Origin of the sequence: Salinibacter pepae (assembly GCF_947077775.1) — a bacterium.
Lineage (GTDB): Bacteria > Bacteroidota > Rhodothermia > Rhodothermales > Salinibacteraceae > Salinibacter > Salinibacter pepae.
On sequence record NZ_CAMTTE010000001.1, the window covers coordinates 3,133,814 to 3,191,338 of the forward strand.

General features: G+C 66.0%; 48 protein-coding genes (1 of these 48 running past the window's edge). 28 read left to right on the forward strand and 20 right to left on the reverse strand.

Annotation, left to right across the window (positions count from 1 at the left end):
• The 5 genes from carB to OJA40_RS13125 form a co-directional block, all read left to right on the forward strand.
• On the forward strand, positions 1-710 hold the final stretch of the coding sequence (gene carB, locus OJA40_RS13105; RefSeq protein WP_208427368.1) for a carbamoyl-phosphate synthase large subunit. 2,119 nt of this gene lie to the left of the window's left edge; the window shows 710 of its 2,829 coding nt (coding positions 2,120-2,829); its start codon lies beyond the left edge, outside the window; it ends in the stop codon at positions 708-710.
• Between the two features lie 409 nt (positions 711-1,119).
• Positions 1,120-1,857 (forward strand): phosphatidylserine decarboxylase family protein, encoded by a 738-nt coding sequence (locus tag OJA40_RS13110; protein WP_263791416.1) that lies wholly within the window; start codon positions 1,120-1,122, stop codon positions 1,855-1,857.
• Between the two features lie 16 nt (positions 1,858-1,873).
• Entirely contained in the window at positions 1,874-2,749 is an 876-nt protein-coding gene (pssA, locus tag OJA40_RS13115; RefSeq protein ID WP_208426556.1) for a CDP-diacylglycerol--serine O-phosphatidyltransferase, read from the forward strand.
• 56 nt (positions 2,750-2,805) lie between these two features.
• Positions 2,806-3,084: a phosphoribosylformylglycinamidine synthase subunit PurS gene (gene purS, locus OJA40_RS13120; RefSeq protein ID WP_011403723.1), complete on the forward strand. Its 279-nt coding sequence runs from the start codon at positions 2,806-2,808 to the stop codon at positions 3,082-3,084.
• Between the two features lie 83 nt (positions 3,085-3,167).
• Entirely contained in the window at positions 3,168-3,506 is a 339-nt protein-coding gene (locus OJA40_RS13125; RefSeq protein WP_208426557.1) for an ATP-dependent Clp protease adaptor ClpS, read from the forward strand.
• Positions 3,507-3,522: 16 nt separating this feature from the next.
• On the opposite strand, the gene OJA40_RS13130 is transcribed toward OJA40_RS13125, so the two are convergent.
• Positions 3,523-4,725, reverse strand: coding sequence for a TolB-like translocation protein (locus tag OJA40_RS13130; RefSeq protein WP_208426558.1), 1,203 nt, complete (start codon positions 4,723-4,725; stop codon positions 3,523-3,525).
• A gap of 283 nt (positions 4,726-5,008) precedes the next feature.
• Between OJA40_RS13130 and OJA40_RS13135 the strand changes: the two genes are divergently transcribed.
• On the forward strand, positions 5,009-5,218 hold the full coding sequence (locus OJA40_RS13135; protein WP_011403726.1) for a cold-shock protein: 210 nt from the start codon (positions 5,009-5,011) through the stop codon (positions 5,216-5,218).
• A 506-nt stretch (positions 5,219-5,724) separates the two neighbouring features.
• Here the strand turns inward: OJA40_RS13135 and OJA40_RS13140 are convergent.
• Positions 5,725-5,937, reverse strand: a complete 213-nt coding sequence (locus OJA40_RS13140) for a hypothetical protein (RefSeq protein ID WP_208426559.1) — start codon at positions 5,935-5,937, stop codon at positions 5,725-5,727.
• Positions 5,938-6,126: 189 nt separating this feature from the next.
• Between OJA40_RS13140 and OJA40_RS13145 the strand changes: the two genes are divergently transcribed.
• The gene (locus OJA40_RS13145) at positions 6,127-6,327 is read left to right on the forward strand and encodes a hypothetical protein (RefSeq protein WP_011403728.1); all 201 of its coding nucleotides are present in this window, start codon (positions 6,127-6,129) and stop codon (positions 6,325-6,327) included.
• Between the two features lie 153 nt (positions 6,328-6,480).
• Here the strand turns inward: OJA40_RS13145 and OJA40_RS13150 are convergent, their stop codons facing one another.
• Entirely contained in the window at positions 6,481-7,323 is an 843-nt protein-coding gene (locus OJA40_RS13150; protein ID WP_208426560.1) for a 2,3,4,5-tetrahydropyridine-2,6-dicarboxylate N-succinyltransferase, read from the reverse strand.
• Positions 7,324-7,512: 189 nt separating this feature from the next.
• On the opposite strand from OJA40_RS13150, the gene OJA40_RS13155 reads away from it, so the two are divergent.
• Together OJA40_RS13155 and dnaG are read left to right on the forward strand one after the other, a co-directional pair.
• The gene (locus tag OJA40_RS13155) at positions 7,513-7,671 is read left to right on the forward strand and encodes a hypothetical protein (protein ID WP_208426561.1); all 159 of its coding nucleotides are present in this window, start codon (positions 7,513-7,515) and stop codon (positions 7,669-7,671) included.
• A 67-nt stretch (positions 7,672-7,738) separates the two neighbouring features.
• Positions 7,739-9,706: a DNA primase gene (gene dnaG / locus OJA40_RS13160; protein ID WP_208426562.1), complete on the forward strand. Its 1,968-nt coding sequence runs from the start codon at positions 7,739-7,741 to the stop codon at positions 9,704-9,706.
• Between the two features lie 33 nt (positions 9,707-9,739).
• Here the strand turns inward: dnaG and OJA40_RS13165 are convergent, their stop codons facing one another.
• From OJA40_RS13165 to OJA40_RS13185, 5 genes are all read right to left on the reverse strand, one after another.
• Entirely contained in the window at positions 9,740-11,581 is a 1,842-nt protein-coding gene (locus OJA40_RS13165; protein ID WP_208426563.1) for a hypothetical protein, read from the reverse strand.
• 45 nt (positions 11,582-11,626) lie between these two features.
• The gene (locus OJA40_RS13170; RefSeq protein WP_208426564.1) at positions 11,627-12,325 is read right to left on the reverse strand and encodes a gamma-glutamyl-gamma-aminobutyrate hydrolase family protein; all 699 of its coding nucleotides are present in this window, start codon (positions 12,323-12,325) and stop codon (positions 11,627-11,629) included.
• Between the two features lie 101 nt (positions 12,326-12,426).
• Positions 12,427-12,756, reverse strand: a complete 330-nt coding sequence (locus OJA40_RS13175; RefSeq protein WP_208426565.1) for a Smr/MutS family protein — start codon at positions 12,754-12,756, stop codon at positions 12,427-12,429.
• A gap of 455 nt (positions 12,757-13,211) precedes the next feature.
• Positions 13,212-13,673, reverse strand: coding sequence for an SWIM zinc finger family protein (locus tag OJA40_RS13180; protein WP_263791408.1), 462 nt, complete (start codon positions 13,671-13,673; stop codon positions 13,212-13,214).
• A 22-nt stretch (positions 13,674-13,695) separates the two neighbouring features.
• Complete coding sequence (locus tag OJA40_RS13185) at positions 13,696-14,433, reverse strand: type 1 glutamine amidotransferase (protein ID WP_263810866.1); 738 nt, start codon at positions 14,431-14,433, stop codon at positions 13,696-13,698.
• A gap of 352 nt (positions 14,434-14,785) precedes the next feature.
• Between OJA40_RS13185 and OJA40_RS13190 the strand changes: the two genes are divergently transcribed.
• From OJA40_RS13190 to OJA40_RS13200, 3 genes are all read left to right on the forward strand, one after another.
• Positions 14,786-16,183 carry an outer membrane protein assembly factor gene (locus OJA40_RS13190; protein ID WP_263810867.1) on the forward strand — a complete coding sequence of 466 codons (1,398 nt, stop codon included), beginning with the start codon at positions 14,786-14,788 and terminating at the stop codon, positions 16,181-16,183.
• Between the two features lie 158 nt (positions 16,184-16,341).
• Complete coding sequence (locus tag OJA40_RS13195) at positions 16,342-17,862, forward strand: hypothetical protein (RefSeq protein ID WP_263810868.1); 1,521 nt, start codon at positions 16,342-16,344, stop codon at positions 17,860-17,862.
• A gap of 125 nt (positions 17,863-17,987) precedes the next feature.
• Positions 17,988-18,299, forward strand: coding sequence for a hypothetical protein (locus OJA40_RS13200; protein WP_263810869.1), 312 nt, complete (start codon positions 17,988-17,990; stop codon positions 18,297-18,299).
• A gap of 234 nt (positions 18,300-18,533) precedes the next feature.
• Here the strand turns inward: OJA40_RS13200 and dnaE are convergent, their stop codons facing one another.
• The 4 genes from dnaE to OJA40_RS13220 all read right to left on the reverse strand — a co-directional run bounded on the left by dnaE (position 18,534) and on the right by OJA40_RS13220 (position 26,253).
• Positions 18,534-22,034, reverse strand: coding sequence for a DNA polymerase III subunit alpha (dnaE, locus tag OJA40_RS13205; RefSeq protein ID WP_263809124.1), 3,501 nt, complete (start codon positions 22,032-22,034; stop codon positions 18,534-18,536).
• A gap of 271 nt (positions 22,035-22,305) precedes the next feature.
• Complete coding sequence (locus OJA40_RS13210; RefSeq protein ID WP_263809123.1) at positions 22,306-23,448, reverse strand: xylose isomerase; 1,143 nt, start codon at positions 23,446-23,448, stop codon at positions 22,306-22,308.
• A 2-nt stretch (positions 23,449-23,450) separates the two neighbouring features.
• Positions 23,451-24,953, reverse strand: a complete 1,503-nt coding sequence (locus OJA40_RS13215) for a xylulokinase (protein WP_263810870.1) — start codon at positions 24,951-24,953, stop codon at positions 23,451-23,453.
• Positions 24,954-25,062: 109 nt separating this feature from the next.
• Positions 25,063-26,253: a DUF819 family protein gene (locus tag OJA40_RS13220; RefSeq protein WP_263810872.1), complete on the reverse strand. Its 1,191-nt coding sequence runs from the start codon at positions 26,251-26,253 to the stop codon at positions 25,063-25,065.
• Between the two features lie 597 nt (positions 26,254-26,850).
• On the opposite strand from OJA40_RS13220, the gene OJA40_RS13225 reads away from it, so the two are divergent.
• Positions 26,851-28,884, forward strand: a complete 2,034-nt coding sequence (locus OJA40_RS13225) for a tetratricopeptide repeat protein (protein WP_263810873.1) — start codon at positions 26,851-26,853, stop codon at positions 28,882-28,884.
• A gap of 3 nt (positions 28,885-28,887) precedes the next feature.
• Here the strand turns inward: OJA40_RS13225 and lgt are convergent, their stop codons facing one another.
• Positions 28,888-29,715, reverse strand: coding sequence for a prolipoprotein diacylglyceryl transferase (lgt, locus tag OJA40_RS13230; protein WP_263791393.1), 828 nt, complete (start codon positions 29,713-29,715; stop codon positions 28,888-28,890).
• A 171-nt stretch (positions 29,716-29,886) separates the two neighbouring features.
• Between lgt and OJA40_RS13235 the strand changes: the two genes are divergently transcribed.
• On the forward strand, positions 29,887-30,234 hold the full coding sequence (locus OJA40_RS13235; protein WP_263810874.1) for a citrate synthase: 348 nt from the start codon (positions 29,887-29,889) through the stop codon (positions 30,232-30,234).
• Between the two features lie 60 nt (positions 30,235-30,294).
• On the opposite strand, the gene argS is transcribed toward OJA40_RS13235, so the two are convergent.
• Positions 30,295-31,983: an arginine--tRNA ligase gene (gene argS, locus OJA40_RS13240; RefSeq protein WP_263810876.1), complete on the reverse strand. Its 1,689-nt coding sequence runs from the start codon at positions 31,981-31,983 to the stop codon at positions 30,295-30,297.
• Between the two features lie 699 nt (positions 31,984-32,682).
• Here argS and OJA40_RS13245 point away from each other — a divergent pair.
• The 5 genes from OJA40_RS13245 to OJA40_RS13265 all read left to right on the forward strand — a co-directional run bounded on the left by OJA40_RS13245 (position 32,683) and on the right by OJA40_RS13265 (position 38,152).
• Positions 32,683-33,003 (forward strand): cupin domain-containing protein, encoded by a 321-nt coding sequence (locus OJA40_RS13245; RefSeq protein ID WP_263791386.1) that lies wholly within the window; start codon positions 32,683-32,685, stop codon positions 33,001-33,003.
• A gap of 82 nt (positions 33,004-33,085) precedes the next feature.
• Positions 33,086-34,456, forward strand: a complete 1,371-nt coding sequence (locus tag OJA40_RS13250) for an AAA family ATPase (protein WP_263810877.1) — start codon at positions 33,086-33,088, stop codon at positions 34,454-34,456.
• Between the two features lie 547 nt (positions 34,457-35,003).
• Positions 35,004-35,864 carry a sulfurtransferase gene (locus tag OJA40_RS13255; RefSeq protein WP_263810878.1) on the forward strand — a complete coding sequence of 287 codons (861 nt, stop codon included), beginning with the start codon at positions 35,004-35,006 and terminating at the stop codon, positions 35,862-35,864.
• A 184-nt stretch (positions 35,865-36,048) separates the two neighbouring features.
• Positions 36,049-36,612 (forward strand): TRAP transporter small permease subunit, encoded by a 564-nt coding sequence (locus OJA40_RS13260; RefSeq protein ID WP_263791378.1) that lies wholly within the window; start codon positions 36,049-36,051, stop codon positions 36,610-36,612.
• 193 nt (positions 36,613-36,805) lie between these two features.
• Positions 36,806-38,152 (forward strand): TRAP transporter large permease, encoded by a 1,347-nt coding sequence (locus OJA40_RS13265; protein ID WP_263810879.1) that lies wholly within the window; start codon positions 36,806-36,808, stop codon positions 38,150-38,152.
• Positions 38,153-38,171: 19 nt separating this feature from the next.
• Here OJA40_RS13265 and OJA40_RS13270 read toward each other — a convergent pair whose 3' ends face one another.
• The gene (locus OJA40_RS13270; RefSeq protein WP_263810880.1) at positions 38,172-39,719 is read right to left on the reverse strand and encodes a hypothetical protein; all 1,548 of its coding nucleotides are present in this window, start codon (positions 39,717-39,719) and stop codon (positions 38,172-38,174) included.
• 766 nt (positions 39,720-40,485) lie between these two features.
• Here OJA40_RS13270 and OJA40_RS13275 point away from each other — a divergent pair.
• The 3 genes from OJA40_RS13275 to OJA40_RS13285 all read left to right on the forward strand — a co-directional run bounded on the left by OJA40_RS13275 (position 40,486) and on the right by OJA40_RS13285 (position 43,227).
• The gene (locus tag OJA40_RS13275; RefSeq protein WP_263810881.1) at positions 40,486-41,352 is read left to right on the forward strand and encodes a hypothetical protein; all 867 of its coding nucleotides are present in this window, start codon (positions 40,486-40,488) and stop codon (positions 41,350-41,352) included.
• Between the two features lie 268 nt (positions 41,353-41,620).
• Complete coding sequence (locus tag OJA40_RS13280) at positions 41,621-42,265, forward strand: SDR family oxidoreductase (RefSeq protein ID WP_263810882.1); 645 nt, start codon at positions 41,621-41,623, stop codon at positions 42,263-42,265.
• A gap of 176 nt (positions 42,266-42,441) precedes the next feature.
• Entirely contained in the window at positions 42,442-43,227 is a 786-nt protein-coding gene (locus OJA40_RS13285) for a sulfotransferase domain-containing protein (protein ID WP_263810883.1), read from the forward strand.
• A gap of 44 nt (positions 43,228-43,271) precedes the next feature.
• On the opposite strand, the gene OJA40_RS13290 is transcribed toward OJA40_RS13285, so the two are convergent.
• Positions 43,272-44,141, reverse strand: coding sequence for a sulfotransferase family protein (locus OJA40_RS13290; RefSeq protein WP_263810884.1), 870 nt, complete (start codon positions 44,139-44,141; stop codon positions 43,272-43,274).
• Positions 44,142-44,189: 48 nt separating this feature from the next.
• The gene (locus OJA40_RS13295; RefSeq protein WP_263810886.1) at positions 44,190-45,083 is read right to left on the reverse strand and encodes a class I SAM-dependent methyltransferase; all 894 of its coding nucleotides are present in this window, start codon (positions 45,081-45,083) and stop codon (positions 44,190-44,192) included.
• 234 nt (positions 45,084-45,317) lie between these two features.
• On the opposite strand from OJA40_RS13295, the gene OJA40_RS13300 reads away from it, so the two are divergent.
• Entirely contained in the window at positions 45,318-47,855 is a 2,538-nt protein-coding gene (locus OJA40_RS13300) for a YfhO family protein (RefSeq protein ID WP_263810888.1), read from the forward strand.
• Between the two features lie 15 nt (positions 47,856-47,870).
• Here OJA40_RS13300 and OJA40_RS13305 read toward each other — a convergent pair whose 3' ends face one another.
• Entirely contained in the window at positions 47,871-48,944 is a 1,074-nt protein-coding gene (locus OJA40_RS13305) for a sulfotransferase family protein (RefSeq protein ID WP_341482959.1), read from the reverse strand.
• Between the two features lie 21 nt (positions 48,945-48,965).
• On the opposite strand from OJA40_RS13305, the gene OJA40_RS13310 reads away from it, so the two are divergent.
• On the forward strand, positions 48,966-50,096 hold the full coding sequence (locus OJA40_RS13310) for a hypothetical protein (RefSeq protein ID WP_263810891.1): 1,131 nt from the start codon (positions 48,966-48,968) through the stop codon (positions 50,094-50,096).
• Here the strand turns inward: OJA40_RS13310 and OJA40_RS13315 are convergent.
• Positions 50,081-50,737 carry a hypothetical protein gene (locus tag OJA40_RS13315; protein WP_263810892.1) on the reverse strand — a complete coding sequence of 219 codons (657 nt, stop codon included), beginning with the start codon at positions 50,735-50,737 and terminating at the stop codon, positions 50,081-50,083. The genes OJA40_RS13310 and OJA40_RS13315 overlap by 16 nt on opposite strands.
• A 238-nt stretch (positions 50,738-50,975) precedes the next feature.
• Positions 50,976-52,532 (reverse strand): flippase, encoded by a 1,557-nt coding sequence (locus OJA40_RS13320; protein WP_263810893.1) that lies wholly within the window; start codon positions 52,530-52,532, stop codon positions 50,976-50,978.
• Between the two features lie 480 nt (positions 52,533-53,012).
• Here OJA40_RS13320 and OJA40_RS13325 point away from each other — a divergent pair, with 480 nt between their 5' ends.
• The 4 genes from OJA40_RS13325 to OJA40_RS13340 all read left to right on the forward strand — a co-directional run bounded on the left by OJA40_RS13325 (position 53,013) and on the right by OJA40_RS13340 (position 57,371).
• On the forward strand, positions 53,013-53,945 hold the full coding sequence (locus OJA40_RS13325; RefSeq protein WP_263810894.1) for a sulfotransferase family protein: 933 nt from the start codon (positions 53,013-53,015) through the stop codon (positions 53,943-53,945).
• Entirely contained in the window at positions 53,935-55,035 is a 1,101-nt protein-coding gene (locus tag OJA40_RS13330; RefSeq protein ID WP_263810895.1) for a glycosyltransferase family 4 protein, read from the forward strand. The genes OJA40_RS13325 and OJA40_RS13330 overlap by 11 nt, the downstream gene beginning before the upstream one ends.
• Positions 55,028-56,017: a sulfotransferase family protein gene (locus tag OJA40_RS13335; protein WP_263810896.1), complete on the forward strand. Its 990-nt coding sequence runs from the start codon at positions 55,028-55,030 to the stop codon at positions 56,015-56,017. The genes OJA40_RS13330 and OJA40_RS13335 overlap by 8 nt, the downstream gene beginning before the upstream one ends.
• A 280-nt stretch (positions 56,018-56,297) precedes the next feature.
• Entirely contained in the window at positions 56,298-57,371 is a 1,074-nt protein-coding gene (locus tag OJA40_RS13340; RefSeq protein WP_263810897.1) for a DHH family phosphoesterase, read from the forward strand.
• Positions 57,372-57,525: the final 154 nt, after the last annotated feature.

Sequence of the window (57,525 nt, forward strand, 5' to 3'; positions counted from 1 at the left end):
GGTCCCCGACCCTCATCCGGCCCAGCTATGTGCTGGGGGGGGAGGGCATGCGCATCGCCATCAACGAGGACGAGGTGGCCGAGTACGTGGGCAACGTGCTGGAGACATATCCGGACAACGAAATCCTGCTCGACCGCTTTCTCGAAGACGCCGTGGAGTTGGACGTGGACGCCATCTGCGACGGCGACGAGGTGTGGATTGCGGGCATGATGCAGCACATCGAGCCGGCGGGGGTCCACTCCGGCGACTCGACCGCCGTCCTGCCGCCGTTTAGCCTCTCCGATGAGGTGCTCGATACCATTCGGGAGTACGTGCGGGCCCTCGCCTTCGAGCTGGACGTCCTCGGCCTCGTAAACGTGCAGCTCATCGTCAAGGACGGAACGGTGTACGTCATTGAGGCCAATCCGCGGGCCTCGCGCACAATTCCCTTCATCGCCAAGGCGGCGGGCATTCCCATTCCCGCCATCGCCACGAAGGTCATGCTGGGCGAGACGCTCGAGACCTTCCGCGAGCGGGGCGACCTGGAGTCGGACCTGGAGGAGTACGCAATCAAGGAGCCGGTCTTCTCGTGGGACAAGTTCCCGGAGGTGCCGAAGGAACTCGGGCCGGAGATGAAGTCGACCGGGGAGTCGATCGCGTTCGTCGAGTCGCTGGACGCCGACCAGTTTGAGCAGCCCTACGAAATGAAGGACCTGTATTTGTCTCGGTAAGCACAGGCGTTCTCGCTAGCGCTGTCGGTGGAAGGAGCGAGGCTTTCTGGAATTCACGGAGCGAAGCGGAGTACATGAAAGACCGCCATTTGTCCCGGTAGGCGGGCCCTACAGGAAGGTCGCCTAAACGGCCAGCTTCGCAGAATCCTGTTGCGGCTGGGCGGGGACGCCGGCATAGGAAATTGCACGGTCGTCGACCGGCAGCGCTCAGAGGGCGTGTTTTCTGGGGGCGCTCGCCCGCCGTGGTGCACGTGCCGATCCTCACGGCGAGCCTCTGAGGCAATTGTCGTTTCCGGATAACGTTCATGGAGACGGGTGAACTTCTCCGTACCCGGAAGGTAAATCGGGGTGTTGTGGACCATGCTGCCTTCCAATCTGAGAGCCTTTTTCCCCGAACGCTCACCTGTTCGTGATTGCACGCGAAGGATACACCATTATCGCCGTCGTGGCGGGCCTGGCGCTCATGCTGACCATGGGGGCGCTCTGGGTGGACGGGTGGCTGTGGCGGGGGCCGATGCTCGCCGTTGCGATCGGGGGCCTCGCGTTTACCCTCTACTTCTTCCGGGATCCGGAGCGCACGCCGCCGGCGGACGCCCTGGAAGCGGGCATCGTGGCCCCGGCCGACGGCCGGGTCGTGGAGATTGCGGAGGAGCAGGATCCGCTGTACCTGGAGGGCCCAGCCCGGCGCATTTCCATCTTTCTCTCGCCGCTCGACGTGCACGTGAACCGGGTGCCGGCGCGGGGGGTCATCGAGCATGCCGAGTACCGCCCGGGCGATTACCTCGTGGCCTGGCACCCGAAGGCCAGCGAGAAGAACGAACGGTCGGAGTTTGGCCTGCGCCACCCCACCGGCACGAAGCTCCTGTTTAAGCAAATCGCAGGGGCGGTGGCGCGCCGCATCGAATACGACCTCCGTGAGGGGGACACCGTGGAAACCGGGGCGCGCTTCGGAATCGTCAAGTTTGGGTCCCGAATGGACCTGCTCGTGCCGCCGTCGGTTGAGCTTCACGCGGAGGAGGGGCAGGTCGTGCGGGCGGGCACGACGGTTCTGGGGCGCATCCCGACGCCCGAGTCCGGCCGGTCCTCGTCCGCCGAGGCAACCGCCGCACCGGCCGCCTCGTCCGCACGCCGCTCGTCTGCTTCTTAATTGCTGACTGACTGGGATGATCGACCTCTTCGGGGCCGACCGTGCGGGCAGTACGGCCCGGGCGGACGACCGCTCCGCCCGGCCGGCGAGCGTCCGACGCCGCCTCCGGGCCTACCGGAGCGCGCGCCGCGAGCAGCGGGGCGACCGGCCGCCGCCCCGCGTGGCGGTGCCCTCCTTCTTCACGCTGATGAACCTGCTGTGCGGGTTTATGGCCCTCACGCAGGTGGCGGACGCTGCGTTCGTCCTGGCCTGCTGGCTCATTGTGCTGGCCGGCTTCTTCGACCTGCTCGACGGGGTGATGGCGCGCCTCACGGGGGCCGACAGCCCCTTCGGCGTCCAACTCGACTCCCTCAGCGACATTGTGTCGTTTGGGGTGGCGCCGTCTTTCCTGCTGTACGGCTACGTGCTGGACACCTTCAATCCACTCGGGATGATCGTTGCCGCCCTCCCGGCGCTCTGCGGGGCGGTGCGGCTGGCCCGCTACAACATGACCGCCGACGAGAGCGACAAAGAGGGCTTCGAGGGGCTTCCCATTCCGGGGCAGGCCATTGCCGTCGTGGCGCTCATCCTGGCCGCCGAGAATTCAGCCTGGGACGGTCGCTTCGCCCTCGACAGCCTCCGCGTCGTGCTGCCCGTCGTCATTGTGCTCTCCGGGCTGATGGTGTCGAACATCCGGTTTGACGCAATTCCCATGCCCTCCCTGGAGGCGGTGCGCACGCACCCCTCAAAGATCGCCGCGTACGGACTCGCGGGACTGCTGATCGTGGGGCTCCAGGAGCGAGGGCTTCTGATCGTCCTGACCGCGTACCTGTTGCACGGCGTGGGACGGGCCCTCTACAAGCTCGTGCGGGCGCTCGTCGCCCCGGTGCCGGACGAGCGGTTGGGCTCCTGAGAACACCGCCGGCCCCCTCGACACTCTCTGCCGTTATCCGCATCCAACGTTCCCCCATGTACAAAGCTACGATCTCGATCACCCTCCGGCCGTCCATCCTCGACCCCGAAGGCAAAACCATCCAGCACGCCCTGACCAACCTCGGGTACGACGCGGTGGATCAGGTGCGCATGGGCAAGCAGGCCGAGGTATGGATCGACGCGGCGAGCGAGGCGGAGGCCCGCGAGGTGGCCACGGAGGCCTGCGAAAAGCTGCTCGCAAACCCTGTCACCGAAAACTTCGAGATCCAGATCGAATCTGCGTCCCGCGAGGCGGTCGGGGAGGGAACGGCCTGACGGCGCAGCCGTCCTCACCCCATTGGGCATTCGATGCGTTTGCCTGCGACGGTCCGTTCACGAATTCGACTCGTTTGCTTGTCATGACTGAGGGTTTTCCGCGACGCGCGCTTGGGGCACCGGCTGAGCCGGACGTTCAGCCGGCCCCGCCGGAGGTGGAAGAAGCCGGCCGGGAGGAAGAGGACGAGGGGACCGACGAGCCCTGGTTTGTCATCCTCTTCAATGACGAAGTCCACACCTTCGAGGAGGTCATTGGGCAGTTGGTGAAGGCCACGGGGTGCAGCCGCAGTGAGGCCGAGGACATGGCCTGGACGGTCCACAATGAGGGCAAGGCAACCGTCTACGAAGGCACGTTTGAGGAGTGCTTCGAGGTGCAGAGCGTGCTGAAGGAGATTCAACTCGTGACGGAAATTCAGGGGTAGGCCGTCCCGGTGGGGCCTACGAGGCGGGGCGGCGCCACACGTGAAGGAGGGTTTGAGGGGTGGGACGGGCGTAGCGGGTCGTTCCGTTCAGGGCCTTCACCCGCACGGAATCCGGGCCCGGCACCACCACCGAGCGATCGTCGAGCCAGCCCCACACCGCCCCGTCGACCCGGCCGAGGCGTCGGGTCTGCCCCTGTACCCGCACGGCGGCCTGCGAGGACGCGTCACCCCGGAGGGTAAAGGCGATGCGGTTGCCCGACGGCGACCACCGGGGATGCACCTGGTCGGCCCCAGTTTGGTCGGGAGGGACGAGGAAAGTGGGGCGCGAGCCGTCGTAGACCACCACCTGACGGTGGCCGGACGCCTCGACCCGTACATCGAGGGCCACCTCGTTCGTCTTTGGGGCCCACCGGTGGTGGCGAGCGTGGCGCTCGTTGCCAAACAGCGTTTCGGGATTGGTGCCGTCGGGGCCACTCAGGGCGAACGACGAGTCGGGCACGTACTCGCCGCGGTCCCGGTCGTACTCGAGCTCCCGGTGGATGTAGGCCATCTGTTGGCCGGTGGGTGCGTAGCGGAGGTGGTGCATGCGGCGTATGTCGAGCGAGGCCCGGGTGGCACAGTCGCCCGCGTCCACCACGTACAGGTTGTCGTCGGTTCGGGCGGCGAGCGCACCGTCCGGAAGCCAGTGGAGGACCTCGCGGACGCTGCTGCATCCCACGTCCCGAGTCGTGCCGTCGGGCGTCACCACCCGGAGCCCGCCGGGCCCACGCCCGCCGTCGTCGGTGGGGCGGTAGTACCCGACGGCGAGGCGCTCCTGGTTGGGATGCCAGGCCAGAGAGTAGGTGACCGCCGTCCCGGCCGCAGCGTGCACGCGGTGCGTCTGTTGTGTCGTCAGGTCCAGCAGCGTGAGGTGGGACGAGTCCGCCGTGGCGTAGCTGAAGGCAAGGTGCCGGCCGGACGGCGACACCGCCCGGGCCGGCTTGGCCGTGGCGCCCGCGACGAGGGTCCGGCTTTCATCGGTCCGTGCATCGTGCAACACCAGGCCGTCGGTCGGGGTTGTGTGCAGCAAAAAGAGGGACGGCCCCGAGGACACCGCTGGTCCGTTCGTCTCGGTCGTGGAGCCGGGCGGCTGTGAGGACGAACAGGCGACCCCGAGCCCCAAGACCCCGATCAATGCGCACAGAACGAAGCCACGGGGCGCCGACGAGGGAAAATGCATAAATCGAAATGGACCGATGGAGCGCGGAACGGGCGGAAGGCCGGCACAAACCTAGCAGGACGAGCCGTGAAGGTCAGACGAAGCCTCCAGGCGGCCTCATTCCGCTCAGGTCAACGCCGAAATCGGGACGGAGGGCGTTCCAAAAGCGTTCCACATGGCCGCAGAACAAGTGCGAAGAGGTCGCATAAAAGACCGGTGTAAATAAAATTCCGGGTCCTTTTCCCCTGTGGAGAGGGAGTCGGAGGTCCGCTGATCGCGAACATGAGAAGATCTTAACTGAGTTATGGAGACAGGAACCGTCAAGTGGTTTAGCCCTGCCGAAGGATATGGATTCGTTGAGCCCGACAACGGGGAGGACGATGTTTTCCTCCACCACAGTGAGGTGCCCGACGAAGACCTGGAAGAAGGCGACCGTCTCGAGTTCGAAATCGAAGAGACGGAGAAGGGGCTGAACGCCGTCAACATTGAGGCCCTTACCGAGCCCGAGTGGTAAGCTCGGCCCGGTCCACCCGAATGCCCCTGAGCGTCCTGCTCAGGGGCATTTTTTTGTTTGGGGGCTTTGTGAGGTGCGGCTCGACCAGGGGCCCTGGAGCATCCAGGAGTCTTCTCTGAACCCCTGGGACCTGCGCCCCCTCCGTCAGGAAAGGGGACCCGTATCCCCCGATCTCGTGGCGTCAAGGTCCCGAGGGGCGCTGGGGCGTGGCTCCTGACTGTTCTCGGTTTCGGTCCCGGGACGAGTGCGCCTCGCCCACACAACGCAGAAGCGCCTCGATGCATGCCGATCCGGCCTCCCCAGACGTACGTGGCCGCGACGCATCCCACAGACTGTGTCCCGAATGTCCCCGCACGCCGATTGGCGTAGGGTGGGGCAGCCGCCGTGTGCGCGTGCCCGGCAGTCTCCGCCGATCAATCAGTCTAGCGCCTCCGCCCCGCCCTGCGCAGCGAGCCGTCCGGCTGCGCACGAGCCCGAGCCCTGGACGTCCGTCCGCGGCTGCGATTCTACTTCCGAACCCGCGTCGTGGGCGACCGGGGGGAGGAGGGGGACCGCACGTCCCGGAACCGGCGACTCAGAAAATCAAAGTTCCGCCCGATCGACGCGCCGAGGGCGGCCTCTAGGTCGCGCACGTGGTGCGTGTGGACGGGCGGGTTGGAGCGCTGAGTCTCCGTGTCGCGCCGGAAGGGGGATCGGAAGAGCGAAGAAGAGCTTTTCATAAAGAGTGCCTATCGGTGTCGTATTGACGTATCCTGTGTCCGTTCGCACAATAATTTATCCGATAGGCTTATTCATGTTCCTCATCGGACTTTGAAATCCCCAGCGCCATACTCGTGACTGAATTGAAACACACAAAACTCAAATGACTTTAGGATTCGCGTTTTGAGTGCAAAATCGCTCACCCTGATATGACCATCAACGAGCTGCAGTCTCTGAAGCCGTACCTGAAGATCTCGGCGCTGGCCGACGAGATTGAGGGCATCAACAAGCACACGTTGCTCTCGAAGGTGCGGCGGGGCACCGAGCTCACGATCGTGGAAAGCGACAAGCTCGAGGCAAAGCTGGGTGAGGTGATGACCCACGCCGGGTTTTCGCTTGCGCGCGAGTGACTCCCGGGGAGCGGGTGCGCACCCGCTCCGTACGGTGGGGGGCAGGCAAAAGGCGGATGCCCTTGATCGGTGAGCGTGCCCGCCGAGCGAAGGCCCTTCGGCCAAGCCCGGAGGCACAGTCGACGCTCGGGAAAAGGGGAAAGCTCTCCGGGGCTACCGGAGCGCGTCCTCCAGAACCGTGGCGGCGTCGGTGTCGGCGTCCCGATACTTCACGATGACGGGGGTCGAGAGGGAGAGGCCGTGCTCCTCTCCGAACGCCGAGTCGACGGACCGGGAGCCCGGCACGACCACGGCATTCTCGGGCACGACCAGCGGCTCGTCGTCGGAGGCGGTGTGTACCGTCTCCTCCGCGAGGTCGTACAGTCGGGTGGAGGAGGTGAGGGTGACGCCTGCGGCCAGCACGGCCCCGGCCCGCACGATGCAGCCCTCGTAGAGGCCCGCGTTGCCCCCAACGAAGACATCGTCCTCCACGATCACCGGGGTGGCGTGTACGGGCTCCAGTACCCCCCCAACCTGGGCGGAGGCGGACAGGTGCACCCGCTTGCCGATCTGGGCACAGCTTCCCACCAGGGCGTGGGAGTCGATCATGGTCTCTGCGTCGACGTACGCCCCCACGTTGACGTACATCGGGGGCATGCAGACCACCCCGGGCGCCACGTACGCCCCGGTCCGGATCGCCGAGCCGCCGGGCACGAGCCGCACGTTGTCGGCCTTGCGGAGCGGCTTGACCGGGAACGTGTTCTTGTCGTAGAACGGGAACCGGTCGCCCGAGTAGTCGACGGTGCGGCCGATCCGGAAGCCCAGAAGGATGCCTTCCTTCACCCATTCGTTGGCGTGCCAGGTGCCGTCGTCGGCGGGGGCGGCGGCACGCACCTCGCCGGCGTTAAGGGCCTGTACGAGATCGGCCACGGCGTCGCCGGCGGCCCCCCGGTCCACGCCCGAGGGCTCTTTGGACTGTGCCACCAGCGATTCGATGCGGTCTTGTAGGTCGGTCATGCGTCGGAAACCAGTGTGTGGACAGACGATGAGGGCAAATCGTCCTCGTTGCGCGCATTCACCATGAAGCTCCGAAGCGATAGACACATTGTAAACCCGTACCCCGTAGCATTTTTTGTGCAGAACGCCTTTTGGCCCCTGGTGACAGGGGCGTTATGCGCTCGCGTCTCACCAAGTTCACCGTCGTCCATGAAACGATCGCTCGTATTTGCGGCCCTTCTTCTCTGTGCCAGCCTCACCTCGTGCCAGTGTGCCGACCAGCCCGACGTGGGGCCGGTGGAGGGCGAGGATGAGCAGGCCCATCGGATTCAGACCGAGACCGCGGCAGACCGGGGCCGGATCGCGTAGAAAAGCCCCCCGGCCACGCTTCTAATCCACATGTGTGCCGTGTCTCCTGCAAGGTGCTTCCCCAGTCATGGCCATCCCGGACGAAAAAATTGAAGAGGTCCGCACCGCGGTCGACCTCGTGGAGGTGGCGGAGGACTACGTTCAACTGAAGCAGAGCGGGTCGCGGTACATGGGGCTTTGCCCGTTCCACAACGAGGACACCCCCTCCTTCAGTGTCGACCCGGACCAGAACCTCTACTACTGCTTCGGCTGCCAGAATGGAGGGGATGCCTTCAAGTTTGTTCAGGAGATCGAGGGGGTCGGGTTTTTGGAAAGCGTGCGGATGCTGGCCGACCGGTACGGCGTTCCGCTGCCGGAGGAGGAGACCGACCCCGACGCGGCCAACGAGCGCGAGGCCGTTCTGCACGCCCTGCGCTTCGCGGCCCGCTTCTTCTATCGCCAGCTCACACAGTCCGACCGGGGGCGGCCCGCGCTCGACTACCTCCGTCGGCGCGGCTTCACCCCGCAGACCATCAAGCAGTTTGGGCTCGGCTACGCCCCCGACGAGTGGGACGCCCTGTTGACGGTCGCGGAGGAGGAGCAGATCGACCGGGAGACGCTCGAAAAGGCGGGGCTCATTATCGAGCGCAACGACGGGAGCGGGTACTACGACCGGTATCGGGGGCGGATCATCTTTCCCATTTTCTCTCACATCGGCAAGGTGCTGGCCTTCGCCGGGCGCATCCTCGATCCCGACGACGAGCGCGACCAGCCGAAGTACATCAACTCGCCGGAGACGGAGGTTTACCACAAGAAGGAGGTGCTGTACGGCCTGCACCAGGCCAAGCAGGCCATCCGCAAGACCGACGAGGTGCTGCTCGTGGAGGGGTACACGGACGTGATTAGTCTGTCGCAGGCCGGGGTGGGAAACGTCGTCGCCTCCAGCGGCACGGCCCTCACCGAGCAGCAGGTCGGCACGCTCGACCGGTACGCCAAGCGGGCGGTGATGCTCTACGACGCCGACGAGGCAGGGGAGCGGGCGGCCCTGCGGGGAATGGAGCGTGTTCTGGAGGCGGGACTGGGGGCCTACGCCGTAGAACTTCCCGCGGGCAACGACCCGGACGAGTACGTGCAGGAGCACGGGGGCGACGCCTTTTCCGACTACGTTCAGGAGCACCGGCAGGACCTTCCGTCGTTCGCCTACCAGCGGGCCCGCCGCAACGGGGTCCTAGAGACCCCAGAGGATCGGGTGGAGGTTCAGCGCGAGATTATCGAGTCGGTCGCCCGGATTCCGGACCCGAATCTCCGGCGCGAGTACGTGGCCCACACGAGTGACGTGACGGGCGTGCCGGACTCGGACCTGTTCCGCATGCTGGAGGCGGAACGGGAGCAGATGGAGCGCCGGGCCCAGCGGCGACGAAAGCGAGAGCAAAAGCGTCAGCAGAGACAGGCGGAGGAGGGCGCGTCGCCATCGGGGGAGCAGGCCGCCCCGCCCGACCGGAACGGCGCGTCGCCCCCGCCTCCCAGCTCCACGACCGGAAAGACGGCGTCCGGCCCCGTGCTGCTCCCGGAAGAGCAGGTGCTGTTTCGCCTCATGTTGGAGAACGGGCGTCGCATGGTGAGTCTCGTGCTGGGGCACATGGCACTGGACGAGTTTTCGGAGGGGGCGCCCCGTGCCCTCGCAAAAGCCTTTACCGAGATGTACGAGGACGGCACGGTGCGGCCCCAGCAGATTCTCAATGGCAAGCACGGAGAGAGGCTTCAGCAACTCGGCGCGTCGGTCATGATGGACGAGCACGAGGCCTCCGAGCACTGGGCCCAGAAGGAGGACATCTCGGTGCCCCACCTCAACGACCGCCCCTACGAGGCGGCCCGGAGCGCGATGAAGTTTTTGAAGATGGACCGTGTCGACGAGGCCATCGAGACGGTCCGCGAGCGGATGTATCAGGCGAGCCAGCAGGGAGCGGACGAGGAGGTCCAGCGCCTACAGCAAAAGATGATGTCGCTGCAGGAACTCCGGAAGGGCATCAAGCGCGGTGAGTTTCTTGAGGACTGAGAGGCCGCCGTGCGACGCTTTCGCGCCGCGAGACTATGGCCGCCGCCGGAGCGTATCGGGAACCGTGGGGACCGTGAACGAAAGGTCCGGGGGACGGCCCTCAAGCTTCATGCGGCCCGTGGCGCGGGTCGTCGCGTCGGCCAGGTCCTGCCAGGGACTGGACATCCAAAGCCGTCGGTGCGTGCCGATAATGCGAAGCTGGCGGCGGCGGTACCGGGTCGGGCGCTGTTCGGCCAGGGTCTCGAAGCGGTCGTGGAGTTGAAGCAGGCGCTCGCGGTTGCCCTCTGTGAAGCCGAAGTGGGCGATGTCGTCGACCAGGGCCTCGTACTGCCGGTCCCACCGGGTCACCTGGCCCGGGCGGGGCCCCGCGTAGGTGGAGGCGTCATAGCGGAAGGTGGCCGACGAGTTGAGGGACCGAATCCCCGCGGCGCGGAGCACATCGGGGGCTCCCAGCGGGAGGAAGAAGCGCACGGCCTTGCCGTCGACGGCGGAAACGAACCGCACGTTGCCGGCCTCCGGAATGGACCTGCGAGGGGAGGCCGGCAGGTCGATGTGGGGGTTCAGCGCGCGGAAGCGGTCGTATGTCGTCCGGGCGGTGTCGGCGGCCGGCCCCCAATCGAACGACCGGGCCGTGGTGTCGAGGGGGGCGAGAAGATCGCGCAGCGCCACTGAGGTGCCCGGGTCCACCTGCAACCGGACGGCCTGGAGTGGGGGGGATTGGTCCACCGGGCGGTCGTCGCGGGCCGTGAGGGCGCCGTACGCGGCGGGGACGTAGCCGCGGGAGTCGCCGCCGAAGGTGGATCCGTCGCGCACCGTGTCGAAGCCCTCCGTCACCGCCCAGGCGTAGGCGTCCGCCACGGTCGAGGAGGCGGTAAAGTGATCCGAGGTGTAAAACGCGCGGTACAGCTTAAAGATGTTGCCGGGCCCGGCGTGGTAGGCCGACAGGCCGGGTAGCTCGTGCCCCACGGCGTTGGCGTAGCCGCGTAGCAACAGGAAGGCGGGCTCCAACACGAGGAGGGGATTGCGCTCCTCCCGGACCCGCACCCAGGCGCCGGCCTCGGTCGGAAGCGTGTACTCGGTCACGCCGCCCCGGCGCAGGATCCAGGGCAGCATCTGGTAGCGGCTCACGGCCCCCGCCGTCGACACGAGGTGATCCTGGTTGAACGTCTCAACGGTCCCAATCTCCGTCGCGAGCAGGCTCAGTCCCAGGTGCTCGGCGAGTCGGCGCTCGTAGGCCCGGTAGGCCCGATCGCGCTCGTGGGCGGTTTCGACCTGATTGGCCCGTCCCCAGCGGACGATGATGTCGTCGAGGGGAACGCCGCGCCGCTCGTACTTGTCCACGAGCCGGTCCATCTCCTCGCGGCGCCGCTCATCGACCGTGTTCCAGTCTACGGGGGCGCCGTTTTCGTACGCGGCCCGGAGGTCCGTGAGCGCAAACAGCTCCAGCACCTCGTCCGTCCGGCGGTCGATGACCCGGATCGTGAAGTTGTCGTCGCGGGCCTGCCGGTGGACGTACTGGTCCAGCAGGTCGTGAAACTGCCGGAGGACATCCGGGGTGCGGGTCGCCGCGAGGGAGGCAGACGGGGTGAAGTAGGGGGCGAGCTTCGTCGACGGATGCGAGGACCGGTCCGCCAGGGCCGGGGCCGTGCTCGCCTCCGACGAGGACGGGCCCTGAAGCAGGGCAGGAGGGAGGAATGAAAGGTCGGGGAGGACCTGGGACTGTCCGGGAGAAAACGGGGCGAGCGCACTCAGGACGACGAGCAGCGTCACGCCGCTGAGCATGACGGCCGAGAGACGACGAATAAGCTGCGCGGCCCCGGGGGAGGACGCGTCGACGCCGTCGTCGGATTGGTCGGACCAGAAGGGAGGGCGCATAACAGTGCAGTCGTGAACATCGACGAGAAGCGAGGGCGCGGGACGTCAGGCTGAGGAAGAGACAGAGGCCGTCCGGGCGTGCCCCAGAAACGCCCGAAAGAGCGGTCGGGTGACGTCGCCCATGCGTTCGGGATGAAACTGAACGCCGAACAGGCGTCCGCTCTCGTGTTCGATCGCCTCGATCACCCCGTCCGGGGCCGTGGCCGCCACCGAAAATGCGTCCCCGACCGTCGCGATGGCCTGGAGGTGGCGCGTGTTGACGGTCAGGGCCTCGGCGTCCAGCCACCGGCGGAGACGAGAGGAAGGCCGCAGGGTGACCGGATGGGTCGTGCCCCCGCGTTTCTGGCTGTGCGTCTGCGCCCCCTCGTGCTCGGCCTCCACATCCCCGTAGATCGTGCCGCCCGCCAGGGCGTTGAGGCGCTGCATGCCGTAGCAAATGCCCAGAATGGGCCGCCCGGCCTGCCAGCAGGCCTCAATCCAGCGGCGGTCCGACGCGGCCCGCCGCGGGCTGAGGGGGGCGAGCGCGTCGGGGAGCGGGCCGGTGAGGCCTTCGGAGACGGCCGGTCCCCCCGGCACCACCAGCCCGTCAATGCGGCCCAGCGTCTCCTCGACCGTCCGGTCGGACTCGGTGATGGGGAGCACCACGGGAACCCCACCGGCGTTCTCGATGGCCGCCGTGTACCGGCGGTCCAGGCGCTGCGTCCCGTCCGTGTGGGCGGTCGTAATGCCAATGTGAGCGGGCATAGGCCACGGAGAAGAGCGGTGCAGGAAGACGGGGGGGGAGGGTAAGCCCAAATTATGTGCCATCCCACCGGGAGACGGCAGGCGGGTCCAGTTGAGGGGGCTCAAGGCCGCACGTCGCGCAGCGTGATGGGGGTTGGGTCGGAGGAGGCCGTCAGGTCGAGGGCCAGGGTGAGGGTGTCGCGGGAGCGGATGATGTTCGTCGCGTGGGAGCCGAGGGATCCACGATCGAGTTGATCGTGCAGGGCGCTCTTGATGGTACGGCGCTGGCCCTGCGTGGTGGAGGAGCCGTGGATCACTTTCAACTGGCTCCGCCCGCGGCTCTCGGCGAGACGAAGCGTGGTGTAGGTCACGTCGAGGGCCTCGTCGACCGACAGGCCGTGCAGGTCGAGGGTCACCGTGGAACCGTCGTCGTCAAGCGTAGGCGTCGCCATGGGCCTCGGGGTGGGGCGTAGAAACAGTGCGTGTGTGGTACCTTCCCGGCCGAGAAGAGATTCGGGAGGGAGCCCGGCCCGAAACTGTCCCCGTGGAGGGGCAGTGCTGTGCACGGGGCACTGGAAGGGGCCCCGCAACAGCCATCGGGAAGCGTGTGAAAGTTTCGCCGCGTCCGCCCGGATGAGGCGTCGGTCGTTAGGGCACGATGGTAAGGCGGCGCCCACGGTGCGTTTCTACGCGGGCGAACGGCAGAACGGTTGGTATGAATCGGAGTCGGGAGTGCCGCGCCGGCGCGGGGCGGCGGAGGCGGCAGGGCGGCCGTGCCCGCGGAGAAAGGGCACCCCATCACGCCGCCCAGGCCGGCAGACGCGAGGTTGAGTCGATGGGGGCGCCCGCCTCGGCACCGGTCAACGGCCCTGCACCCGGGCGTCGCACGGAGGGCACGGAAACGGGCCTACGCAGTGCCGTCGGACGGATCGGACTCTCCAGCTAGACGGGCCCGCTCCCGTTCGATCTGGTCCACGAGACGGGGGGCGTGCTCCACGAGCCGCTCGATGAGGGTGGTCAACTGGTCCCGATCCATGCCCGCCAGAAGATCGGCGACCGCGGCAGGATCCGACTTGGGCACCTCGTCGCTGTCGAGCACCTTCAGTACAGTGGCGACGACGTGCTTGCACCAGGAGCCCTCGTAGTACGGACACGTGCACTCAACAGCCGCGACGTGGTCGGCCTCGAACTGAACGGTCACCACGTACGGGTGCACGTTGCTTCCCTGCACCTTCGCCTTCAAGGTGTGATCGTCGGTTCGCTCCACGGACTGCACAGCCCCGTCGTGGAAGTATTGCCGGCCGCGCTCGAAGGACCCGCCCGCGGTGTGCTCCCGGAGTTGGTCCCTGGTGACGGGAAGAGTGGTCATAATGGCTGAAGGGGAACCAGAATTATGCGTTCAGGGGAGAAGAGGATGTCTTGGGGGCGGAGGCCACGTGGGCGAGGAAATTCTCAAAAACGCGGGTGGCGGTCCCGGCCGCCTCCACGTTGTCGTCCGTACAGGTGTCGAGGGCGCGCTGGATCGTGCGGCCGGACAGGTCCTTCGAGTGAATCATGGCCTCGGCGGTCTTTAGGTCGTACTCGGGGTGGAACTGCACGCCGTACACCTGCTCGTAGCGGAGCGCCTGTACGCCCGTCTCGTTGGAGGCCAGCAGGCGGGCGTCGGGCGGCATCTTCACCACGTGATCGGAATGGGTAGCGAAGACGGTAAAGGGATCCGGAAGCCCGTCCCAGATCGGATCGTCCGCCTCCTGCTGAACCTCAATGTAGCCCAGCTCATAGTTGCCCCCGCGAACGGTCCCCCCTAGGATCTGGGCGAGAAGCTGGTGGCCCCAGCACACGCCAAGAAGGGGCAGGCCGTCGGAGATGGCCCCCTCCACCCAGCGGCTCAGCTCCTGTATCCAGGCCCGGTGGCTGTCATAGACGGAGGACTGTGAGCCGCTGATGATGGCGCCGTCGAACGACGGAGGCGCCTCGCCGTCCGTCTGAACGGGAGCGGGCTCACCGATGGGTGGGGGCATCTCTCCCTCGTTCGCGTTGTAGACGGTGAGGGACGCATCGACTTCCCGCTCGAAGTTGCGCTGGGCGTGAGGGGTGCCGAGCGATGCGTCGATGAGGGCAAGATGCATCTCGCAAGGTGCGTTCGGTTCAACAGATTCTCACGTAGATCACCGCCGAGAACGAAGTGCGTTCCGGCCCTTGGACGAGGACAAGCGATGCGCCAAACCCGGAAGGCCCTTGACTGAAAGCCGGCTCGTCCGTAGCGTCTATACCACGGAGGTCCTAAAAGTCGTCCCCCGAGCGGGCGCAGACGAACAAGGCATTCTCCGACCCCGCGGAAAACAGGGGGCGGAGTGAGTGACGGCCCGCCCATTCGGCGCTCCGCCCCGGGGAGCTGTGAAAAATTTCTATAGGGCCCCTCGTGTCAGTGTTCGCAATCCCGACGCCGCTGCGTTCACGATTCCCATTGTCTCCGCCCAAATGACTGGTCCCAGCCCCGGGCCCATTCGTCGCGTCACCGTCCTCGGGATCGCGCTCGTGACCACCCTGATCCTTGGGGCACGGGCAACACCGAGAACAGTACGGGCGCAGCCGACATCGCCCCCGGACCGGTCGAGGACAGTCCCCGACTCCTCCTGGAACCGGGCGGGCGTACGCGATACCAGTCGGGCGGCCCGGTGGCGCCGCGTGCGTCGCCAGAAGGCCCAGTCGATGGAGGAGCACAAGCCGTCCTTCGTGGAGCGGGCCGTGTCGTTTGTGAGTAGCTTCGGTGGCGCCGTCGTGCCCCACCGCCTGATTCTCGATGTGCCCCGGGTGGAGATTGCCGACTTCCACCCGGTCTTTGGGGGGCTTGAGGGCAACGCCGGAACGACGGCAGGGGTGCTCTACGCCCCGACGTTCTGGGCGGGGGAGCAGCGCCTCGCTGAGGCGGAGCTTCTTGGGAGCCTCCGTGGATATTATGGAACAGGGGCGCGCTTCGGGGGCGTCTTCGGGCCCTACGTGGGGTATGCGTATGCCCGGTATCAGCACCGCCCCCGCGAGAGCTTCTACGGGGTCGGCCCCAACAGTCAAGTGGACACGGAAGCCGGCTTCCGGTTGGACCAGGGGGTTGTGGGGGGGCTCCTGGGGTGGTCGCCCCGGCCCAGTGCACTCCTCGGGGGACACGTCTCGTACCAGGCGAACCGGTACGAGACCGGGCAGGGCGGCCGGCCGACGGTCGCGGATCAGTTCGGGGCGACGCTCCCCGGCATAGGGGACGATGTGGACTACCTCATGCTCGGGGCTTTCTTCGAGCTTGACGCCCGCGACACGCCGTACACCCGCGCCTTCGGACACCGATTTGCCCCGACGGAGCCCCGACTGCGCGGGGTGTCGCTCGATGCATCGCGCGGGTTCTACCTGGCCTCTGAGGTGACACACAATTTGAGCATGCGGGGACAAGACGTCGACTTTACCCGCTTCACGCTCGATGTTCGAGAGTTCGTGCCGATTGGAAAAGAGCTGCTCCACGGCTTCTCCTTTCGCCAGTTTGCGTCGGTCACCCACTCGGGGGGCGGGCGTGTGCCGTTCTATCGATTGCAATCCATCGGGGGAGCCCGATCCCTCCGGGGGTGCCCGACGGGGCGGTTCCGCGACCGAAACGTGTTGCTGGCGAACGGAGAGGTACGGTGCCAGATCTGGCACTGGATCGACATGGCGGTCTTCGCCGACGTGGGGCACGTGTTTCGCGACGTTCGCGACGTCGATGCTGCGGATCCGCGCGTCGGGTACGGCCTTGGGTTTCGGGTCAAGAACGATGGGAAAACGCTGGGGCGCGTCGACGTGGCCCGAGGACGAGAGGGATGGGAGCTGCACCTTGACCTAGGCTCTCTCTTCTGATCACCATGTGCGCCGCGTTTTTCGGTTCAACTCGTGGGCTGCGGGTCCGGTATGCTGGAGGGCTGCTGTGCCTGTTGGCGCTTCTCGGCGGGAGCCCCTCGTCCGCAGCCGCGCAGCGATTTCTCTCCGATGACCCGCTGTGGCACGACCCCGATCGCATGGACATGCCCTTCCCGGAGCCGACCCCGTCGGACCGTGGGATCGGGCCCCTGGAGTTTTTTGAACGGAGCTTTGGGGTGCCAGGGGAGTACGCCGTCCCGGCGAAGAATGTCAACACGGTGGGGGGCGTGCCCAACTCGTCCTGGTACACCAATCGGCACTACCGGGCCCCCATGTCGCCGGCCGCCCTCCGACGGGGGCCCAATCAAGAGCCGGGGCCGTCGGCGCGATCACCGTGGCGCGTGGTCGAGCTGGGGGGAACCGGAGAGCTTCCTCGTGCGACCATCCGGGACACCACGGGACGAACCTTTCGGGTTCTCCTCAACGCGCCCGCGCACCCGGAGATGGCGACGGGCGCCGCCATGATTAGCAGTCGCCTGCTGCACGCGCTCGGCTACAACGTGCCGCAGCACTGGCTGCGTCGCGTTCGGGCGGGGCGGCTGGTGCCGGAGCCGGACAGCGGCGTCACGCGGTCCCGTGTGGACAGCCTTCTGGCGTCGGCCGCCCAGCGTCCGGACGGCACGTACCGGGCGCTCGTCACGCGGATCCCGGGTGTTGAGCACCGCATCGGACCGTTTCAATTTAAGGGTACCCGTGCGGACGACGGGAACGACGTGTTTCCCCACGAAGACCGGCGCGAGTTGCGCGGCCTCCGGGTGGTCGCGGCGTGGATTCACCACAGCAAGATTCGGCCCCGGCATACCCTTGATGTGGGGGTGCGGGTGGAGGGACGCCGGTTTGTGCGACACTACCTGACGGACCTACACCTCACGCTTGGCAGTGCAGGCGCGACGCCGAAGTCGGAGTGGTCGGGGCACGAGCACGTGCTCGAATTGGGCCGCATCGTCGAGCGCATCGGAACGCTCGGGCTCAGCGGGGCGGACTGGGCGGAGGTTGAGCCGCCCGACGACCCGGCCCTCGGTCGCTTCGGCATCGGCGGGTTCGATCCGCAGGCGTGGCGTCCCGAGTGGCCCAACCTCGCGTTTCAGCGCACCACCCCCGCCGATGCGTTCTGGGCCGCGAAGAAGATCCGGAATTTCTCCCGTGAGGACCTGCGTGTCATCGTCTCCACGGCCAACTACTCGTCGGCGGAGGTGGCCGACTACATGGTCCGCACCCTTCTCGCCCGACGGGACGCCATCGGGCAGGCGTTTTTGGACTGGGGAGGGGGCCTGGATCGATTTGCGGTCCGGTCCGGACGGCTCACCTTCGAGGACCTGCGCGCCGCCTACGGACAAGCGCCCGACACCCTCCGGCGCACGGTCACGTGGCGGGCCTATGACAACCGCGCGGACGCGGTGAGTCCCGTTTTGACTCGCATGCCCTCAAGCCGGGAGGCGGTGCCGCTTCCCGACTATTCCCCGTCCTACCTTCGCGCCTCCCTGGTGACGCCCCGAGCGGGAACCACCCGTGTCTATGTGCGCCAGACCGAGCAGGGGCAGGCGTCGCCGGGGGGACGGTTGCGTCGGCGAGTGGTCGGGGTTGAGCGCACGGCCGCCCCCACGGCACAGAGGCCCTGACCGGGCCTGCGAACCACAGGGTTGAGCGAGAAAGCCTCCGAGAGGGACGTGAACATTGCATTTCTCCTTACGTCGGGCCATACTGAAATGGTAGTTTTCCTCTCCAAGCAAAAATGCCCAATGTTATGTCACTCTCGAAGGTCTGGATTGTGATCGTCCTGCTTGTCGTCGCAGGCTGTGAACGTGCGGAAGAATCGCCGACGGACACCAAGGCCTACAACGGAACGATTGCCATGGTTGACGCCGAAGCGCGAGAGGTTCACGTGGAAGTCCCGGACGAAGGAACCATGGAGCTCGCCTTCACAGACACGACGCAGGTCCTGAAAAATTTTCTGGAGGTTCCTTTTGACTCTCTGAACACCGACCGAAAGGTCCGGGTCGAGGTCGTAGAGACCGGAAATCAGCCCACCCCGACGACCGTCACATTGCTTGAGTAGCCCTCCGTGCCGCGGCGGCGAATGGCAGGGCTGCCCGCAGTCGAGAGGCTCGAACGCCGGGCCGTGCTCCGTCCAATCCGGCGGTCCACGCCACCGCCGGGGATCCGTGCGCCCCCCGTTACGCGGTCCGGGTACCGGGGGATGTCCAGGACACAGGACCGGTACGGCGGAGGGGGGCTGTCCCACCGACCGGCCGACGCCCCGGACGAACGCCGTAGGAAGAAGAGACGGCGCTCAGTTCCCCTTCAGGGCGATGTTATCGGGCCCGAAGATGCGCTGGGCCCCCCGCATGAACTCGGCGGTCGGCTCCACGACGTAGGCCCGGCTGCGGAGGCGCTCCTGGCCCCGAAGCTCAGGGGCGTCCACGTCGAAGTAGAGCGTGCAGTTGCCCTCCGTCCGTTCGCAGAGCTGTCGGAAGGTCTGGAGCTCGTCGGGCATCACCTGGTCGAGGTCCACCGTCAGGATCACCTCGCTCACCATCTGCTCGCGCACCTTCCACATCGGAGTGAGGTCTTTGGCGAGCACCTTCACGGTGCCGCCGCGGACCTCCACGTTGCCTTTCGCGAGGACGACGTTGTCGACTTCCAGGTAGGGCTGCACCCGGTCGAGGATGCTGGAGAAGATGACCATCTCGCCCTGGCCGGTGAAGTCCTCGATCGTGGCGAACGCGATCGGCTTGCCGGACTTCGTGGTGTTTCGGTCCACCTCGGTAATGATCCCGCAGAAGGTGCGGACGGGCCCCCGGTTGCGGCCGTCGCCCCCGGCGGCCTGTTCGATGACCTGTTCGAGCTGGTCCGGCTCGCCGAAATGGGCGGTGGCGAAGGCGTCGGCCTCGGCGCGGTACTCGTCGAGCGGGTGGCCGGAGACGTAGAAGCCCAGCACCTCGTGCTCTTCCTTCAGGCGCTGCGACTTGGCCCAGGTCTCCACGTCCGGCAGGCCCGGCTGCATCGCCTCGGTGCCCGCGTCGCCGTTGCCGAAGAGCGAGTTTTGGCCGGCCATGCGGTCGTGCTGCACCTTCTGGCCGTAGCGCACGGCCTTGTCCATGATCTCCATCAGCTGCGCGCGGTGGCCCTCCAGGTCGTCGAGCGCCCCGGCTTGGGCGAGCGCCTCCAGCGTGCGCTTGTTGACCGTGCCGAGGTCCACGTTTTTCGTGAGGTCGAAGATGGAGTCGAACGGGCCGTGCTCCTCCCGGGCGTCGATCAGAGCGTTGATTGCCTTTTCGCCCGCGTTCTTGATCGCCGCGAGGCCGAAGCGGACGCGGTACGCCCCGTCCGGGCCCTGTTCCACCGTGAAGCGCGACTGGCTCCGGTTAATGGAGGGCGGGAGCACCTCCAGGCCCATGCTCCGGGCCTCCTCCAGCACCTTCGACAGCTTGTCGGTGTTGTCCATCTCGTTGGTCATCGCCGCCGCCATAAATTCCGGCGGGTAGTGGGCCTTCAGGTAGGCCGTGCGGTAGGCGACCAGCGAGTAGGCGGCTGAGTGAGATTTGTTGAAGCCGTACCCGGCGAACTCGTTGATGATGTCGAAGAGCTCGTCCGCCTCGTCTTCCGGGATGCCATTCTCCGCCTCGCACCCCTTGATGAACTTCTCCCGCTGCTTGCGCATGAGCTTTTCCTTCTTCTTGCCCATCGCGCGGCGCAGGATGTCCGCCTCGCCGAGGGAGAAGCCGGCCAGCTCGCGGGCCATCTGCATCACCTGCTCCTGAAACACAGCGATGCCGTACGTCGGCTCCAGGATGTCCTCCAGCAGCGGATGGGGGTACTCCACCTCCTCCCGCCCGTGCTTGCGGGCCACGTAGGTGGGAATGTTCTCCATCGGGCCCGGCCGGTAGAGCGCGTTCATGGCGATCAGGTCGCCGATCTCCGTCGGCTTCAGCTTGCGGAGGTGCTCCCGCATGCCGGTCGACTCGAACTGAAAGATCGAGACCGTATCCCCGCGCTGGAAGAGCTCGAACGTGGCCTCGTCGTCGAGCGGGATGTCGTCGATGTTGAGGTCCACGTCGCGGGTGTCCTCGACGAGCTCGACGGCGTCCTCGATGAGCGTGAGCGTCTTGAGGCCGAGGAAGTCCATCTTCAGCAGCCCGAACTCCTCCACCCAGTCGCCGTCGTACTGGGTGGTGACGACCTCCTCGCCCTTGCTCTTGGCGACGGAGACGGGCACGTAGTCGCTGATCTCACCGGGGGCGATGATGACGCCGGCGGCGTGGACCCCGGTATGCCGCACCGACCCCTCCAGCACCTCTGCGTACTGCATCATCTTGCTGACCTCCGGGTTGTTGGCGTCCTTCAGCGCGCGGAAGTCGGGGTTCTCGTCGAAGGCCTGTTCGAGGTCCACGCCCGGCCCGTCGGGGATCATCTTGGCGATTTCGTCGGCGCGGTCCAGCGGGATGTCCAGTACGCGCGACACGTCGCGCACCGCGGTCTTCGCGCCCATGGTGCCGAATGTGACGATCTGGCAGACATTCTCCTGCCCGTATTTCTCCACCACGTAGTCGATCACCTTTTCGCGGCCCCGGTCGTCGAAGTCGATGTCGATGTCGGGCATCGACACGCGCTCCGGGTTGAGGAAGCGCTCGAAGAGAAGGTCGTATTCGAGCGGGTCCACGTTGGTGATGCCGAGGCAGTAGCTCACGCAGCTGCCGGCGGCGGAGCCGCGCCCCGGGCCCACGCGCACGTCGAGTTCGCGGGCCGCGTCCGTGAAGTCCTGGACGATGAGGAAGTAGCCGGAGTAGCCCTCGTCGGCGATAATGCCGAGCTCGTGGTTGAGCCGGTTCACGACCGTCTGAGGCAGCGGGTCGCCGTAGCGCTCCTTCGCCCGCTCGAAGGCGAGGTGGCGCAGGTACCCGTCCATGTCCTCGAACCCGTCCGGGATGGGGTAGTGAGGCATCAGGAGGTCCCCCATCGGGAGGTCGAACGCGCACTTGTCGGCCACCTTGTTGGTATTGACGAGCGCCTCGCGCTGAAACTCCTCCGGGATCCCCGTGAGGGCCTCCATCATGCCCCCCGAGTCCTTCAGGTAAAACTGGTCGTTGCTGAAGCGCATCCGGTTGGGATCGTTGTAGTCGTCCCCCGTCTGGAGGCAGAGCAGGATGTCCTGTGCCTCGTGGTCCTGCTGGTTGACGTAGTGGACGTCGTTGGTGGCCAGCACCTCCACGTCGTACGCCCGGGCCCACTCCAGCAGCACCTCGTTGACGGTGTGCTGGTCGTCGATGTCGTGGTCCTGGATCTCGATGTAGTAGTCGTCCCCGAAGATGTCCAGGTACTCCTCAAACTTTTCCTGGGCCGCCGCTTCGCCCTGGTTCAAAATCATCTGCGGCACCTGGCCCTGCAGGCAGCAGGTGGTGGCCACGAGCCCCTCGTGGTGCTTGCGGAGGAGGTCAAGGTCGATGCGCGGCTTGTAGTAGAAGCCCTCCAGGAAGGAGGTGGAGGAGAGCTGCATCAGGTTCTCGTAGCCGGTCTGGTTTTTCGCCAGGAGAACCTGGTGATAGCGAGTCGGGTCGGACTGGTCTTGAATGCCGCTCGGCGTCAGGTAAAACTCGCACCCAATGATTGGCTGGACGTCGGACTTCTGGGCCGTGGTGTAGAACTCCGGGACGCCGTAGAGATTGCCGTGGTCGGTAATGGCGACGGCCGGAATGTCGCGGCGCTCGGCGCTCTCGATGAGTGGCTCAATGCCGGCGGCGCCGTCGAGGAGGGAGTACTGCGTGTGGCAGTGGAGGTGGGAAAAATTGGGCATACGAGCGCGGGGCGTCAGGGAGGACGGTTCCGGGGCGGAGAGGCTTCAGGTCCAGTGCCCAACTAAAATGACGCCCGCTCGGGAATCAATGGATTCCCGGCGTCTTCCCATCAGGGCGCGTCGCCGGCCCCCTCCGTTTCGCGAGCCGGTGTGAGGGCACACTGTCCGTGGGGCCCGCCGACGCAGCGGTCCCCTGTGCGGCCGGGGCGCGGTCGTCTGCGGGAGAGGCCAGATCGGCATGCCGGGCGGGACCGTTCAGGAGCCCACTGGGCTACGCAATCGGCTCGAAGTGGTCGTCGAACCAGTGTTGGGCCGACACGACGGCCTCGCGCATCAGGTCTTCGGCCTGGGCCGTCTCCCGGCCGGCGAGGAAGTCGTGCAGCAGGTCGGCATCGAGCTTTCGGGCGGCGTGTTCGCAGGCCTCCCAGCTGAGAATGCTACGCACCGCGCGGCCCAGGGCCTGCTTGGTGTCGTCGTAGGGACGGGCCTGCACGTCGTGGCCCTTCCAACGGTCGAAGCCGGCGTCCTGCATGAGGCGGGCCATGGCGATGTTCAGTCCGTTGATGCGGGCGGCCTGGTCGATATCGAACCGCCCGGGGCCGCCCATCGAGATGCCGTCGTTGTAGCCCTGGCTGTTGAGGTGGGTGTGGTGCATCATCCCGTTGTCGAGCTCCTCGATCGTGTCGTGCACCGGGTCGAGGCCCACCATCTCGGAGTGGCCGATCTCCTTGTTGATGCCCTTCCGGCCTAGGGACACGTCGAACTCCTCCGCGATGCGGTACCACATGACGATGGCGCTCGCCACGGTGGGGAGGAGCAGGGCCGGGTGCCCTTCGTTGGGCTTCGGCTCCAGCGTCATGAAGAGGGCCCCGCCCTGCTCCGCCTCAAACTGGCACAGTGTCGCCAGGCTTGCCTTCAGGTTCTGGTACATCCGCCGCAGCTCGGGGGTGGCGAGGTCGTACCCGAAGGAGCCGTTCCACACGACGAGGGAGGGGGCCTTGGCCGGGTCGTCGTTCCAGCCGGGGCGGAGGGGGCCGTAGGCAAGCTCGACGCTGCGCCTGGAAAACGCCTCGGCCGCCTTGCGCTCGTCGGGGTCAAGCGACGCGATCCCGCCGTAGGCGTAGTGCAGATGGGCCCCCGGTGTCACCATTGCCAGGCTCAGGCCCGTCGCGTCCAGGGCGTCGGCGATGTCCGCCGCATTCTCCTCGTTATACTCGTTGTCGTAGTGCAGCTCCACGCCCAGCTCGACGTGCTCGGGCAGGCGCGGCGCAATCTCGTTCCGTACCAGACGGACGAAGTCGACGGTGTCGAACTGGTCGGGCCCCCAGGCTGGGCGGACGCCGCTCGGGACGAATCGGCCCGTGCCCTCGTGGAAGGTCCAGCGGCAGAGGCTGTGGAGTGAAGGGTCGGACATGGTCAGGTCGGGCGGTTGAGTTGGTGAGCGAGCGTGTCGGTCCAGCGGGCGTACGCCTCCGCGTAGGCCGGGGCTTGTTTGGGGTTTGGGGGCACCGTCGTCACGGGCTCCAGGCCCCCGAAGGCATCGCTCGGGGCGGCATAGAGGCCGGCCCCCACCCCGGCCCCGCGGGCGGCCCCTTCGGCCCCGTCGGTACGAAGCAGCTCGACGGTCGTGTCCGTGAGGGTGGCGAAGGCGGTGGCGAAGAGCGGGCTGAGAAACATGTTGCCGTGGCCGGCCCGAATCGTCTCGGCGGAGAGGCCCATCTCCCGCATGATGTCGAGGCCGTAGCGCAGGGCGAAGACAATGCCCTCCTGTGCGGCGCGGAGCAGGTGGGGGCGGCCATGCACGTTGAAGTTGAGCCCGTGCACCGACGCCCCGAGGTCGCGGTTGCCCAAGGTGCGCTCCGCCCCGTTGCCGAAGGGGAGCACAGTGAGCCCCTCGGCCCCGATGGGGGCCTGGGCGGCCTCCGCGTTCATCTCCTGGTAGGAGGGGCCGTCGGCGCCGGCGAGGGTCCCGCGCAGCCACCGGTTGAGGATGCCGGTCCCGTTCACGCACATGAGGGTGCCGTAGCGGGGACGCGCCTCCGGCTCGTGATTCACGTGGAGGAAAGTGTTGACGCGGGACGGCGGGTCGTAGGCCGGCGTGTCGCCGACGCCGTAGATGACGCCGGACGTGCCGGCCGTCGCGGCCAGCTCGCCGGGCTCCAGGACATTGAGCGAGAAGGCGTTGTTGGGCTGATCGCCCGCCCGGTAGGCCACGGGAATGCCCTCGGGAAGGCCCAGGGTCTCGGCGGCAGTGGGGATGAGGGCACCCTGTTCAGAAAACGTGGGCACCGGCTCGGGCCACAGGTCCGGATCGAGGCCGAAGTGGTCGAGCAGGTCGACCGCCAGGCCCTGGCGCTGCACGTCCCAGAGCGTGCCCTCGGAGAGGCCCGACGGGGTCGTGCGGACGGTGCCGGTCAGCTTTAGGGCGAGGTAATCGCCGGGCAGCATGGCCTTGTGGACTCGGTCGTACACGTCCGGCTCGTGGCGCTTCACCCAGGCCAGTTTGGCGGCGGTGAAGTTGCCGGGGCTGTTGAGGAGGTGGCGCAGGCACCAGTCCGTGCCGAGCGCCCCGAAGGCCTTCCTCCCAATCTCCACCGCCCGACTGTCGGCCCAGACGATGGCCGGACGGAGCGCCTCGTGATTCTCATCGACGAGCACGAGCCCGTGCATTTGGTAGGTGATCCCGATCGCCTGCACGGCCTGGAGGTCGGCGTTGGGCCTCGATCGGAGCGCGTCCGTGGCGGCCTGCACGTGGCGCCACCAGCGGGCGGGCGGCTGCTCGGCCCAGCCGGGGCGCGGGGCGTCCATGCTCATCTCGTGGTCCGACGGGACGCGGGTGGAGGCCACCGTGTTGCCGGTGTCCGGATCCAGCAGGGCCGCCTTGATCGCCGAGCTGCCAATGTCGTAGCCGAGAAGCATGGAAGGAAGACGGCGGGTGAACGAGGATGTGTGGTTCGGGGCCGTCCTGCCTTCGGTCTCACCACCGATGAGAGACCGGCGCACGGGGCACGGTCGTGCACGTCGCGGATCATACCGCCACGAGCCCGATCAGCCAGCCGCAGCCGAGGGCGGCGTAGATGCCCAGAATGTAGCCGGCCACGCCCATCAGCAGGCCCACGGGCGCCATTGCCGGCAGATAGACGCCCGCCACGATGGGGGCGCTGGCGGCCCCGCCCACGTTGGCCATGCTGCCGGTGGCGACGAAGAAGAGGGGAGCCTTCACCATCCGGGCGGCGGCTAGCAGGAAGGCGATGTGGATCAGAATCCACAGCACCCCGGCCAGCAGGTACAGCGGGACATCCAGCACGGCAGCGAGGTCGGCCTTCGCGCCGATGGACGTGAGGAGCAGGTACAGCGCGAAGTAGCCGAGCCGGGACGCCCCCGCGTTCTCCATCTCCTGGAGGGGCGTGAACGAGAGCAGAAGCCCGCCCGTCACCACGAGGAGAATCGCCCAGGTGTCCGTCGTGATGGCGGTGGGGTCGCCGAGCTCAGGAAGCGTGCCCGCAATGGCCTTGGCCCCGACGGTCGCGGCGAGGGCGAGGCCGATCATCAACGCGAGGTCGCGCAGGGTGACGGGCCGCAACTGGTCCTCCATATTTTTCATCTTTTCGTTCAGGCGGTCCATCGCCGTCGTGTCCGCCTGCATCCAGTCGTCGAAGTGGGCCTGGTAGGCACTCAGAAAGATGAGCACGCCCATCCAGCCGTAGCCGGCCACCACGTCCACCACCAGGAGCGGCCCGAGCGTGCTGTCGGGGGTGCCGAAGCTCTGCTTCATCGCCACCATGTTGGCCGTGCCCCCGATCCAGCTGCCCGAGAGCGCGGCAAACCCTTTCCAGGCCACCGGGTCCTCGAAGAACGGGCCGAACAGCGCGAACACGACCGGTCCGCCCACGATGATGCCGAGCGTGCCCGCGCACATCATGAACAGCGCCATCGGCCCCAGGCGGAGGATGGCCTTCAGGTCGACCGTGATCATGAGCAGGAAGAGCGAGAAGGGCAGCAGGTAGGCCGACATCCAGTCGTACACCGGGCTCTCGGCCGGGGTCAGGCCGGCGGTGGTGCACAGCATGGGCACGAAGTAGGCCCAGATGACCGGCGGGAGGTACTTGAACGCGGGCTCGAAGGCCTCGAATGAGTCCAGCCAGAAGACGACGCCGAGGATGGCACTGAAGAGCGCGATGATCGCCATCGGCTCGGAGACGAGGGGAGAGGTAAACACAGGGCAGGAGGTTCGTGGAGGGACCGTGACGAAACCGCACACAATCTGGCACAGCGTGAGGAGAGGGTCAACTGCAGAAGGGAGGCAGATCGTTTGGGACGAGCACGATGCGGAAGGGAGGGGGGCTCGTATTCCGCCGCGTGGCGGCCAGCCCGGAATGAGGCCGAACGGAATGTGCCGCCCCGAAACGAGACAGCCCCGTGTCCGATCTCGTCGGGCCCCTTCACGATGCGTGCGGCATCGGGATGGACGAGGAAAAATTAGCGACACCCCACAGGGAACCCCCTCTAAAAGATGAGCCGATCATTTGCGTTTGGGGTGGGGGGCGGAATTGCTTAATGCGTGGACGAAGCCGCAAAGGTTTGTGCGCAAGAAACAGTTCAGCTTGTCGAAATGCAGGGCGGCGGAGGAGGCCCCGGGAGCGTGGCCGTCGCTGCAGCGCACGCCCCAGTGAGCGCACGGGCTGAGTTCGGGCCGATCGGACGAAGGCACAGATTCCACGGTCGCAGATCTCGGCGGGCACGCCGATCCTGTACTCCTCCTTCCATCATCTTCTTCCATCATTGAGTGACGGATGTCACCGGCACGCGCCCACCTATGATTGCCTACCACCGACTCTTCGGGGCATTTCTGATCTGCATGACGGGAATCATTGGGGGGACCGGCCCCCTCCACGCCCAACCCGTTGAGCTCCTGTACGAGGAGAGCGGTGTGTTCGGCGACGCGCGGCGGGTGACCATCGGCCACGCCGACGAAGAGGGCACGGTCCCGCCAGATACGAGCGTCGTCCGGGCGTCAGATCGGGTCTATTTTGCAGTCCGGCCGGCTGGGGACTGGACGTTCGACCCCGACGACAAACAAACCTTGCAGAATATCACTCCGGTGCAGGACACCTCGGCACTCGTCCCCGAGACCCTGACGCTGGTCGGAGGAGAGGAGGAGGGGGCGCGTGCTGCGGTCATGTCGATGCCCAAGTCACGGATTGATTGGTTCGCCCCGGTCACGTTCCGCCACACGATCGACACGACGAGGGGGCTTTCGCTGAGCGAGCAGTACGCCCCAGCGTACCCGTTCCTCCGGCGGGCTTATCAGGAGGGGCAGCGGCACCTGCACGTCGGCAGGCCCCTCCGCGCCATTCGGGCCCTCCGCCCGTTCCACGGCCCCGCACCCCCGCCGTTTTCGTTCGTAGACGAGGCGAAGGCGCTTCTCGACACCGCCAGCACTCAGATTCTCGACGAGGCCCGGTCGCGGTTTCGGACGCTACGGCGGGACCTTGTGTCCGAGCCCGACGCCGCGGGGCTCGCCCGCCTCGACTCGTTTCGCGTGCGCCTCGATTCGATCCGGCCGGCTCTGGTCTCCTACGCCGAAGCGAGGGCGGAAACGGACCTGCCGGTCCAGAACCGAATCGAAACCCTCGTCCACTCCGCCGACCAACTCCATTCCGACGTCCGCAGCACCTATCGCCGCGAAACCCTACGCATTTTCCTGCGCGGGACGTACGAGAACCCGAAGCTCCGTCTCTACCTCGCCGCCCTGACGCAGCTACTGGTGGCCCCGGATTCCGCCTTTTCTGTCTCAACCCTTCAGGTCAGTCCGCTCCGCCCGGCAGTGCTTCGCACGCCGCGCTACGCAGAGATTCAGCAGCGGCTTCAGTCGGAAGGATGGGAAAACGAGTTTCGGGAAATTATCGACTTGGTGAACGAAAACATTCACGAGCGACAACAGGTCTTTGGGGACGAGATCATGCAAAGCCTCCGTCTGCGACGACCGGCGGCGCCCCAGCCCTACTTCGAGGTCATTGCGGCGATGAACGCACGCCTCGCCGAGGACCAGACGCGGTTCGCCGACGCGTGGGGCCGAGCGCTCGAAAAGGTGACCGACGTTTCCCTCCTACATGATTTGCAGCGATGGCGATTGGCCAGCCGGGTTGCCCCGGGCACTGTCCCGGAGCGGGCCTTGAGGCTTGCAGAGGAGGCCCGTTCCCACCAGCGGGCCGGCCGACTCGGCGCCGCAAACGCCCGCCTCCAGCTGGCTGCACGGCTGGCGGAGCCGTACGCCCCCCTGTATTACGAGCTGGGAGAGCTCAAGCAGGCGCAGGGGGACACGTTGAGGGCCCGGAAAGATTTCAGGCGGGCACGTGCCCTGGCCGACGCGTACGCCCCACCGGAGGTAAAAATGCTCCGTCAGTTGTTGGCGCAGCAGAAGTACGAGCGGGCCTTGATGCGGGCCGACTCGCTCTTGCAGGAGCAGTCGTACTGGCTGTTGTACCTGCCGAAGGCGCGGGCCCTGCTGGGAATGAATCGGCACGCCGAGGCGCGGCGGGTGCTTCGGGGGCGCTGCGAGCCCCTCAATGACGAGAGCCACGCCCTGTACGCGCTTCTTGCGGAGGCCTATGTCGGCATGGATGTCTGGGAGGGGGTCCGGTGGGCCGTGCAGCAGGCCGCCGCGCTACGGCCGCGCCGCTCAGCGTTTGTGGAGCGGGTGTCGGCGGTGCGTGCCACGGCCACCGAGCGGGGCCTCTCCCTCACCAAGGCGGCAGGGGACTCGATAAGTGCCGAGGAGCTCCGCCGGCGTGCCGACACGACGCGAGGGATTCGGACCCGAGACGGAAACCGACCACGGGACGACTGAGGCTCAGGCACGAGTGGGGGACGAGGAGGGAGTGGAGGCCCGCTGCCACAGCCACAGGCCCACCGCCACGGCGGGCACGCTAAGCAACTGGCCCATGCTAAGCCCCATCGGCAGTGCCGCCTCGAAGTGGATCTGCCGCATCTTAAAGAATTCCAGCACGATGCGGACGCCAAAGATCAGCGTGAAGAACAGCCCCACCAGCTGTCCCCGTGGGGTCTCCGCCCCCTGCTGCTGATAGAGGCGCCACAGGAGCCCGAAGATGAGGAAGTAGCAGATCGACTCGTAGAGCTGCACGGGATGGAGGGGGACCGCCTCGATGCCCCGCCGCACCCGGGCTGCGCGCTCGAAGACGACGCCCCAGGGAAGGTCCGTCGGGACGCCCAGGATTTCGGAGTTGAAGAAGTTGCCGAGGCGAATGAGGCTGCCGGTGAGGGCCACGGGCGCCGCCAGGCGGTCGAGCAACCACAGAAACGGCTGGTCCTCGCGGCGCCGGCAGTAAAGCCAAATGGCCAGCACGACGCCGATGAGCCCCCCGTGGCTGGCGAGCCCGCCCCGCTGGATCATGGGAATCTCGAGCGGATTGCTGAAGTAGTAGCCCGGTGCGTAAAACAGAATGTGTCCGAGGCGGGCCCCGAGGATCGTCCCCCCCAATAGATAAAACAGCAGGTAGTCGAGGTCCTCCTCCGGCTTGCCCTCCCGCTCAAAGACGCGCCGCATCAGGTAGAAGCCGATCAGGAAGCCCAGCGCAAACAGAAGGCCGTACCAGCGCGGGGCGAGAATGCCCCAACGAAAAATCGTCGGGTCGACGTCCCAGTGGATCTGCAGGAGCATGCGAGCGGTGGGGGAAGTGAAAAAATTGACACTGTACCAAGCGATTCCGCCCCGTCGCGTTCAGGGCTTCGCCTAACCTTTACACGCGCCAGCACTAGATTCAGAAACCTCGGCGATTTAGATTCGATCTAAATAGCCAGTTGCATCCCCAGGACCCTTGATCCGCCCCTCATGGCTTCTTCCGTCCCGTCCGACACGTCCGTCCTTTTCGAGACCGACCACGGCTCCGTGGAGCGCACGACGCAGGATCGCGTCCGTCTGCGGTTTGGCAGCACGAGTTGGATTCTGGCGTCGTCGGACGTGCCGGGCCTGCGCGACACCACGCGATCGTTGGCGAGTGAGGTCTACCACTGCGAGCGCGACTGTCGGTGGCAGCTCCGGGTGGACGGGCACCCCACGGTCGTGCTGGACTCCGACGAGGTGCTCCGGCTCGACGCCCTGCTCGACGGGGCGGTGACGATGCTCGAGCTCGACACCATTCTGGACGGGGCGTCCATTTCCCGACCGGTCGTAGCGTAGGAAGAACGTGCGGGGGACCGACAAGACCGATTCAGTTCTTTTCGCCGTCGTCCGGCGTTCTCACATCTGTCGGGGAGCGGAGATGCCGAGCACCGTGAGCCCGTTCTTGAGGACCGTCTTTGCGGCCAGTGCAAGCCGCATGCGGGCCGACGCCAGTTCTTGCTCTTCCCCAATAATGCGACAGTTGTCGTAGAACTGCGAGAAGGCGGTCGCCACGTCCCGCAGGTAGTTGGGGACGAAGTGCGGCGCCCGCGCGTCCGCGGCGTTCCGTAGTTCTCGCGGGAAGCGGAGCAGCTCCTTGATGAGGGCGATCTCGTCCTCGTGCGTCAGCAGGGACAGGTCGGCGTCCTCGTCGTGCGAGAAGCCCACCTCCTCGGCCTTGTCGAGCACCGAGCAGATGCGGGCGTGAGCGTACTGCAGGTAGAAGACAGGATTCTTCTCGCTCTCCTCCTCTGCCAGCTCCAGATCAAAGTTGAGGTGCGTATCGGGGGAGCGCATCAAGAAGAAAAAGCGCGTCACGTCCGCCCCCACCTGCTCGATGAGGTCGTCGAGCGTGACGTAGTTGGCGCGGCGGGTGCTCATCTTGACGGGCTCGTCGCCCCGCACGAGCGTGACGAACTGGTAGAGAATCACGTCGACCCGGTCCGTGTCGTAGCCGAGCACGTCCAGGGCGCTCAGCACGTCCGGGTAGGCGGCGTGGTGGTCGGCCCCAAAGACATCGACCATGAGGTCGAAGCCGCGCTCGAACTTGGCGGCGTGGTAGGCGATGTCGGGGGTGCGGTACGTGGGCTCGCCGGTCTGCTTCACGAGCACCGTGTCGTCCTCCGTGCCGAACGCGGTGGTTTTGAACCAGAGCGCGCCGTCCTCCTCGTAGGTGTAGCCGGCGTCGGCGAGGCCGTCGAGCACCGCGTCGACCCGCCCCTCGTCGTGCAGGGCCTGTTCGTTGGCGTAGCCGTCCATGTCGATGTTGAGGGCGCGGAGGGTGGACTCGATGTCCCCGAAAATGGCCGTCTCCGCGGCCGTCCGGAACGGCGCGAGGTCGTCGGTGGCGCGGAGGGCGTCCCCGTGCTCGTCGTAGAGGGCCTGGGCAATCTCCACGATGTACTGCCCGAGGTAGCCGTCTTCGGGGAAGGACTCGGGCACCTCCACGGTCGTGTCGTCGTCGAGCGTGAGGGTCGTGGTGGGGACGTTGCCCGCCAGCTCCTCGTAGCGGGCCCGGACCGACTGGGCGAGCACGCGCATCTGGCGCCCGGCGTCGTTGTAGTAGTATTCGCGCGTGACGTCGTAGCCGGTCCAGGCCAACAGGTTGGCGATCGTGTCGCCCAGGACCGCGTTGCGGCCGTGCCCCACGTTGAGGGGGCCGGTGGGGTTGGCGCTCACGTACTCGACCAGTGCGCGCTGCCCGCCCCCGGCGTCCGTCTGCCCGAACGTGTCGCCCTGCGCCAGGAGGTCGGCGAGCCCGTCGAAGAGGTAGTCCTGCGCGAAGCGGAAATTGACGAAGCCGGGCCCCGCCACCTCCACGCTCTTGATGCGAGCCGGGTCGACGCGCCCCCGCAGCCGCTCCGCCAGGGTGTCGGCGATGGCCCGCGGGTTGTCGCCGAGCACGCTGGCGAGGCGGAGGGCCGTGTTCGTGGCCAGGTCGCCGTGCTCCGGGCGGTCCGGTGCCTCAAGCTCGATCTCGAAGTCGTCCGGCACGTCGCCCAGGGCGTCGAGCACACGGCGGATCTGTGTTCGGAGGTAGTCTTTCATGGGGGCATGATGGATGAACAGTTTCGGTGATACAATCCCAACCTATAGAACCGGCGGATGCTCCGAAATGGCCGCCTCGCCGTTTCGATGGGTTTTTGTGGACGCAACGGATCGAGGCTGTCCGTTTGGAGGTGCGGAAAATTGCTTCGAGGCGTTTCTCGGGAAAGGTGCCCCTGTGCTCAGCACCGCTCTTCACGTGGAGATAATAATTTGGGCGACGTGGTGGTTTTCATCGCAGAAGCAGGTCTTGCCCATTGCCCCTTGACTGCATCCGCATCCCGAATCGTTCAGCTCGCCGTTTTTTCGTTGGATTGGTGCTTATCGTGCTCGGCTGTGCGAAGGGGCTTCAGAGAAAATCCCCAACTGGGCCTCCCTCAGGGACCACGCAGGGGGCACATCACGCAACTCGTCTTGAGGAGCCGGGCCGGATCCTCGTCGATTCGCTCCCGTCGAGCCCCGATTCCTCTCGCTGCTGCCAAAGGGGCCAGGATGAAGACATTCGAGGCGACTGATGTCGACCCGGGGAGGTTGCCGTACACGGAGCCGCCGCCGGGGACGAACACGCCCGTCTTCATCCCGCCGGACAATGTGGATCCTGAGATGATCTGGCATCCAAGGCCGTGACGGAACGCAACGATTTGGGGCGCCGGGCGGTTGATACGGGGCACTGGACATCCGAGTCTCACACGCCGCCCCGGCATGCCCGTTCGTTCGCTCGACGCCCTTGACCGCTCCGAGAAGATGCCCGGGTACCTGGGCGCGTTTCTGCACGGCGAGAACATGACCGTCACGAGCTGGGAGGTGGAGGCCGGCGCATCGGTTCCCGAGCACAGCCACCCCCACGAGCAAATCTCGATCGTGGTGGCGGGGGAGTTCGAGCTTACGATCGACGGCACGACCGACACCCTAACGCCGGGCCGCGTCGCCGTCATTCCGCCCGACACCCCCCACTCGGGCCGCGCCGTCACGGAGTGCGAGATCCTCGACGTGTTCAGCCCGGTCCGGGAGGACTACCAGTAGGCCGCCGGAAAACGCAGCCCGGCCCAGTGGGTTGGGCCTGCCCTCGCGTTGTTCGTGTCAGAATGCCCCCCGTTGATCGCCCATGCCCGACCTCTTCGACGAACAGGCCGAGCAGGCCCGCCAGGAGCGCGCGCCCCTGGCCGACCGCATGCGCCCCCGTACGCTCGACGAATTCGTGGGGCAGGAGCATTTCATTGGGGAGGGGAAGCTGCTGCGCCGGGCCATCGAGGCGGATCGGGTGTCCTCCGTCCTCTTCTGCGGCCCGCCCGGCACGGGCAAGACGACCCTCGCCCGCATCATCGCCCGGACGACCGAGGCGCACTTTGCCTCCCTCAACGCGGTCTTGAGTGGGGTCACCGACCTCCGGGAGGCGGTCCAGAAGGCGAAGAACCGCCTCCGGCACCACCAGACGCGGACCATCCTCTTCATCGATGAGGTGCACCGCTTCAATACGGCCCAGCAGGACGCGCTGCTGCCGCACGTGGAGGACGGCACCGTCACCTTCATCGGCGCCACGACCGAGAACCCCTACTTCGAGGTCAACGACGCGTTGGTGAGCCGCTCGCGCGTCTTTGAACTGGAGCCGCTTGAGGAGGAACACCTTCGTCAGGTGGCGGCCATGGCGCTGACCGACGCGGAGCGCGGCTACGGCGACCGCGATGTGGAGGTGACGGAGGCGGCCCTGGATCACCTGATCGGCACGGCCAACGGCGACGCGCGCTCGGTGCTCAACGCCCTGGAGCTGGCCATCGAGACCACCGCGCCGGACGCCGAAGGGACCGTCACGATCGACCTGGACGTGGCGGAGGATTCGATTCAGCAGCGGGCCGTACTCTACGACAAGGAGGGCGATGCGCACTTCGACACCATCAGTGCGTTTATCAAAAGCCTGCGTGGGTCCGACCCCGACGCGGCGCTCTACTGGCTCGCCCGCATGCTCTACGCGGGGGAGGAGCCGCGCTTCATCCTGCGTCGGATGCTCATCTTCGCCGCCGAGGACGTGGGGCTGGCCGACCCTCAGGCGCTCCAGGTGGCCCAGAGCGTCGCCAAAGGCTTCGAGTACGTGGGCATGCCGGAGGGGCAGTTCCTGATCGCCGAGTGCTGTCTCTACCTGGCCACGGCCCCGAAGAGCAACAGCACCTTTGCCTACTTCGACGCGCTCGACCACGTCCGCGAGGAGCAGACCGACGACATCCCGCAGCACCTAAAGGACCCGAGCCGCGACCAGGAGGGGCTGGGCCACGGCGAGGGCTACAAGTACCCCCACGCCTACCGCGAGCACTACACGCCGCAGCAGTACCTGCCCAACGAAATGCAGGGCACCTACTTCTACGATCCGAGCGGAGAGGGGTACGAGGAGCAGGTCGCCAACCGGCTGGCGCAGTGGCGGGAGCGCGACTTCGACGAGGACGTGGTGAAGCGGGCGCACCAGTACGCCGACGACGAAGCGTAACGTCTTCGTGGAGCCGACGGGGAGGCCGCGAGTGGACCGGCGGTGCCGGAACCCGTCGTATGAGTTTGAATTACGCATCTCGAAGTTACCCAGCAGTCGTTCGTAAAGACGGCACTGGTCGTCTTTTGAATCATCCGCGTTCATGCAATGCGTCACACCGACGTGCGCAGTTCTCACCTCTTGTCCACTGCCTGGACCCTCACTGCGCCGGTGTGTCTCTGTTCGTGTCTGTGTGGCATGAGTGCGTCCTGTCGCGGATAACGTCGGCTCCCGGAGCCTTTTCCGGCCCTGATGCGGGCGTTTCGCACCGGGCATCTTCTTCCTGGTGGGACAAGACTGTATCCCGCGTGGATTGACCGGTGGGGCTGAAGCAGGAGAGAGCACAGCGCTCCTGCCTCCCATCTGGACAGAAAGGGTGTCTGTGGCGTCCCCTGCGGGCGTCTCCTCGTGAACGAAGGGCCCTGTGTGTCTCCGTCCTCCCCGCGCTCATCCCGACTGCCGAACCCCCCTTTGTTTTCGTTCAACAACCCAACACCATCCTTCAACCATGAGTACCTACGCGAATCCCGATGTTCTCGTCTCCACCGACTGGGCCGCCGATCGCCTCGATGACCCCGAGGTGCGGTTTGTCGAGGTGGACGTCGACACCTCCGCCTACGAGGAGGGCCACGTGCCCGGCGCCGTGGGCTGGGACTGGGAAACACAGCTGGCCGACACGCAGACCCGTGACCTGGCGTCGAAAGAAGACTTCCAGTCGCTGCTGCGCAGCTCGGGCATCGACGACGACACGACGATCGTCCTCTATGGCGACAACGACAATTGGTTTGCCGCCTGGGCCTTCTGGCAGCTTGCGTACTACGGCCACGAGGACACGAAAGTCCTGGACGGCGGCCGCAAGAAGTGGCTCGCCGAGGACTACCCCCTGAGCACCGAGACGCCGGACTACGAGGCGGGCACCTGGTCGGCCTCGGCCCCCGACAATTCCATCCGCGCCTTCTCCGGGTACGTCCAGCAGACGCTCGACCGCGACGACGTGGAGCTGGTCGACGTGCGCTCCCCGGAAGAGTTTAGCGGTGAGAAGCTGGGGCCGGACGGCCTGAACGAGGGCGCGCAGCGCGGCGGCCACATTCCCGGCGCCCACAACATCAACTGGAGCGAGGCCGTGAACGAGGACGGCACCTTCAAGAGCGCCGAGGAGCTGAAAGAGATCTACGAGGAGCGCGGCATCACGCCCGACAAAGAGACCATTGCCTACTGCCGCATCGGCGAGCGGTCGAGCCACAGCTGGTTCGTCCTCTCGCAGCTGCTCGGCCACCCGCGCGTCCGCAACTACGACGGCTCGTGGACCGAGTGGGGCAACCTCGTGGGCGTACCCATCGAGACCGGGGCCGACCCTGTGGCCGCCTAGGGCGCGGGGTCCCCCGTTCCGAGAACCGTCAAGGGCCGCTTCGATCCGCCACGGATCGGGGCGGCCTTCTGTTATGGGGGGGGATTGGGGACAGAAATGGGCCCGTTCGCTTGCGGATGCGGCCGCCAACCGGTACCCTTGCCGTGTCCCACGCACTCCGCGAACGACCAACGCCACCCGGCACATGGACCGCTGGCTTCGGTGGGCCCGCCGCATCGACCGCCTGAACGACCGGATCGGCCGCCTGCTCTACTGGCTGACCCTCGCGATGGTGGGGGTCGGTGCGTTCAACGCCCTGGCCCGCTACCTCGACAAGTATACGGGCCTTGGGCTGAGCTCCAACATGTGGATCGAGATGCAGTGGTACCTCTTTAGCCTCGTCTTTCTGCTGGGGGCGGCCTACACGCTGGAGTACGACGACCACGTGCGGGTGGACGTGCTGTACAGTCGGCTCTCACGCCGGGGCCGGGCGTGGGTCGACATCCTGGGCACGCTGTGCTTTCTCCTGCCGTTCTGCGGGCTGGTGCTGTGGATGTCGATTCCGTTCGTGAGCAATTCGTGGGCCATCCTGGAGGGGTCGCCCGACCCCGGCGGCCTGCCCCGCTACCCCATCAAGACCGTCATCCCGCTGGCGCTCCTGCTGGTGATGGCGCAGGGCGTGGCCCTCATTGTTCGGAAGGTGGCGGTGCTCCGCGGCCACGAGGTGACGGACCCGGTGGATCGCGAGTCCCGGCCCCGCGCAGGGTGAGGACGCGTTCCGCCGCTGCCAGAGCCCGTGCTTGAAGCCGGACCCTGGCTGCGACTGCGACCTCTGAGAAAGTGACCCGCGACGCGTGATGCGTGAAGAGGGAGGAGGGGGCATTGCGAGTGGGGCCTGAGCCACGAGTCACGCCTCATGCGGCACACTGACGCAGATGTTCGAGATAACGACGCAAGTTCTCATGGGTGCCGATCTTCTCGCGCCGCTGATGTTTGCGGGGGCCCTTCTGCTGATCTTTTCCGGGTACCCCGTCGCGTTTTCCCTCGGCGGGACGGCGCTCGCATTTATGTTTATTGGCGAGCAGGCGGGGCTGCTCAACTGGGGCCTTCTGCGGGCGATGCCGTCCCGCATCTTCGGGGTGATGTCGAACTTCATCCTCCTCGCGGTGCCCTTCTTCATCTTCATGGGCACCATGCTGGAGAAGTCGCGCCTGGCAGAGGACCTGCTTACGACGATCGGGCAGCTGTTCGGGGTGGTGCGCGGGGGGCTCGCGATCGCCGTCGTGTTCGTGGGGGCGCTGCTGGCCGCGGCGACGGGCGTCGTGGGGGCATCGGTCGTAGCGATGGGGCTCATTTCGATGCCCGTGATGCTGCGCTACGGCTACTCCGAAGAGCTGTCCTCCGGCGTCATTACGGCGGCGGGCACCCTCGGGCAAATCATCCCGCCGAGCATTGTGCTGATCGTGCTGGCCGACCAGCTCGGCATCAGTGTGGGGGACCTCTTCATCGGGGCGCTCGTGCCGGGTGTGGCCCTGGCGAGCCTCTACGCCCTGTACGCGGGCGGGGTGGCGCTCCTCTGGCCCGACGTGGCGCCGGCCCTGCCCGCCGACACCCGTGACATTTCGCCGGGGCGGCTCGCCCAACGCGTGCTTCTCGTGATGCTGCCGCCGCTCGTGCTCATTCTGCTCGTGCTGGGCAGCATCTTCGCCGGGGTGGCCACCCCCACCGAGGCCGGGGCGCTCGGGGCCGTGGGGGCCATGGCCCTCGCCGCGGCCAACGGGCGCCTGTCGATGGATGCCCTCCACGAGACGATGGACGAGACGATGCGGCTCACCTCCATGGTCATGTTCTTGCTCGTGGGCTCCACGGCCTTCTCGCTCGTGTTTCGGGGGTTGGGGGGCGACTTCTGGGTGGAGGGGCTCCTGACGAACCTTCCGGGCGGGGTGATCGGCTTTCTCATCGTGGCCAACCTCGTGATCTTTCTGCTCGGGTTCTTCATCGACTTCTTCGAGATCGCGTTCATCATCATTCCGCTGCTGCAGGCGCCGGCCGCCCGGCTGCTGCCGCCGGAGTTCGGGGCGACGGCCGACGCGGCCCTCGTCTGGTTCGGGGTGATGGTGGGGATGAACCTGCAGACCTCGTTTCTGACGCCGCCTTTCGGGTTCGCGCTCTTCTACCTCCGTGGGGTGGCGCCCGGCGAGGTGGCCACCACCCAGATCTACCGGGGCGCGGTCCCGTTCATCGTGATTCAGGTGCTTGGGCTGCTGGCATTGACGCTCTACCCCGAAATGGTCACCTGGGCGCTGTGATCGGTCCCTGGTCGAGGCGCTAGGTATAGACGGCAAGGCGCCAGAGAACGGAGAGCGACACGCCGTACCGCGCCGCGACGAGCAGGGACGCGCCCACAAGAACGAGCGGACTCAGGGCGACGAAGGGCAGGAGCGTCCAGGCGGGGGCGTCGGTTACCCGCCAGTAGTCGAAGAGCACGCGGAGGGTCACCGAGAGCAGGACCAGGGTGCCGCCCCCGAGTAGAACGAGGGCGAAGAGCGACGGCGACAGTGGGGCGCCGGGACCGGTGGCGAGTGCGATTGGCGGGGCCAGTAGGACGGGCCAGCAGGGCCATGTCACGAGCATGAGTCCCTGCGCCATCGAGAATCGCGTCCCGAGACGAGCCATCGTTACCCCCGCCCCCGTCCAGAGCAGGAGCAGGACGAGCGTCCCCCCGCCGACGGCGACCCCAGCCAGCGTCGGGTGCTCGAGGCCCGGCCCCAGCGCCGTTCCAACGACCTGGGGCAGGGCGGCGAGCACACGTTCGGTCTCGGGCTGGGCCGCCGCCAACTGGGCCATGCGGGCGGCTGTTACGCCCAGGCTGCCCCCTACGAGGCCCAGAAGCAGGCTGTTGGCCCCGAACGACACCTCCCGCCCGTCCCGAAGCGCGTCCCGATAGAAGCCTGGGGTCGTAAAGTACCGAACCGCCGTCTCCCGCACGAACAGGCTCCTGGCGTACAGCAGCCCAAGGACGGCCACGAGGCCCCAGCCCACGAGGACGAGGCCGTACGTGCCCGGCGGGGCCGATCCGTCGGGGAACGCGAAGGTGCGCTGGGTGCCCGAATAGAGTCCCCGAACCACCGTTGCCGCGGGGCGGGGCGTCCCGGCGGCGTCGTGCAGGCCGTAGCGCCGAGAGGGGAGGAGCGACGCGTCCTCGTCCTGCCAGCGGGCAACGAACACGACGGGCGGGGCGGCACGGGTGGAGTCGAGAAGCCGAGACAGGGCGGTTTCCAGGTAGCGGGCCTGGCGTTCCGCGGAGTGGGGCACCCGGAGCCCTGATGCGGCGTCCGGGTCGACCCACGTGCCGAGGGCCCCGATCCCCACCGAGTCCGTCTGGGTCTGCCATCGCTCCCAGCGATCCAAAGGGTTCGGGTGGCTACGGAGGTCGACCAGGGGCTGATCGACGGCGTCGGCGCACCGATCGGCGGCAGGGGCGAATGGCGTCACGTAGTAGGTGTGGAGGGAGGCGGACGCGTCGTGGATCCGCTCCGTCCAGCGACGCAGCCGGTCACAGCGTCGGGCCCCGGTCGTACTGGCGCCCCGCGCGAGGCCGACGTGCGTAATGGAGGCGTGGCGATTGGCGAGCGAACGCAGTCGATCCAGCGACGCGTCGGCCTGGGGCCGTGCCTCGTCGGGCCGGGGCGCCGACCCGTCCGCCATCGGCAGGTCGACGTACAGGCGGAGGCCGAGCGAGTCGGCCTGGGTCGCTATCGCAGCTGCTGCCGCATCGGCGGGGAGGTGCGTCAGCCGGACGGCCGTGGCGCCGGTGGCTGCGATGCGGTTGAGGGCGGCGAGGGCCGAGTCGGGGGCTGTAGAAGGAGTCCACACAACGCCGAGATCGGGGGCACCTGAGGAAGCCTTAGAGGGGACATCCTGCGCGCTGGCGAGCTGCCGAGGGAGAATGTTAGGCAGGAAGAGATTCACCAGTAGGGCGAGAAAAAAGCACCGTACGGTATAGGGGCACTGTAGATTGTTCATGCGCAAGCCTGACGAGAAATAGAGTGGCGAGAGAGACTCCTACTGCCAGCATGATAGTGCTGACAGCACGATGGACTTTCGAAAAGAGATTCGTGCCGCAAGACGGTTGTCTCTGGTAAGAGAATGGGGATCGTTGGGTCAGTGGGGTCTTCCCCACCGCTCCCACTCGTCAATAGACCTGTGCGACGACACGTCTCAAGAAAAAACGAGATAAAAAAGTTATTCCGCTGGAGACGTCAACAAGGCGGCCGAGAACGGCACGTAGAGCAAAACAAAATGCCCATGCCTTTTGAGCCGGCGAATCGATTCTAGGGCATTGAGTGGCGTTGGGGGGTTGGACCAGAAGCATTGGAAGAGCCTGGTCTAAATCTGTGTGCTCACTCTATGGTAGATTATCTGTTGAAGGATTGCCCCCAACACTCCACTTCTACCCGGGTTGAGCTACCTTGAAGAAGCCCCCATGTGAACTATTCAACTACGACATCTTGTCTAGCTTTGTAATTTACTTTGATTGATCAATTAGCTGAATTAATGAGTTGCTGAAGAAAAGTCAATCGATTGGTTCGAAGGATCCTATCAACCTCGTAGTTACACACAAAATGTTTCCACACGAACGATGAAGCAGCGACATCACGAGGCCGCGACTTTGCGGGTTCTTTTCGGGGGGCTTCTCGCCGGTCTAATTCTCATTGCGGCGCCTCCATCGGCGGTCGCTCAGCGTCCGGACGCGAACGAGGACGACGATGATGGACCAACGGCGCTATCTGTCGGCAATTTGTCATCGGACTTTACCTTCGGTGGGTCGGGGGGATACAACTATGACGGGGGGGCCCGGGCCCTCATGGTCTCCGGGCCAAACGGTTCGTTGATGGTCGACTATGCCTCTGGGTTGGGAACGGGGCAGTTTGACCGGGACACGCGGCGGACCATCGGCGCGGAGGCGCTCTTCGGCGGAAATGCAACGCTCTTCGATGAATTTCTCCGCCTGCCGATCAGCGTGTACATCCCGATTCGGATCAACCTCGACTACCGCTACCTCCAGCCCCGGAATCCGGATCAGTCGAACCTGCATCGCGGCGGCGCGGGGCTCGGGGCCGGTGGCGGCGCTCAACTCCAGCTTCCCGTCGGCCCGGACTTCATTAAAGACAATTTGTACGTCCGGGGATCGGCCCTTCTCGTTCCGGCGGTGGCCACGACCCTGAATAGCGGTGACGACGAGACCGCCCGAACCATTGGGGATGACGCGCCCATCAGCGCGTCGCGAACACGGATGCGCCGGACCCTCGACCTTAATCTGGAGGCCCACTTCACCGAACTGATCGGGGAGGACACAGGGATCATGGCCGGATACACGTTTCGAGCGTACGGCCGGTCCCGGGAAGAGCCGTCGAGTGTCGGGGACGTGATCGACGCCGCGACCCTGAGCGGAAGCTACGTCCAGACGAACGTTCAGCACATGATCCGAGTGGGGCTCACGTGGTAGAAAACAGCTCTCTTCGGTTCTGGGTCGAAGGATGATGGAATGGCCTGCGCAGGCTGGGCGGTCACTGACGGTCCTGTAGGACTCCCCGAAATTGTGACGGGGTCGACGCCGTGGCAAATGAGCGGCCATGGTGGGCGGGCCAGGCCGAACCGGAGTGCGAGTCCGTCCCACCACGGTATGCCGGGGGTGCAACAATCTCCGGGGAGCCTGAATACCGTGTACGGCGAACGTCGTACTCTCCGTTTCTCCACCCCTCCCCAGTCCCAAAATGACTGTTGCAGTCATCGGTGCCCACGGCGGCATCGGCCGCCGCCTCCTTCCGCGCCTTAACGAGGCGGGCCACGATCCCATCGGTGTCGTTCGCTCTGAGGACCAATTTGCGGCGATCCGGGGCCGTGGGGCCGAGCCGCGGCTTGGGGATCTGGAGGCGGCGTTTGCGTCGGCCCTCGACGGGGTGGATGCGGTCGTCTTTGCGGCGGGGGCCGGGGGAAGCACAGGGTGGGACAAGACGATCCTGGTCGACCTCTGGGGGGCCGAGCGGGCGGTCCGCGCGTGTGAAGAAAAGGAGATCGGCCGGTTCGTCATGATCAGCTCGCGCGGCGCCGGCGATCCGGAGTCGCGACAGGGGCCGATCAAGCCCTACATCGTGGCCAAGCACGTCGCCGACCGCACGCTCCAGCGCTCGTCGCTCGACGAGACGATCCTGCGGCCCACGCGTCTTACGGATGCGGAGGGCACCGGTCGCGTCGCGGCCTACGTCGACACGGATCCCGATGCGGGCGATCCCATTCCCCGGGCCGACGTGGCACAGGTCGTGGTCGAGTGTCTGGATCGGGACATCACGATTGGGCACGCCATCACGCTGTACGGCGGCGACACACCGATTGCGGAGGCGTTAGCCCCGCCTTCCTGACACGGCGGGGGGCGAGGGGCCCGTTTGAGAAGAGGGAGATTGTCGTTTATCCTCCCCATTTGCCTTCTAGAAACCGTGTCTGCACCGATTAATCTGTCTATGACGAGATGACAACGGACGCTGTATACGATGCGCTGAGGAAGGCCGCGAAAAATTCCATTCCCGGCGGCGCCCTCATGCTACTGAACGAAGGTGTCGTTCAGTTCAATCGGTTGATTGCCGAAAGCCCGTTCGGGGAGGAGGGGCCGGCCCTGCTCGTGCACTGCTGTCACCACCGGAGCGGCACCGTCTGGTTTACCCGGGTGCTGTCGACGGTGGCCCGGCAGTACGGCCTTCACTTTCAGGGGGCCGGGCAGGATGCCCTGAAGCCGTCCACGGAGGTGTTTTTGCAGGACCACAGCCGCATCGACCGGTCGGCCCTTCCGCCGTACCGCGGCTCCCACATGATCCGGGACCCCCGAGACATGGTCGTATCCGGGTACCACTACCACCTCTGGACGGAGGAGGAGTGGGCCCACCACCCCCGTGAGCAGTACGACGGACAGAGCTTTCGGGAGGCCCTGAACAGCGTGGGGAAGAAGCGAGGGATGATTCTGGAAATGGAGCGCTTCTGCGGAGAAGACCTTCAGGATATGCTCCGCTGGGAATATGACGACCCGGCCTTCTTGGAGCTGAAGTACGAAGACGTGATCGCCGACGAGGCCTCTCATTTTGAGGCTCTGTTCGAGCACTACGGTTTTCACGAGGAGGCGGTGGAGGTCGGGCTGGACGTCGCCCGGTACTACAGCTTTCAAAACCTGTCCGGGCGCAATTTTGGCGAGGTCGAAGAAGAGTCGCACCTTCGATCGGGGCGGACGAGTCAGTGGGAGGAGCACTTCGACGACGAACTAAAGGCTCGTTTCAAGGAGTTGGCCGGCGATGCGGTCGTGCAACTCGGCTACGAGGAGAACAACGACTGGTGACGAGACGCCCTGTCTTCTTCCGAACGGGGCTCAGCGGACTGGGGCTACCTGTCGGAGGGGGCTTCGAGAGCCTCGGCGTACACCTCGAACCCGAGGTCGCGTAGATAGGCATAGGTTGGGGCAAACTCTTTCTGCAGCCGCGCCTCCATCTCGGGGGAGAGGGCTTCGCTTTTGGCCCCCGCCTTCCCCAGAAGACGAAGGAGTGCCAGCTTGGCCTGTCGGGCCGCGGTGCTTCCGAGCAGCCAGCGATAGGCCTGCGGAAAGTGGCGGCGCAGGGGCCGAACGGTAGAGCGATACACGGCCCGAAAGGCTGGACTGCCCGTCGGATTCTCGGGCTGATCGTTTTCCTCTGGGCGAGGGGCACGCGGCAGGGCAAGGAAGTCCAGAAGCTCTTCCCAGAACGCCCCCGGATCTGCGTGTCCCGCCTCCAGGCTCACGACCTTGAACCGATCCGCCCCGAACCGATCGGTGTACGCCGGAAGGGTCTCTTCGTAGTGACTGGTGTCGATGAGGTACCTCCGATCAGGGAGCGCCTCCGACAGGGAGGTGGCCTCGTCGATAAGGCCGAGCTGCTTGTTGTACTGAAACTGGGACAGCAGGCGCTGGATCGGATCGCGGACGATCGCCAGCAGCTTGGCGTCCGGGTTGTAGGCCCGGATTTCGTCGGCCGTCGCCGCGCTTTTGTAGTACATCACCGTGGCGTCGCCGAAGTACCGATAGTCCTGGTCGAAGGGAAAGTGGCGGTGATACGCCTTGAGGGTTTTTGGGCCCTCTTCCTCGGGGCCCGCCTCGCCGAAATAGTACAGCTCCTTGGCGTCCGCCATGAACACGTCGGGGTGGTGGTCGAGCAGGTAGTAGAGCCAGCTCGTACCGGCCTTGTTCACGCCGATAACAAAGAGGTTGACCCGGTTCATGGAATCGAAAGGCGAGATGGGCAATGACGACGCGCCGGAGCGGTGAGGTTAGCGGGGCGACTCGCCCCGGATGAGGTATAGCTGCGCGGAGGAGTGGTGTCCGTAGGCGGCGTTCCAGAGGACAGAGAGCGCGGCCACGACGGGCGCTCGGAGAAGCCACCCGTCCCGGGACTGCTCGCTAAGCAGCGACACGTAAAACGCGTCGAGCCGCATGGGGCGAACGTCGGTTGCGGTCATGCCGTGGCGGTTGAACAGGCGGCGGATGTCGGGCGGGCGGAAGTGGTACAGGTGGCGGGGCACGTCGTACGCGGCCCAGTCTGCGCCGTAGTACTGGGCGTCGAGGGACGCGCAGTTGGGGACGGCCACGACCAGGGTGCCGGTGGGCGCGAGGGTGCGCCGCAGCTCCGCGATTGTGTCGGACAGTTTCGGGACGTGCTCCAGCACGTGCCAGAGCGTGATTACGTCGAAGTGGTCGGACGGCAGGTCGTGGATGTGTTCGGGGGGCTCCACGGTCAGTCCGTGCGTCGCGGCCGCCACCTCCTGCGCTTTCTCGTCGGGCTCAAGCCCGCAGGCCGTCCACCCGTGCGAGCGGCAGTGCGCCAGGAACTCCCCCGTTCCGCACCCGAAGTCGAGCAGGCGGCCGGGCGGGCTGTCGACGAGGCTGGCGACAAGCCGGCGTTTCGAGCGCAGGGTGTAGAGGCGCACCCACCGGTAGAGGGTGTCGATGACGTTCTGACTAGTATCCTGGTGGGGGGTGTAGCCTTCACTGTCGTAGTACCGTCCAATCTCATCACTGCTGGGCCGCGGGTTGGTGAAGCGGAACCCACAGGCGGTGCACTCCACAAGGTCAAACGACCTCCCCGAAACGGTGTGGTCCCGGCACGTCGTGAAGGGCCGATGGTGCGTGCCATGGCAGAGGGGGCAGTGGTCGAGATCGTCCACTGAGAGCGCGGAGACGGGTGTGGGGAAGGGCCGGAGGCTGAGACATTAGCAGATTGCGGCTGATCTGGTTCCGGTACGGGGGCGTAGCGCCGCGACATGTCGACAGTCTTGTTCCTCTAGTGGCCGCCTTCCGCCGGAACAGCGAAATAGACCGACCGTTTTGAGACGGCTTGTCAAATTAAGCGGGTTCTCCGGCCCGCGGTCTCGCCTCGACTGCGTCAGTGCCCAGCTCACATGGCTTCCTCCGCCCAGACGCCCACCCCGCGCACCGCACAGGCCGATACGTTCTGGACGCGGCTCTCCCCGACGACACGACATGCGGGCTGCCTCGGAATCGTGCTGGTGGTGGCCCTTGCCTTCTACGCCCCCGCCGTCTTCGAGGGAAAAAACATCCAGGGCACCGACAGTATCACCTTTCGGGCCAACGCACAGGTGACGGTAGAGCATCACCAAGAGACGGGGGAGTGGGCCCGCTGGGCCCCGAACGTATTTGGCGGGATGCCCTACATCAACGAGCAGATCTCCGTCCTACAGCTCGACGATGTGGTAAACCTGGTCCGTGGTGCTGCGTGGCCGGTATCCCTCCTGTTTGTGCTTATGGCGGGCGTCTACCTGCTCGTCTTCTACCTGACGCGGAATCATCTCTCGGGGCTTTTGTCGGGGCTTGCCTTCGGGTTTACGACGTACATTCCCATCATCATCGGGGTGGGGCACGGGACCAAGTTCGTGGCGCTGGCCTACGCGCCGTACGTCGTCCTGGCCTTCGTGTATACCCTTCGGAATCCGTCCCTTTTAGGAGGCCTCCTGTTCGCCGGGGCGCTGGCCCTTCAGCTGCGGGCCAATCACCCGCAGATTGTGTTCTACACGGGCATGCTGCTCCTCCTGTGGTGGATTGTGGAGGCCATTGGGGCCTGGCGGGAGGAGCGCGTGCCGGAGCTGGCCACGTCCACCGGCTGGCTCGCGCTGGGGACCGTGTTGAGCCTCGCCATGGCCGCGGAGCCGTACCTGGCCCGGTACCAGTACAAGCAGTACTCGGTGCGGGGGGCCGCGGCGGCCGTAAGCGGCGGCGGAGGCGGCGGTGGGGGCATGGGCTGGACGGCGGCCATGCGGTGGAGTCACGGGCCGGGGGAGCTGTTCACGTTCGTCGTCGCGGATGCATTTGGCGGCGGCGGGCAAACGTACTGGGGGCCCAAGACCTTTACGGAGGGGCCGCACTACATGGGCGGGGTTGTCATGGCCCTGGCCGGCCTGGCGGTGTGGCGCGTGCGCACCTGGTTGGTTTGGGGGCTCGGGCTCAGCGTGCTCGGGACGGCGCTCTTTGCCCTGGGCAAGTACGCCGCCTGGGTCAACGGGCCGATGTTTCAGTACTTCCCGTTTTTCGATGCTTTTCGGGGGCCGGAAATGTGGCTGAGCGTCACGGCCCTCGCCCTCGCCATCCTGGCCGGCATTGGCCTGGACTACGCGCTGCGACGCGGAGAGCGACAGGGGCGACGAGCGCAGTCCACCGATCCTCGGCAGCGCCCCCTTCTCATTGCATTCGGGGCCGTGTTCGGAATTGTGGCGCTGGTCTGGCTTGCCCCCAATACGTTCTTCGACTTCGAGAAGCCCAACGAGCAGCAACGCATCCGGCAGGCCCTGCTTCGTCAGAACCCGAACGTCTCGCCCCAGAACCCGCGTGTGCAAAAGGCGGTGCAGCAGCAGATGCAGAAGCTCAAAACGCAGCGGCGCTCCGCCCTCACGACCGACACGCAGCGGACGATGCTCTTCCTCGTTCTGGCCGCAGGGGTGCTCGTGCTGTACCGCCGCGAGACCCTCCCGGCATGGGGGGCGGGCCTGGCGGTCGTGGCGATCGTGGGCATCGACCTCTGGGGCGTCGATTCGCGGTACATGGGAGCCGACCGCTACTCGTCCCAAGAGGTGGAGCAGTCCATCCCGACGTACCCGTTTGACCAGTTCATCAAGAAAAAGCAGCAGGCGGCCGGGGGGCTGGGTCGCTTTCGCGTTCTCTCGCTGGTCGAGGGAGACCCGACGAGCAGGGCACGCCCCTCCTACCACTACGAAAACGTAGGGGGGTACCATGGGGCCAAGCTGCAGCGCTATCAAGACTATCTTGATCACATCCTGCAGGTGACTGGCTCGGGCCCGCCGAACGAGAACGCCCTCGACCTGATGAACACGCGCTACATCGCGGCCCGTCAGCAGTTGCCGGGGACCGAGGTGGCCTACCGCAGTCAGGAGTCGGGCGTACTGGTGCTGGAGAACCAAGACGCCCTGCCGCGCGGCTTTCTCGTGGGGCAGACGGAGGTTGTTGACGCCCCGAAACAGACCTGGTCGCGGCTGCGCTCCTCGACGTTCAACCCGCGGCAGACCGCCCTTCTTCCAGCACCCCTCGACCAGCCGGTCGTGCCCCTCGACAGCAATAGCACGGCCGAGGTGACCCTGGAGCACTACGAGCCGGAAGAGATCCGGTGGACCGTAGAGACGGATGCGCCCCGCTTGTTCGTGGCGAGTGAGGTGTATTACCCGGCCGGCTGGAACGCGTACCTGGACGGAGAGCAGGTGCCCATCCACCGCACCAACTACCTGCTGCGCGGCGTGCATGTGCCGGCGGGAGAGCACACGGTGGAGATGCGCTTCGAGCCGGCGGCCGACCGCTACGGCACCTGGATCGCGTGGGCGAGCACGATCCTTGTCTACGGGGGCGTCGTAGCACTCGTTGGCATGCGGGTGCGCCGGCAGAGAGGCGCGGGCGCCGGCGACGATGACGCGTAGGGGCAGAAAGGATTGCTAGCTCGGCGGTGCGGGCTTGTCGTAGCCGTATTCCTGTAGCGTCGGCGCGATCGCCTCTTCGAGACGCTCAATCTGCTCCGCCTGGAGCCGCATCCGCCACGTGGTCCGGGGCGGGCGCACCTTGTCTAGGTGTCTGTGGTTCTCCCTCGTGAAGAACTCCTCAGGGGAGAGCGAGGCGGTGGAGAACACGCGACGGAGCACCCGGCCTGGGGCGTTAAGAAGAGACTCGTAGTGAACCTCCAGGCAGTGGTCCTCGGGAAAGCGGCCGAGGTCGGCTCGAATTTGGCTAATGCATTGCTTCCAGGTCCATGCAGCCTGTTCAACAGGAGTAGCCGACTGGACGGACTGCCAGCCCGGAGGGCGCACGCCCCACCATTGGTGGAGCCCGCCGCTCGCCCGGCGGCGTTTGAGAATGGACGCCGCAACGGCCCGGCCGTCCCGAATCAGGTGAATGATGTGGGCTTGTGGGAACAGGGCCTGGAGAAACGGGAGCCGAAAGGCGTTTTTGGGGGTTTTCCAAACGAGCCGAGGGCGGTCGTGATACCTTCGATGCCAGCGCACGACGTCGTGGAGGTACTCGCGAGTGGCGGAGGTTACGTTCTCCGCCGTCGCCCGGTGGTCCTCGGCAGGCGGGAGCGCCCGGTCCCAGATGGCGTGCCCTTCGTGGGTCTCAAAGGTTGAAGGTAGTCCAAGGGAGCCGTCGTACGGGCCGCGCAGGAGCGGGGGCAAAGTAGCATTGGGGAGGCGATGCAGGACCCATTCGATAGACCATGCAGCAGAGGGCGGGACGTGTCGAAACCACGGCTTGCCGCACACCCCGTTGCTGAAGGGCGTGATCCAGGCCACCTGGGGGTGAAGCCGGACCAGCTGTTGCAGTATTCCTGTCCCTGATCGCGGACAGCCGACAATGAAGATGGGACGATCCATGAAATCACGCGGTGGGACTGCAGGACAAAGCTCAGGGGGGCGACAGTGGGAACTGGCTTGCGCTATCGAAACAGGGCCCACGGCGGACCGGTTCGGGACGTCGTTTACGTGGGGACTCCTGCATCTTCCGTTCAATCGTCTCATCCACGGCCGATTCTCTGCCGAATGACCGATCCCGATGTTTTCCGTGAGGCCCTGAACGACTTTTCCTTGATGTCCGAGGGGGAGGCGATGACTGGGAAGCCCTCGGTACAACCCTCAACGCTGGCGTTCGGAACCGTGGTCCGGGCGGCCCCGATTGCGGAGGGGGGCGAACTGGTGCTCCTCGACTGGGATTCAAAGACGGTGGAGGCGACCGTGCCCATTCGCCCGCGCAATCCCACCATCGAAGAGGACCCAAACCCACGCGGGAACGGGCGGGGGTGTCGGGGCGTCCGGCAGGTCAATGGGCGTCTGGTCGCGTCTACGTACCACACGCTCGAACTGTACGACGATCACCTGAACCAGATGGGCGCGATCAGTGGGGGACTGATGGCGGGGCTCCACGAGATTGCGCTGACGGACCGCGGGACGGTGTGGGTGACATCCACGGCGATCGATGCGACAGTGGAGTACAATTTGGAAACCGGGGATCGGATTCGTGCATACTGGCCCCGAGAGATGGATGGGCTCCAGGCGGCCCTCGGCCTGCGTCCCCTGGACATCGACAAAAGTGCCGATAATCGGCTCCGGTTTCTTGACCCAGCCGCCACGGATGCCGAGAGTCACCTGCACCTCAACGCCGTCGAGGTCCACAATGGGGCCCTCTACGCGCTGTTCAACGCGTACGGCGTGGTGGCCAACCTGACGACCGAGGAGGTGGTACTGGAGCATGAGCATCTCCGAGGCGGGCACAATCTGGTCATTGGGAACGACGGGATCGCCATCGTCAACGACTCATTCGGCAAGGCCGTGCGGTTCTACGATCTGGATGCCGGGCAGCTTCAGCGAACGATCGATCTCACAGAATTCGAGTGGGTTCGGGACCTCATCCGCTGGGAAGTGCCCATGTACTGGGGCAAGGAGGCCCTGCGGAAGTTTGGGGGCATCGAGGGATCGGTCGCAAAGCCGCTCTTCGTGCGGGGGCTCGCCCGTCGGGAAGACACGCTGTTCATCGGCGTCTCGCCTGCGGCCATCCTGCAAGTCGACGTCGCAACGGAGGCGCTGGTGGACGCATACCAGTACTCATCGAACGTCCACGCCTGCATTCACGGCCTCGCGGTTCTAGATGACACTGCGTTTCAGGCGGGGGCGTGACCCGATCCGTTGTCTTCGTCGAGATACTTGGCGTACGGGGTGCCGTCGAGTCGCCGCGCGAGTTCCTCGTAGTTGGTCACACGGTTCCGGATGGAGGAGGGGGCGACCTTGCGGTAGCTGCTTTCGACCGGTCCCGACGTGATCCCGAGAACATCACAGATCCGATCGACCGTCGTCTGGTGGTCGTCCGCGTGGCGGATGTGTTCTTCGTAGGTCAGTGAGAGGTGGGGGACGTCGGTAAGCAGCGTCTCCTCGTACCGTCGAAGGGCCTGGCTACTTCGCATCCATTCCATCACCCGGTCGGGGTCTACATGCAGGGCCGTCGGCTTGCCGGTCGGGTCGGACCGCTTCCGGTGAAATGTCTCGCGTCGCGCCCGGATGTTGGAGAGTGCATGGCGCACCAGGTTCTCCCGACGAAGGTACAGGACCTGGAAGCCGTGGTCGTGGTGAAGGGTGCGGAGAAAGTTTTCACGCCGTCCGGGGGGGCGCTGCACGTCTTTAATCTGATAGCTGAGAACCTTGCAGCCGTACGCCTCTGCCGAGCAGCCGGCGGCGCGGCCCAGGATGTGCCGGTAGGGGAAGGGCACGTAGTTGTGGAGCACCTCCCCCGCGCATCGCAGCCCCGGCACATCGTTGAGCATGCTCACGAGTGCCGTGGTCCCTGAGCGTCCTCGCCCGAACAAGACGAATCGGGTCTCGGGGAGCGGTCGGCCGGAAAGATAGCTCACCCCAGCCTGCAGGTGGCGAACTTGCTGGCGGGCGAACAGATACCGTTGTTTCAGACCAGTTTGCGCTGCATCAAGGATCGACATGGAAAAGAAGCGCTCGGAAGAAGCCGCGTTGTGCCTTGGCGGGCCTGAGGCCCACGGCGGACAGGGCCTACGCACCCAGCCGTGTCCGCAGTTCCGCCCACAAGTCGTCCGCAATGGCCTGGTCGCGGGGGGAAAGACCCAGGGCGAGCAGGACGCCGCCGTAGACGAGCAGGGCCACGGGGATGCCAACCAGCCAACGGCTCAGAGAGGCGAGCTGAGCGAAGAGCACCCACGCCACGGCTCCCGATGCTCCCGCTGCGGCGAGGGGCTTCCACAGGTTCCACCGGAACGGCTGGATGTGGGTAAAGTGATAAAGCCCCCACAGCTGAAAGACATTGCCCAGAACGTGAGCCGCGCCCGTCGCAAGGGCCGCGCCCACGACCCCGTACCACTGAATGAGGATCCAGTTGAGCCCTACGTTCAACACGGCCATGCTGGCGTTCACCCAAAAAGCAAAGTCCTGATGGTCCGACATCTGCAGCATGTGGCCCACCGACCCGGACCCGGCGACGACAATGTAGGCACCCGCCAGCACCCGAAGCAGAAGAGCACCCTCCCGAAACTCCGTCCCGAAGAGGGCCATGATGTCCGGGGCGAACACGATCAAGACCACCGCCAGTGGAAGGGTGCCCAGGGCGATCCACCGAACGGTATCGGCGTACAGTTGAGCCAGCTCGTCGGTCCGGCCGCTGTGGTACAGTTCGGAGATGACGGGGGAGAACGCGGCTGTGAGCGCGAACAGGACAAACCGGAGCTGGACCGACATCTTAGACGCGGCGGTGTAGAGCCCCACGGCCTCTTCCCCGGCGAGGGGACCCAGCATGATCCGATCGGCCCGGGCGAGGCCTATGCTGGCGAGGCTTACCCCCACGATGGGGAGGGAAAAGCGCAGGAGGGTCCGAAGGTCGACCGTCGGGGCCAAGGATGAAAAGAGCGGAGGAAACAGCCGGTAGGCCGCGTACACCGACGCCCCGGCGGCCAGCACAGTGGAGGCCAGAAAGGCGTATAGGGCCATCGTGAACCCCTGTCCCAGTAGCAGAATGATGCCCGTAAGTAGCAGAAAGAGGGCCGGCTGAAGAATCGAGTCGAGAAGCACGTCCACCCGCATTTGGCCAAGGGCGCGGGCCATGCGGGAGCCGAGATAGGTGAAGACGTAAAAGGGCAGCGCGGTCCCAAAGAGCTGAAAGACGAGCGGATCGTTCGTACTCCTGAGGGCGACCTCGGACAGCCAGGGGGCGGCCAGGTAGAGCGCCCCGCCCATGAGAACACCGGCTCCGGTCCCGAGTCCGCCAACGGCCAGGAACGTCCCTTTCAGCGCCGCCTCGTTTCCGTCTTCTCTGTGCTCGGCCCCGAACCGGACCACGCCGTTCTGAAGGCCGAGCGTACTCAGTTCGCGGACAATCCGAAGAACAGAAAGCCCGTAGCTGTAGAGGCCGTAAAGGGTTTTGCCGAACCCCCGGCCGAGAACGACCTGCAGGGCAAACCCGACAGCCTTCGCAATGAGGGAGCCGGAAAAGACCGAGCCTCCTCCCTTCAGAATGCGGTCGGCATAGTCAGGCGCCTCGTCCCCCTCATCCGTACGGGCGTGGGAAGACGGGGCGTCGTGCTCCGACGAATGGCTCATGTGGAAACGTAGAAAACAAAGGCGTCAACGCATTGGGGACGGCCGCCGAATTTGTCGCTGTTGGGCAGGAGACCCCCTCAAGAAATCAGTGAATGCTGACTGTATCGAGGGACGGGGCAGGTTTTGGTCGAGGATTGACGCAGGACACCGAGGTGCCCCCGGTCGTACCGTTCGCGGGGCCTGAAGTCCCAATCCGTCTTCAATGAAGGCCACGCGGGGATCATCTGATCCCTCCCAAAGTTGCTTACCACGCTTTTGCTTTCTGGGGCATAAAAGAGTGGACAATGAGCGTGGCGTCGTGTCTTCCGGGGGCCCCATTGCATCCTCAGCACGTCGCAAACTGATCTCAGACCCCAGGCCGAAGACCCTCTGTCTCGAAAGGCCCCTGCCCCCTGGCCCCGGGACGTAACGCAGAAGAAACCCATGCGCGCTGAACCACGCACTTGCCCTTCGCAATTCGGGGACGTACCCATGGCGGCGATGCCGAACACATTCGTCATTGGGGCGGCCAAGTCGGGGACGACCTCGCTGTACGACTACCTACGGCAACACCCGGATGTGTTCATGAGTCCGGTGAAGGAGCCGTGCTACTTTGCGTACAGGGAGAACCCCCCCGAGATGGCCGGGCCAGGAGACCGAGAGGCGAACCGAGAGTCCGGGGTTGTCTACACGATGAACGAGTACGAGGCCCTGTTTTCAGGCGCGAGGGGGGAGGCCATTGTGGGGGAAGCCTCGCCCGTGTACCTCTACGACCAGGATGCGCCGCGCCTCCTGCACGAGCAGTGTCCGGGCGCCTCGCTCATCGCGATCCTCCGCAACCCCATCGTGCGGGCCCACTCCCACTACCTCCAGTTGGTCCAGAGCGGCCGCGAACCGCTGGACCGCTTCGAGGCCGCCCTCGACGCGGAGGATGAGCGGGTGGCTGCAGGATGGGAATGGTCGTGGCACTACCGGCGCATGGGGCTCTACGGCCGGCAACTGGCGCGGTATCTGGACTACTTCGACCGTGACCAACTGCACATTTACCGCTTTGACGAGCTCACGACGAATCCTGCGGGCTTCGCCAAGACCGTGTACCGGATGCTCGGCGTAGACCCGTCCTTTACGCCCGACACCGGGGTTCGGCGCCGCGCCACGGGGGTGCCTCAGTTCGACTGGCTGCACCGGTTTATCGGGACCCCGGACCACTTCCTGCGGCGGTGGTCGCGCCTCGTGCTTCCGGAGGCCGTGCGCGACCGGATCCTCATGGCGGTGCGGAACGCGAACCTGCAAAAGCCGCCCCTGCCGGACGCCGCCCGGGCTCGCCTGGTGGACGCGTACCGCGACGACGTGCGCCGGCTAGAGGCGCTGCTTGACCGTTCCTTTTCTGACTGGCTAACTACGGACGACGACCGAATCGCTGATGACGGATGATCGACCGGAAGGAGGCAACGGCACCGGGCCCGGCCGACCGCTGAGGGTGCTCGGCTGGCCGGGATTCTCGAGCGAGAACGGCAACCCGTATACCCGCCTGCTCTATGAGGCGATGGAGACGGAGGCACGAGTGGACGTGGATGGGTTCTCGATGTTTGAACCCCTCCAGCGCCGCTACGACATCTGGCACGTGCACTGGCCGGAAGACTTTCTGAGCTACCGGTCGCCAGGGGCGGCCTACTTCTACGTCGCGGCGGAGTTGCTTCTCTTTGCGTGGGCCCGGCTCTGGGGCACCCGGCTCGTGTGGACGGTCCACGACCTCGGTCCGCACGAGTCGTACCACCCGCAGCTGGAGCGTCTCTTCTGGCCGCTCTTTCTCCCGATGGTGGACGGCATCATCAGCCTCAGTGAGACAGCCCGGGAGGCGGCCTACGACCGCTTCCCTGTGCTCCGGTCCGTCCCGAGCGCGATCGTGCCGCACGGCCACTACCGCACGGCCTATCCGGAACCCGTCGCCAAAGCGGAGGCTCGGCGCCAGTCTGACCTCGACCCGGCGGCCCCGGTGATGCTGTTCGTGGGGCGCATTCGGCCGTACAAAAACGTCGTGTCCCTGATTCAAACCTTCCGGCAGTGGAAACGGTCGGCGGCGCGTCTCGTGGTCGCCGGGAATCCCGTTTCCGACGATCTGGGCGGGCGCGTCCAGGCGGCGGCCGAGGCGGACGCCCGTGTCCGCACGGCCCTCCGGTTCATCGAAGAAGACGAGATGCCGGCCCTTATCGCAGGCGCCGATCTCGTCGTCCTCCCCTACGAGTCCATCATGCACTCGGGCTCGGCACTGCTTGCCTTGTCGTACGACCGACCGATCCTTGTTCCAGACCGCGGTGCCATGACGGAACTGCGAGCGCGGGTGGGGCGGGACTGGGTCCGGACCTACACGGGCGAGCTCACCCCATCGGCGCTGGCTGAGAGCATGGCGTGGGCCCGGACGACCGAGCGGGCGGCACGAGCGCCCGTGGACGACCTCGACTGGCCCCGGCTGTCCCGCCAGACCGTCGCGCTCTATCGTCGCGTCCTGGAGGCCCATGACTGAGTCGCGCGCTCCCCGGCATCCGGTGTTCGTGGTCGGCATGCCGCGCTCGGGCACCACGCTGCTCAGCAGCCTGCTCGACGCGCATCCCGACCTCGTGATCGCTCCGGAGACGCACTACTTCGCGCGGTGCTGGTCCGGAGGGGAAATCGACGGCTGGGCCGACGTGGAGCGGATGCTTGCCCGACTCAACCAGCAGCCGGGCGTGCACGACATGGCACTCGCCGATGACGAGTGGGCTGCCATTCGCAGCCGGCTCCGCGCCCTGGAGGCCCCCACTCACGGGGACATTCTCCGTGCCCTGATTGAGACGTACACTGCGCGCTCAGAGGCCCCGGCATGGGGGGAGAAGACCCCGGACCATCTCCGGCACGTCCCCGAAATGGCGCGCCAGTTTCCCAATGCCGTCTTCCTGGCCATCATTCGCGACCCCCGGGACGTGGTGCTTTCACTGCGGAATCTGCCGTGGAGCCGACGCACGGCGCCGGAGCAGGCGTGGACGTGGCGCACCTACGCGGCCCTCGTGGACCGTTATCGGACCCACCGCAAGGGCCGATTTTTTGCGCTTCGGTACGAAGACCTGATCGTACATCCCGAGGCTTGCCTCCGAGACGTGTGCGCCTTCTTAGAAACCCCGTTCCACGAGGCGATGCTCCAACCCCGTCAGCAAGAAGACCAGCACTTTGATCCCGACCGGGAGCCTTGGAAGCAAAAAAGTGCTCGCGAGATTGATGCCTCCAACCGAGAAAAATGGCGTGCGCAAATGCCGGAGGCGGAGCGGGTGGTCGTGGAGGTCATTGCGGGGCGGTGGCTCTCCGCTTACGACTACTCCCGGCCCCGCGTCAGATGGCGGCCCGCCCTGATTGGACGGATCTTGCAGCGCCTTGGCAGGGCGGCGCTCCAGCGAGGCCGGCGCGCCCTCCGCAAGATCCGCTCAGGCCGGGTGTTCAGCAACGACGCAGCGCCGCGGTGGACGAAAGAGTAGACCGGGTCCACCACACACATGAGGAGCCCCGCCGGCCAGTCCCCCACTGCCTTCTAAAGAGCGTCTTGGTTGCCTTCCATTTTCGAAAATCCCTACTACGTCTGGTCAATACAGGGACGCTGTGGGGCTTCATTCACTTTCTAAAACCGGTCCCCCGCCGCACTCCTCGTCGCGGACGCAAACGAGAACGTCCCCATGTGGGCTGAACCCTTCGTGGGGGCCCTCCGTTAGGTGTAGGCTATTTACGCCATCTCGCCCACGGGAGCCCTGGAGGCGCCGCATGCTCGACGACGTACTTGCGCTGATCCGAGAGCACGATCGGTTTTTCATTACCACTCATCTTGGTCCGGACGGGGACGCCGTTGGGTCCCAGCTGGCCCTCGGGCGCTTTCTGGAGAAAATGGGAAAGTCCGTCGCGATGGTCAATGCCGACGAGGTGGACTACAACCTCGACTGGATGCCCGGCGCCGGGGACATCGCCGTCTTCGATGGATCGTTGGGGCAGCACGAGGCGCTGGCGGAGGCGGAGGTGGCCTTCGTGCTCGATACCAACGACGAAGAGCGCATCGGCAAGGTCGGGTCCCTCGTGCGGGACGCCACCGCGATGACGGTCCTCGTCGATCATCACCTGGAGCCGGAGCACTGGTTCGACGTGTTCTTCGTTCGGGAGGAGGCCGCCGCCACCGGCGAACTGGTCTACGAAATCATCGACGGCCTCGCGCCGGACCTGATCGACGAGGGAATTGCCACGGCCCTCTACACGGCCATCATGACGGACACCGGCTCCTTCCGCTACAGCAGCGTGACGCCGGCGCTGCACCGGAGCGTGGCGGACATTCTGGAGCGGGGGGGCATCGGCCCCGCGCCGATCCACGAAACCATCTACGACCGAAAATCGATGCCGGGCCTTCGCCTGCTCGGGCGCATGCTGAACCGCATCCGCCTCCGCTACAACGGCCAGCTTGGCTACTCGGTAGTCACGCAGCGAATGGTCGAGGACACGGGGGCGAGCTGGGACGACAAGCAGGGCTTCGTCAACTACGTCCTGTCGATCGAGGACGTGAAAACCGCACTGCTCTTCTCGGAAACGGACGATGGGGCCAAGATTAGCTTCCGATCGGAAGCCGACGTGCGCGTCGACCAGTGGGCCCGTCACTTCGGCGGGGGCGGGCACCGCAATGCGGCCGGGGCGTACGTCAAACGCCCGACCTTCGAGAAAACCATTGAGACCGTCATCGACGCGGCGTCGGACTACATTGCCTTCGACGCCCGCTATGCCCCAGACGACGACCTCTCCCCGGAGGACCAGTCCTATCTGGAAACCCTCCTGGACGACCCCTCCGACGCGACGTGACGCGTCGGGGCCGTTGGCGCTGTGAATCGCACCGAAACCCTGTGCCCCGACGGGTGACGTTGGCCGTGCGTGGCGATTAACGTATTGGCGGACGGCCGCCGCATGGCCCGGCGCCCGTCGACGAAGACCGAGACCGCGGGCCCCCCGCTCCGGC

Coding starts and splice junctions, on each gene's coding strand:
- pssA (WP_208426556.1), top strand. CDS start 1,874: ATGATCGACCTCTTCGGGGCCGACCGTGCGGGCAGTACGGCCCGGGCG.
- purS (WP_011403723.1), top strand. CDS start 2,806: ATGTACAAAGCTACGATCTCGATCACCCTCCGGCCGTCCATCCTCGAC.
- OJA40_RS13125 (WP_208426557.1), top strand. CDS start 3,168: ATGACTGAGGGTTTTCCGCGACGCGCGCTTGGGGCACCGGCTGAGCCG.
- OJA40_RS13130 (WP_208426558.1), bottom strand. CDS start 4,725: ATGCATTTTCCCTCGTCGGCGCCCCGTGGCTTCGTTCTGTGCGCATTG.
- OJA40_RS13135 (WP_011403726.1), top strand. CDS start 5,009: ATGGAGACAGGAACCGTCAAGTGGTTTAGCCCTGCCGAAGGATATGGA.
- OJA40_RS13140 (WP_208426559.1), bottom strand. CDS start 5,937: ATGAAAAGCTCTTCTTCGCTCTTCCGATCCCCCTTCCGGCGCGACACG.
- OJA40_RS13145 (WP_011403728.1), top strand. CDS start 6,127: ATGACCATCAACGAGCTGCAGTCTCTGAAGCCGTACCTGAAGATCTCG.
- OJA40_RS13150 (WP_208426560.1), bottom strand. CDS start 7,323: ATGACCGACCTACAAGACCGCATCGAATCGCTGGTGGCACAGTCCAAA.
- OJA40_RS13155 (WP_208426561.1), top strand. CDS start 7,513: ATGAAACGATCGCTCGTATTTGCGGCCCTTCTTCTCTGTGCCAGCCTC.
- dnaG (WP_208426562.1), top strand. CDS start 7,739: ATGGCCATCCCGGACGAAAAAATTGAAGAGGTCCGCACCGCGGTCGAC.
- OJA40_RS13165 (WP_208426563.1), bottom strand. CDS start 11,581: ATGCGCCCTCCCTTCTGGTCCGACCAATCCGACGACGGCGTCGACGCG.
- OJA40_RS13170 (WP_208426564.1), bottom strand. CDS start 12,325: ATGCCCGCTCACATTGGCATTACGACCGCCCACACGGACGGGACGCAG.
- OJA40_RS13175 (WP_208426565.1), bottom strand. CDS start 12,756: ATGGCGACGCCTACGCTTGACGACGACGGTTCCACGGTGACCCTCGAC.
- OJA40_RS13180 (WP_263791408.1), bottom strand. CDS start 13,673: ATGACCACTCTTCCCGTCACCAGGGACCAACTCCGGGAGCACACCGCG.
- OJA40_RS13185 (WP_263810866.1), bottom strand. CDS start 14,433: ATGCATCTTGCCCTCATCGACGCATCGCTCGGCACCCCTCACGCCCAG.
- OJA40_RS13190 (WP_263810867.1), top strand. CDS start 14,786: ATGACTGGTCCCAGCCCCGGGCCCATTCGTCGCGTCACCGTCCTCGGG.
- OJA40_RS13195 (WP_263810868.1), top strand. CDS start 16,342: ATGGACATGCCCTTCCCGGAGCCGACCCCGTCGGACCGTGGGATCGGG.
- OJA40_RS13200 (WP_263810869.1), top strand. CDS start 17,988: ATGTCACTCTCGAAGGTCTGGATTGTGATCGTCCTGCTTGTCGTCGCA.
- dnaE (WP_263809124.1), bottom strand. CDS start 22,034: ATGCCCAATTTTTCCCACCTCCACTGCCACACGCAGTACTCCCTCCTC.
- OJA40_RS13210 (WP_263809123.1), bottom strand. CDS start 23,448: ATGTCCGACCCTTCACTCCACAGCCTCTGCCGCTGGACCTTCCACGAG.
- OJA40_RS13215 (WP_263810870.1), bottom strand. CDS start 24,953: ATGCTTCTCGGCTACGACATTGGCAGCTCGGCGATCAAGGCGGCCCTG.
- OJA40_RS13225 (WP_263810873.1), top strand. CDS start 26,851: ATGATTGCCTACCACCGACTCTTCGGGGCATTTCTGATCTGCATGACG.
- lgt (WP_263791393.1), bottom strand. CDS start 29,715: ATGCTCCTGCAGATCCACTGGGACGTCGACCCGACGATTTTTCGTTGG.
- OJA40_RS13235 (WP_263810874.1), top strand. CDS start 29,887: ATGGCTTCTTCCGTCCCGTCCGACACGTCCGTCCTTTTCGAGACCGAC.
- argS (WP_263810876.1), bottom strand. CDS start 31,983: ATGAAAGACTACCTCCGAACACAGATCCGCCGTGTGCTCGACGCCCTG.
- OJA40_RS13245 (WP_263791386.1), top strand. CDS start 32,683: ATGCCCGTTCGTTCGCTCGACGCCCTTGACCGCTCCGAGAAGATGCCC.
- OJA40_RS13250 (WP_263810877.1), top strand. CDS start 33,086: ATGCCCGACCTCTTCGACGAACAGGCCGAGCAGGCCCGCCAGGAGCGC.
- OJA40_RS13255 (WP_263810878.1), top strand. CDS start 35,004: ATGAGTACCTACGCGAATCCCGATGTTCTCGTCTCCACCGACTGGGCC.
- OJA40_RS13260 (WP_263791378.1), top strand. CDS start 36,049: ATGGACCGCTGGCTTCGGTGGGCCCGCCGCATCGACCGCCTGAACGAC.
- OJA40_RS13265 (WP_263810879.1), top strand. CDS start 36,806: ATGGGTGCCGATCTTCTCGCGCCGCTGATGTTTGCGGGGGCCCTTCTG.
- OJA40_RS13275 (WP_263810881.1), top strand. CDS start 40,486: ATGAAGCAGCGACATCACGAGGCCGCGACTTTGCGGGTTCTTTTCGGG.
- OJA40_RS13280 (WP_263810882.1), top strand. CDS start 41,621: ATGACTGTTGCAGTCATCGGTGCCCACGGCGGCATCGGCCGCCGCCTC.
- OJA40_RS13285 (WP_263810883.1), top strand. CDS start 42,442: ATGCTACTGAACGAAGGTGTCGTTCAGTTCAATCGGTTGATTGCCGAA.
- OJA40_RS13290 (WP_263810884.1), bottom strand. CDS start 44,141: ATGAACCGGGTCAACCTCTTTGTTATCGGCGTGAACAAGGCCGGTACG.
- OJA40_RS13300 (WP_263810888.1), top strand. CDS start 45,318: ATGGCTTCCTCCGCCCAGACGCCCACCCCGCGCACCGCACAGGCCGAT.
- OJA40_RS13305 (WP_341482959.1), bottom strand. CDS start 48,944: ATGAGACGATTGAACGGAAGATGCAGGAGTCCCCACGTAAACGACGTC.
- OJA40_RS13310 (WP_263810891.1), top strand. CDS start 48,966: ATGACCGATCCCGATGTTTTCCGTGAGGCCCTGAACGACTTTTCCTTG.
- OJA40_RS13315 (WP_263810892.1), bottom strand. CDS start 50,737: ATGCTCAACGATGTGCCGGGGCTGCGATGCGCGGGGGAGGTGCTCCAC.
- OJA40_RS13320 (WP_263810893.1), bottom strand. CDS start 52,532: ATGAGCCATTCGTCGGAGCACGACGCCCCGTCTTCCCACGCCCGTACG.
- OJA40_RS13325 (WP_263810894.1), top strand. CDS start 53,013: ATGCCGAACACATTCGTCATTGGGGCGGCCAAGTCGGGGACGACCTCG.
- OJA40_RS13330 (WP_263810895.1), top strand. CDS start 53,935: ATGACGGATGATCGACCGGAAGGAGGCAACGGCACCGGGCCCGGCCGA.
- OJA40_RS13335 (WP_263810896.1), top strand. CDS start 55,028: ATGACTGAGTCGCGCGCTCCCCGGCATCCGGTGTTCGTGGTCGGCATG.
- OJA40_RS13340 (WP_263810897.1), top strand. CDS start 56,298: ATGCTCGACGACGTACTTGCGCTGATCCGAGAGCACGATCGGTTTTTC.